The organism is Ancylomarina sp. 16SWW S1-10-2 (assembly GCF_009669305.1).
Taxonomy (GTDB): domain Bacteria; phylum Bacteroidota; class Bacteroidia; order Bacteroidales; family Marinifilaceae; genus Ancylomarina.
On record NZ_SADB01000025.1, the window covers coordinates 1 to 55,112 of the forward strand.

The 55,112-nt window shown below is 33.3% G+C and carries 42 protein-coding genes and 1 rRNA gene; 25 read left to right on the forward strand and 18 right to left on the reverse strand.

The window, feature by feature from the left end; genetic code table 11:
• The first annotated feature begins 145 nt into the window (after positions 1 to 145).
• The 8 genes from EMN46_RS16220 to EMN46_RS16255 all read left to right on the forward strand — a co-directional run bounded on the left by EMN46_RS16220 (position 146) and on the right by EMN46_RS16255 (position 11,271).
• Complete coding sequence (locus EMN46_RS16220) at positions 146 to 523, forward strand: endonuclease domain-containing protein (RefSeq protein ID WP_154201869.1); 378 nt, start codon at positions 146 to 148, stop codon at positions 521 to 523.
• A gap of 657 nt (positions 524 to 1,180) precedes the next feature.
• Positions 1,181 to 2,002: a hypothetical protein gene (locus tag EMN46_RS16225; RefSeq protein WP_154201870.1), complete on the forward strand. Its 822-nt coding sequence runs from the start codon at positions 1,181 to 1,183 to the stop codon at positions 2,000 to 2,002.
• A gap of 693 nt (positions 2,003 to 2,695) precedes the next feature.
• Positions 2,696 to 5,041 carry a TonB-dependent receptor gene (locus EMN46_RS16230; protein ID WP_154201871.1) on the forward strand — a complete coding sequence of 782 codons (2,346 nt, stop codon included), beginning with the start codon at positions 2,696 to 2,698 and terminating at the stop codon, positions 5,039 to 5,041.
• A gap of 113 nt (positions 5,042 to 5,154) precedes the next feature.
• The gene (locus EMN46_RS16235) at positions 5,155 to 5,580 is read left to right on the forward strand and encodes a BLUF domain-containing protein (protein WP_154201872.1); all 426 of its coding nucleotides are present in this window, start codon (positions 5,155 to 5,157) and stop codon (positions 5,578 to 5,580) included.
• Positions 5,581 to 6,253: 673 nt separating this feature from the next.
• Complete coding sequence (locus tag EMN46_RS16240) at positions 6,254 to 8,326, forward strand: ATP-binding protein (protein ID WP_195715291.1); 2,073 nt, start codon at positions 6,254 to 6,256, stop codon at positions 8,324 to 8,326.
• Between the two features lie 850 nt (positions 8,327 to 9,176).
• The gene (locus EMN46_RS16245; protein WP_154201874.1) at positions 9,177 to 9,938 is read left to right on the forward strand and encodes an MBL fold metallo-hydrolase; all 762 of its coding nucleotides are present in this window, start codon (positions 9,177 to 9,179) and stop codon (positions 9,936 to 9,938) included.
• 306 nt (positions 9,939 to 10,244) lie between these two features.
• Complete coding sequence (locus EMN46_RS16250) at positions 10,245 to 10,625, forward strand: DUF2007 domain-containing protein (protein WP_154201875.1); 381 nt, start codon at positions 10,245 to 10,247, stop codon at positions 10,623 to 10,625.
• Between the two features lie 190 nt (positions 10,626 to 10,815).
• Complete coding sequence (locus tag EMN46_RS16255) at positions 10,816 to 11,271, forward strand: aminoacyl-tRNA deacylase (protein ID WP_154201876.1); 456 nt, start codon at positions 10,816 to 10,818, stop codon at positions 11,269 to 11,271.
• A gap of 63 nt (positions 11,272 to 11,334) precedes the next feature.
• Here EMN46_RS16255 and EMN46_RS16260 read toward each other — a convergent pair whose 3' ends face one another.
• Positions 11,335 to 12,069: an SDR family oxidoreductase gene (locus tag EMN46_RS16260; RefSeq protein ID WP_154201877.1), complete on the reverse strand. Its 735-nt coding sequence runs from the start codon at positions 12,067 to 12,069 to the stop codon at positions 11,335 to 11,337.
• A gap of 121 nt (positions 12,070 to 12,190) precedes the next feature.
• Between EMN46_RS16260 and EMN46_RS16265 the strand changes: the two genes are divergently transcribed.
• From EMN46_RS16265 to EMN46_RS16285, 5 genes are all read left to right on the forward strand, one after another.
• Positions 12,191 to 13,048, forward strand: coding sequence for a LysR family transcriptional regulator (locus EMN46_RS16265; protein ID WP_154201878.1), 858 nt, complete (start codon positions 12,191 to 12,193; stop codon positions 13,046 to 13,048).
• 152 nt (positions 13,049 to 13,200) lie between these two features.
• Positions 13,201 to 14,127 (forward strand): nucleoside recognition protein, encoded by a 927-nt coding sequence (locus EMN46_RS16270; protein ID WP_154201879.1) that lies wholly within the window; start codon positions 13,201 to 13,203, stop codon positions 14,125 to 14,127.
• 114 nt (positions 14,128 to 14,241) lie between these two features.
• Entirely contained in the window at positions 14,242 to 15,669 is a 1,428-nt protein-coding gene (locus EMN46_RS16275) for a bifunctional UDP-sugar hydrolase/5'-nucleotidase (protein ID WP_154201880.1), read from the forward strand.
• Positions 15,670 to 16,305: 636 nt separating this feature from the next.
• A complete protein-coding gene (locus tag EMN46_RS16280; protein WP_154201881.1) occupies positions 16,306 to 17,811 on the forward strand; it encodes a glutamine synthetase family protein in 1,506 nt (501 codons plus the stop codon).
• Between the two features lie 221 nt (positions 17,812 to 18,032).
• Positions 18,033 to 18,716 carry a uracil-DNA glycosylase gene (locus EMN46_RS16285; RefSeq protein ID WP_154201882.1) on the forward strand — a complete coding sequence of 228 codons (684 nt, stop codon included), beginning with the start codon at positions 18,033 to 18,035 and terminating at the stop codon, positions 18,714 to 18,716.
• Positions 18,717 to 18,790: 74 nt separating this feature from the next.
• Here EMN46_RS16285 and EMN46_RS16290 read toward each other — a convergent pair whose 3' ends face one another.
• On the reverse strand, positions 18,791 to 19,186 hold the full coding sequence (locus EMN46_RS16290; RefSeq protein ID WP_154201883.1) for a DUF4783 domain-containing protein: 396 nt from the start codon (positions 19,184 to 19,186) through the stop codon (positions 18,791 to 18,793).
• A 254-nt stretch (positions 19,187 to 19,440) separates the two neighbouring features.
• Between EMN46_RS16290 and rlmH the strand changes: the two genes are divergently transcribed.
• Both rlmH and EMN46_RS16300 read left to right on the forward strand, forming a co-directional pair.
• On the forward strand, positions 19,441 to 19,914 hold the full coding sequence (gene rlmH / locus EMN46_RS16295; RefSeq protein WP_154201884.1) for a 23S rRNA (pseudouridine(1915)-N(3))-methyltransferase RlmH: 474 nt from the start codon (positions 19,441 to 19,443) through the stop codon (positions 19,912 to 19,914).
• Positions 19,915 to 20,058: 144 nt separating this feature from the next.
• Positions 20,059 to 23,721 carry a PAS domain-containing sensor histidine kinase gene (locus tag EMN46_RS16300; RefSeq protein WP_154201885.1) on the forward strand — a complete coding sequence of 1,221 codons (3,663 nt, stop codon included), beginning with the start codon at positions 20,059 to 20,061 and terminating at the stop codon, positions 23,719 to 23,721.
• Between the two features lie 19 nt (positions 23,722 to 23,740).
• Here EMN46_RS16300 and EMN46_RS16305 read toward each other — a convergent pair whose 3' ends face one another.
• The 8 genes from EMN46_RS16305 to EMN46_RS16340 form a co-directional block, all read right to left on the reverse strand.
• Positions 23,741 to 24,334 carry a response regulator transcription factor gene (locus EMN46_RS16305; RefSeq protein ID WP_154201886.1) on the reverse strand — a complete coding sequence of 198 codons (594 nt, stop codon included), beginning with the start codon at positions 24,332 to 24,334 and terminating at the stop codon, positions 23,741 to 23,743.
• A gap of 9 nt (positions 24,335 to 24,343) precedes the next feature.
• Positions 24,344 to 25,072: a hypothetical protein gene (locus EMN46_RS16310; RefSeq protein ID WP_154201887.1), complete on the reverse strand. Its 729-nt coding sequence runs from the start codon at positions 25,070 to 25,072 to the stop codon at positions 24,344 to 24,346.
• Between the two features lie 356 nt (positions 25,073 to 25,428).
• A complete protein-coding gene (gene der, locus EMN46_RS16315) occupies positions 25,429 to 26,736 on the reverse strand; it encodes a ribosome biogenesis GTPase Der (protein WP_154201888.1) in 1,308 nt (435 codons plus the stop codon).
• Between the two features lie 125 nt (positions 26,737 to 26,861).
• Complete coding sequence (era, locus tag EMN46_RS16320; protein WP_154201889.1) at positions 26,862 to 27,755, reverse strand: GTPase Era; 894 nt, start codon at positions 27,753 to 27,755, stop codon at positions 26,862 to 26,864.
• 330 nt (positions 27,756 to 28,085) lie between these two features.
• A complete protein-coding gene (locus EMN46_RS16325; RefSeq protein ID WP_154201890.1) occupies positions 28,086 to 29,459 on the reverse strand; it encodes a dipeptidase in 1,374 nt (457 codons plus the stop codon).
• Positions 29,460 to 29,774: 315 nt separating this feature from the next.
• Complete coding sequence (locus EMN46_RS16330) at positions 29,775 to 30,359, reverse strand: DUF3109 family protein (protein WP_154201891.1); 585 nt, start codon at positions 30,357 to 30,359, stop codon at positions 29,775 to 29,777.
• A gap of 178 nt (positions 30,360 to 30,537) precedes the next feature.
• On the reverse strand, positions 30,538 to 32,064 hold the full coding sequence (gene gpmI, locus EMN46_RS16335) for a 2,3-bisphosphoglycerate-independent phosphoglycerate mutase (RefSeq protein ID WP_154201892.1): 1,527 nt from the start codon (positions 32,062 to 32,064) through the stop codon (positions 30,538 to 30,540).
• Between the two features lie 281 nt (positions 32,065 to 32,345).
• On the reverse strand, positions 32,346 to 32,759 hold the full coding sequence (locus EMN46_RS16340; RefSeq protein WP_154201893.1) for a hypothetical protein: 414 nt from the start codon (positions 32,757 to 32,759) through the stop codon (positions 32,346 to 32,348).
• A gap of 52 nt (positions 32,760 to 32,811) precedes the next feature.
• Here EMN46_RS16340 and EMN46_RS16345 point away from each other — a divergent pair, with 52 nt between their 5' ends.
• The 3 genes from EMN46_RS16345 (at position 32,812) to yedF (ending at position 35,919) form a co-directional block, all read left to right on the forward strand.
• Positions 32,812 to 34,338 carry a S41 family peptidase gene (locus EMN46_RS16345; RefSeq protein WP_154201894.1) on the forward strand — a complete coding sequence of 509 codons (1,527 nt, stop codon included), beginning with the start codon at positions 32,812 to 32,814 and terminating at the stop codon, positions 34,336 to 34,338.
• A 183-nt stretch (positions 34,339 to 34,521) separates the two neighbouring features.
• Positions 34,522 to 35,562 (forward strand): selenide, water dikinase SelD, encoded by a 1,041-nt coding sequence (selD, locus tag EMN46_RS16350; RefSeq protein ID WP_154201895.1) that lies wholly within the window; start codon positions 34,522 to 34,524, stop codon positions 35,560 to 35,562.
• A gap of 12 nt (positions 35,563 to 35,574) precedes the next feature.
• Entirely contained in the window at positions 35,575 to 35,919 is a 345-nt protein-coding gene (gene yedF / locus EMN46_RS16355) for a sulfurtransferase-like selenium metabolism protein YedF (RefSeq protein ID WP_154201896.1), read from the forward strand.
• 112 nt (positions 35,920 to 36,031) lie between these two features.
• On the opposite strand, the gene EMN46_RS16360 is transcribed toward yedF, so the two are convergent.
• Positions 36,032 to 36,757, reverse strand: coding sequence for an NUDIX hydrolase (locus EMN46_RS16360; protein ID WP_154201897.1), 726 nt, complete (start codon positions 36,755 to 36,757; stop codon positions 36,032 to 36,034).
• A 523-nt stretch (positions 36,758 to 37,280) separates the two neighbouring features.
• On the opposite strand from EMN46_RS16360, the gene EMN46_RS16365 reads away from it, so the two are divergent.
• From EMN46_RS16365 to EMN46_RS16375, 3 genes are all read left to right on the forward strand, one after another.
• On the forward strand, positions 37,281 to 38,993 hold the full coding sequence (locus tag EMN46_RS16365) for a cytosine permease (RefSeq protein ID WP_154201898.1): 1,713 nt from the start codon (positions 37,281 to 37,283) through the stop codon (positions 38,991 to 38,993).
• Between the two features lie 98 nt (positions 38,994 to 39,091).
• Complete coding sequence (locus EMN46_RS16370; RefSeq protein ID WP_154201899.1) at positions 39,092 to 40,582, forward strand: mannitol dehydrogenase family protein; 1,491 nt, start codon at positions 39,092 to 39,094, stop codon at positions 40,580 to 40,582.
• 1 nt (position 40,583) lies between these two features.
• The gene (locus tag EMN46_RS16375) at positions 40,584 to 41,471 is read left to right on the forward strand and encodes a carbohydrate kinase (RefSeq protein ID WP_154201900.1); all 888 of its coding nucleotides are present in this window, start codon (positions 40,584 to 40,586) and stop codon (positions 41,469 to 41,471) included.
• A 280-nt stretch (positions 41,472 to 41,751) separates the two neighbouring features.
• Here EMN46_RS16375 and EMN46_RS16380 read toward each other — a convergent pair whose 3' ends face one another.
• A complete protein-coding gene (locus EMN46_RS16380; protein WP_154201901.1) occupies positions 41,752 to 43,194 on the reverse strand; it encodes a pseudouridine synthase in 1,443 nt (480 codons plus the stop codon).
• 309 nt (positions 43,195 to 43,503) lie between these two features.
• Here EMN46_RS16380 and glmM point away from each other — a divergent pair, with 309 nt between their 5' ends.
• Together glmM and EMN46_RS16390 are read left to right on the forward strand one after the other, a co-directional pair.
• Positions 43,504 to 44,892 (forward strand): phosphoglucosamine mutase, encoded by a 1,389-nt coding sequence (gene glmM / locus EMN46_RS16385; protein WP_154201902.1) that lies wholly within the window; start codon positions 43,504 to 43,506, stop codon positions 44,890 to 44,892.
• Between the two features lie 483 nt (positions 44,893 to 45,375).
• Positions 45,376 to 46,575 (forward strand): pyridoxal phosphate-dependent aminotransferase, encoded by a 1,200-nt coding sequence (locus tag EMN46_RS16390; RefSeq protein ID WP_154201903.1) that lies wholly within the window; start codon positions 45,376 to 45,378, stop codon positions 46,573 to 46,575.
• Positions 46,576 to 46,656: 81 nt separating this feature from the next.
• Here EMN46_RS16390 and EMN46_RS16395 read toward each other — a convergent pair whose 3' ends face one another.
• From EMN46_RS16395 to EMN46_RS16405, 3 genes are all read right to left on the reverse strand, one after another.
• Positions 46,657 to 47,148: a DUF6174 domain-containing protein gene (locus tag EMN46_RS16395; RefSeq protein ID WP_154201904.1), complete on the reverse strand. Its 492-nt coding sequence runs from the start codon at positions 47,146 to 47,148 to the stop codon at positions 46,657 to 46,659.
• A 93-nt stretch (positions 47,149 to 47,241) separates the two neighbouring features.
• Positions 47,242 to 47,823, reverse strand: coding sequence for a thioredoxin family protein (locus EMN46_RS16400; RefSeq protein WP_154201905.1), 582 nt, complete (start codon positions 47,821 to 47,823; stop codon positions 47,242 to 47,244).
• 86 nt (positions 47,824 to 47,909) lie between these two features.
• Positions 47,910 to 49,103, reverse strand: a complete 1,194-nt coding sequence (locus EMN46_RS16405) for an exo-beta-N-acetylmuramidase NamZ domain-containing protein (RefSeq protein WP_154201906.1) — start codon at positions 49,101 to 49,103, stop codon at positions 47,910 to 47,912.
• A gap of 127 nt (positions 49,104 to 49,230) precedes the next feature.
• Here EMN46_RS16405 and EMN46_RS16410 point away from each other — a divergent pair, with 127 nt between their 5' ends.
• Positions 49,231 to 50,475 carry an FtsX-like permease family protein gene (locus EMN46_RS16410; RefSeq protein WP_154201907.1) on the forward strand — a complete coding sequence of 415 codons (1,245 nt, stop codon included), beginning with the start codon at positions 49,231 to 49,233 and terminating at the stop codon, positions 50,473 to 50,475.
• A 123-nt stretch (positions 50,476 to 50,598) separates the two neighbouring features.
• Entirely contained in the window at positions 50,599 to 51,258 is a 660-nt protein-coding gene (locus EMN46_RS16415) for a CoA pyrophosphatase (protein WP_195715292.1), read from the forward strand.
• On the opposite strand, the gene EMN46_RS16420 is transcribed toward EMN46_RS16415, so the two are convergent.
• The 3 genes from EMN46_RS16420 to rrf all read right to left on the reverse strand — a co-directional run.
• Complete coding sequence (locus EMN46_RS16420) at positions 51,229 to 52,584, reverse strand: transporter substrate-binding domain-containing protein (RefSeq protein WP_195715293.1); 1,356 nt, start codon at positions 52,582 to 52,584, stop codon at positions 51,229 to 51,231. The genes EMN46_RS16415 and EMN46_RS16420 overlap by 30 nt on opposite strands.
• Before the next feature lie 169 nt (positions 52,585 to 52,753).
• Positions 52,754 to 54,727 (reverse strand): putative porin, encoded by a 1,974-nt coding sequence (locus tag EMN46_RS16425; RefSeq protein ID WP_154201910.1) that lies wholly within the window; start codon positions 54,725 to 54,727, stop codon positions 52,754 to 52,756.
• A 278-nt stretch (positions 54,728 to 55,005) separates the two neighbouring features.
• Positions 55,006 to 55,112, reverse strand: a 5S ribosomal RNA gene (gene rrf, locus EMN46_RS16430); the annotation flags it as partial.

A 55,112-nucleotide genomic window follows, 5' to 3' on the forward strand; every position in this document is an offset into this window, starting at 1 on the left:
TACCACCTCGCCCTACGGGCACTCCTCCTTAAAACAAAGGAGGAGAAAAAATTGATGGTTTTCTGAGGTACGAAGAAAATCAGACGGAGTGGTTTACAATCTCAAACAATATTTTATGTAAATTGTATAACTCAAATACATTAACATGAAAAAGATTCACAACAAACCGAAGCTTATCGAATACAGAAAGAAACTAAGAAGACGTTCTACTGCAGCTGAATCAACTCTGTGGAAAACAATCAAAAATAAACAAATCGAGAATCTCAAATTCCGGAGACAACATTCAATCGGAAATTACATTGCTGATTTCTATTGTCCTGAAATTAGATTAATCATAGAATTAGATGGTGCTTCACACGACAACTACCTGTCAGAAGAAAAGGATATTATTCGAGATAGAACTTTAGAAGAATACAATTGTACCATAATAAGATTTGAAAACCGATATGTTTATGAATTTCTTGAAGAAATAATTGAGGCAATTAAAACGCACAAAATAAATTATCTGAAGAAAGATAGCTGAATATAAATTTTCTGACCACCTCCCCCGCTTCCAATTCTTGGTCTCGGGTACTCCTCTTTTTATCCCGATGGTAATCAGGAATGAGGAAAAAAATTAAACTTGTCTTTCATAACAACATACTACCGATTCTCAACTAACACAATTTCCCCGCCTTCTTTTAAGGAGGGGTGGATGGTTTTCTGAGGTACGAGGAAAATCAGACGGGGTGGTTTAAATATTATTTATTTGCTGAATATTTTGAAGCAAAGAGAATTATCTAAAACCACCTCCCCCTCATCCAATTCTTGGACTCGAGTACTCCTCCTTGAATGTAAGGAGGAGAAAAATTGGATGGTTTATTAACACAAAAACGCCAAACACACTATAAGTATTAGCATATATATTGTTTCTAACCTGTAGATAAGTTTAGACACATTAAAATAGATTATGCTAATTATTTAGTAAATTTGGAAGACTTAAAAAATAACACCATAAACCTGCACAACATAAGTCTTGAATGGGAATAGTTGACAGGTTTTATGAAAAAAAAATTAATTGGAAGTAACACTAAAGCTCTGTACATCAAATAGAAGATTTAATACTATTTGAAAATGAAAATAAACGTCTTGATTTTAAACGTGAGTAATATAGAGAAGACAATATCTAAAAAAACACAAAATGATTGGAGAAATTACATTTACTACACTCAAATTAATAATAGATTCAAATGAGTCTATTATTTCACATATAGAAGTATGTAAAAGAGATTTTGAATCAATTCCTTCATCTTTCTCACAAAATGAAAATAATACTTATTATAAGTTTAGAAAAACATTGACTAATGATTTTTTTGCTTTGTCTATTGAGTATGGTAAACCTAATCCACATCGAGATACATTAGTTAATGTAAAAACAGATGTAGAGGATGAGAATAAAAGAACAGAGGATGAAGCAGAACTGAGTAAGCAATCTTTCTTGATGTATCACTTTGAAAGTAAGAGATTGTATTTATCTAATTCCAAGCAAATTAAATATTTATCAAATATATTAACTCAAAAAAGTGAAATAAATGGCAAATTTATTATCCAAAGGCTATACAAAAATTTTAATGATTTTATTGCAATTTTGAAGAGTGTAGACAAAATTAGATTTTCAGGATTTAAAAACTTATTTAATCAAGATAGTAGAGAATTTAAGGCATTAGAAGATCTAACTGGAACCTCTTCTCCTGAAAGTTTTACTTTAGAAGCATCATATGACCCTGCTAATTTGAAATTATTCATGAGACGACTTAAAGAAGCTCATAGTTCTAATAAAATAGAAGAATTGATGATTTGTGGTATAGATGAAAATGGATTTGAATCTATATACAACGTAGAAACATTTTCAAGACAATTTAAAATAAGATGCTCTAAGAATAAAGAAGGTATTTTCACAAAAGAACAATTATATATTGAATTGATTAATAAAATTGAACAATTATGCGCGGAAGAGATTTAATAATCTTTACTATACTGTCACTGTTTGCACTTATCACAGGGTATAAATTGATAGGTAATGAATATACTGATTATGCTAGTCTTATTTCATTCCTTTCTATTGTTTTCGGGTTTCAAATTACGTCTTTATCAATACTATATAACTCTAGACTTGTAAGTGTAATGTACGATGCTAAGGTGAAAAATTACAAAACAGAGTTACATAGATTAAAAGCATATTTCTCATTTTCACTATATCTATTAATAATTTCAATAGTCACGCTTCTAATAATCAATGATTGTTATGTAATAGAAGTTAAACAACATAGATATAATCTATATAAAAGTTGGCTAGTACTACCTATTCTTGTAAATACATTTTATTGTTTTTCTAAAATAGCAAATCTATTGTTTAAGTATTTCGTGATAAAAAGGAATGAATAACACTAAGCATAAAAAACTAATCCAATACCAAATCAATGAAAAACGCACCAACAATCGTAGCATTAGCCATGCTATTTACCTTGTGTGTTTTAATGATTCATCACTTAAACTGATTAAGAAGATTTAATATCACCTTTAAATACTTAATTGAAACTAAGCAAAATCTAATTGGTATGATCTTCGATTTTAATAAAGCCAAATTTTTAGCTAAATTTAGATAGGTTGCATTTGTTATTTGAATCTATGCATTATTAAAAACACTCCGGCTAAAATGAAAAAACACATTATAATTTTATTTTTATTTCTCTCTTTTAACAGTTTTACTCAAGTAAAAACTGAAATTACGGGCTACGTAAAAGACAAAACAGACTTACCTCTAATCGGAGCTTCGGTGTATCTCGAAAACACCACCAATGGTGCTACTACCGATGCAAATGGGTATTACAGCATCACGAATGTAACACCAAACACCTATAATTTAGTCGTTAGTTATTTGGGCTACGATGGACAAACCCGCTATAATATTGAAGTAAAATCGGTAGGGAATCAATTGTACAATTTCATTCTTTTAGAACAAAATCAGAATCTATCCGAAATTGTTGTATCCAATAAAAATAAGGTAACAAGACCTCGAGAAACGCCACTTTCAACACAAACGCTTAGTGCTGTTGAAATTGCAACTTATCCAGGTGGAAATAACGATGTGGTACGTGTTGCTCAGTCTTTGCCAGGAATATCCCCTTCAACTGGCGGTTTTCGCAACGATTTAATTATTCGCGGAGGAGCTCCCAACGAGGCGGTATACTATCTAGATGGTGTTGAGATACCTAATATTAATCACTTTAGCACTCAAGGTAGTTCGGGAGGACCGGTCGGCATGTTAAATGTATCTTTTATCGATGATGTTAGTCTGGCCACATCAGCTTTTGGCAGTCAATACGATAATCCACTTTCGGGCGTATTACAATTTTCGCAACGCGAGGGAAACAACCGAAAACACAACACTAACTTTCGTTTGAGTGCCAGCGAAGCCGCTATTACTCACGAAGGACCCCTTTTTAAAGGAAAAAATAAGGAAAGTAAAACGAGTTATATTATTTCTGCACGTCGATCGTATTTACAATTTTTGTTTAAAATGATTGGTTTACCCATTCGTCCCGATTATTGGGATTATCAGTACAAAATCACTCATAAAATAGATAAATACAATACTTTAAACCTTATCGGCTTAGGCTCTATTGACGAATTTGAAATTGATGCATCGGGAACTATTGATGAGGATGAGCAGTCTACTTTAGACCAAACTCCTTTTATAGAGCAACGCACCAATACAATCGGACTAAGTTGGAAAAATCGTTTTAAAAACGGCAAAGGTTTCATGCAAACAACCATCAGCAATAATTTGTTAGTCAATGATTTTTCGAGATACAAAGACAATGAAAACCAGAAGGATTTGTACTTTAAAAATGACTCGCGTGAAATGGAAACCAAATTACGTTACAGTCTTACCTATTATACCAAAGATTGGAGATTAGTTGGTGGTTTTAATACGCAGAGAAGCGATTACAAAAATAAAACCATCGATACAAATGAGGGATTTCAGTACAATACGAAAATCAATTTCATGAAGTATGGGCTGTTTGCTAACGCTACTAAATCGTTTTTCGATCAGAGATTGGATTTTTCCTTTGGTTTTAGAACCGATGGTGATAGTTTTACACAAGGCAATGATTTGCTATCCACTTTTTCACCTCGTTTGGCTTTATCATACGAGTTTATCGACGATTGGAAGATAAAAGCAAGTGTTGGTCGTTATTTCAAATTACCCCCTTATACCATTTTAGGCTATAAAGAAAATGATGTATTTTTAAATAAGAATATTAATTATACCCAAAGCGATCATTATGTGCTTGGGATAGAACGAATCCTCGGGCCATCCTCAAACATAAGTGTTGAAGGATTTTACAAACGATACGAAGATTATCCTGTTTCAGTTCGAGATCAGGTTTCATTGGCAAATAAAGGAGCCGATTTTAATGTGTTGGGAAATGAAGAAGTCAAATCAGTAGGGAAAGGTCGTGCTTATGGTTTGGAATTTTTGTTCCAACAGAAATTGAGTCATCGCTTTTATGGTATCTTTTCATATACCTTTTTCTACAGTGAATTTACCGGTTTCGATAGGTCTAAATATCTTCCTTCAGTTTGGGATAGCCGCCATTTAATTTCTTTTACAGGAGGATACAAACTCAAGAAAAATTGGGAAGTAAGTGCTCGTTATCGATTTGCAGGAGGCACTCCAATTGTTCCCGTAAATACAGAGGCAACTACCGCCCGTTACCCAGATATTGTTTTAGATTACAATCGACTTGGAGAAGATAAATTGGGTGTTTTCAGTCAATTAGATGTCCGAATTGATAAAAAGTGGAATTTTAAAAAACTTTCGGTAGATCTGTTTTTCGAAATTCAAAACATACTCATGCATAAATCACCAGAAACCCCTGAATACGTTATTCAACGAGATGATAAGGGAAACATAACAGAGCCTCGTAACCTAGTTCAGCTGGCAGAGGAAGATGGAAAATCAATTCCAACCATTGGTATTGTTATTGATTTTTGATGGCAAACGCCTCTATTTTGTTAATCTAAGTTTTAGATTGTGTTGGAAAGTAACCGTAACTTGATACAATTAATTTAATGGCTGATAATTGTAACCCTTTTAACCAAAATTAAATGTCAAACCTAATTCATATTGTATATATAAGTATTTCCCATCGGGACTTGTCAGAAAAGGAACTATCTGATTTTTTGCTTGACATTCGTGCGAAGAATAAAAAGCTAGATATTACGGGTTTATTGCTTTATAATGAAGGTAGTTTTATTCAAGTGATTGAAGGAGAAAAGGAGGCCATCCAAACGCTTTTTAAGCTTGTTAAAAATGACAAGCGTCATACTAATATTATTGAACTACTTACAGAACCAATTGCAGAACGGTCATTCCCCGATTGGTCCATGGGTTTTAAAGTAATCAACAGTAAAGATTTGGAAAAAATCCCTGGTTTTTCAGGACTAATGAATGAAGAACTCGATTCGAAAGCATTACCCGGAATTGCCAAGCAGGTTGTAAAACTTTTGAATAGTTTTCGCCAGTATACCTAATACAGTCTATGTTTTCTTAATGAAATCAAACAATCAAATAAGGTCTTCAATTGTTTAGCAGATAACATCTTTATCCCTTTATGGAACACTGATTGTTTTCATGATTGTAGATTCATAACAATTACAATCAGTAAACTAACTAAGATTTTATTTTATAGACACTATATTCATTTAATCCCAAAGCATAATGCTGAAGTAGATTGAAAAATTTAAGGTTTAGATTTCAAAATGAAACCTCAGATTCTGTTTCTTTCTCCAATTCAATAGATAAATTCTTAATGGTATCATAAACATGCAGTAATAGTCCCAAAGTTCTTATTGCTTTACCAAACGCAACAAAAACAACATAAAAGAAACTTCTATATGCCTATGAATACCCTCCCATAATTATTATATTGGCCCATTACGTTTCGTAAAAGATAAAAAAGACTGATATATGATACCATATCTTATTTAATCCAAAAACTATTGGAAATTTCCGAGAAAAAAAAATCAGAAAACAAGAGATTATTAAATGTTTAAGTTTAACCTTAGACGAAATAATCTGAGTATTTAAATATACCCCTAGATCATTCACAAAATAAATAATTTAAATCTAGGCGAGGCAATTTTAAAATAGAATACTAATTAGCGATTCTCCAATCTTCTTTTAAAAAATTACATGAAAATAATCATGAAATACATATTTACCCTAATATATTTCTTAATTGGAATTACAACAATAAATGCTCAAGACCAACAAATAATAGATTCTTTAAAAAAACATAATTTAAACGAATCTAATTTGGAAGTTGTTGTGGATAACGATAATGAAATTTCATATTCATTTGGAGCAATTAGTATCGACAGTTCATTGTTTTACAGCAACAAAGCAATAAATCTTGCAGAAAAAATTAACTACAAATATGGATTGGCAATAGCACATTCATACACTGCTAGAGCAATGCTGGAAAAGGATATGTTCAAAAGAGCTATTGACCATTTTAATCAATCAATTAACCTATTTATTGATTTAGAAAATTATCCAAACATTTTAGACGGCTACCGAGGCTTAGCTTATATTTATTCCTTTGGTTCTGCACAAATAAAGAGTTTAGATTATAATTTTAAGGCGCTTAAAATTGCGGAACAATTACAAGACTCATCGAGCTTATCGACTATTTACAATAATATTGGAACTATCTACACAAATCTCGGAAATTACGATGCTGCCATCTTAAATTATGGTAAAACTATTAGTATTGATGAAAAAAATGAGGATTACGTAGATCTGTCAATTACATACTCTAATGTTGGGATATTAAAACTAAAGAATCATAAATTAGAAGAGGCTACACCTATTTACAATAAAATATTAAAGCTACTACCTAAAATAAAGAATCCACCCACCATAGAAAATCTATATCTTTCATTATCGAGCTACTACACCGAACGAAGTCAATTCGACTCTGCTAAATATTATATTGATCTTACAAATAAAACTCTTGAAAAGTATCCATATCAACATATTAAGGCAAAATCTTTTCGTAGGGAGGCAGAAATGCTTTTTAAACAAGAAAAATACAAGGAGTCAATTAATTTCTTTGATGAATACCTACGCTTATCATCTCCAATTGGGGTAAACAAACTTTTTCCTGAAATCTACAAAAAGAAAGGTGAAGCTTATTCTCATTTGAAAATGTACCAAAAAGCATATCAATTTGCAGAATTGGCCAATAATGCTACAGACACTTTACAGCATAAAAAAATCGCAAGTTTTTTGCGTGAATTTGAAGAAGAACAAAAGATAAAAGAAACCGAAAAACAAAACCTTGAACATAAACTTAAGGATCAAAAGTTGGAAAATGATAAAATTAGATTGAAATCTGAATTTACAATTGCAACTGCAATAATCGCATTTTTAATTTTAATCATTGTAGTCGTCTTTTATTATTTACATAGAATACGACAAAAAAATATAAAATTAAAAAGTCAGCATTATCTTATAAACTCGCAAAAATTAATGCTTGAAGAAAATATTCATAAGCTGACATTAAGCGAAAACGAACTTAAAAAGCTAAATAAAACAAAAGACAAACTATTTTCCATAATTGCACATGATCTTAGAAGTCCTTTTAATAGCATTTTGGGATTCTCAGATCTACTAATTAAAAATGTGGAAGAATTTGATGTTGAAGAAACTAAAGAATACTTAGGCATTATTAACTCATCAACTCAAAACACACTTGTTTTACTTGAAAATTTATTGAATTGGGCAAAATCACAAAATGGACAAATTACTTTCAACCCCCAAAATATAACTTTATCATCTATACTTCACGAAATTATAAAACTATCAAATTCTGCAGCTGTAGTTAAAAAAATATCATTAATTCAGAATGAACTAGAAGACATTAAAGTTTATGCCGATGAAGATATGTTGAAAACAGTTTTACGAAATATTATTTCCAACGCAATTAAATTCACAAATTCCGGCGGAAACATAAGCATTTCGGCAAAAAAAGAACAAAATCAAGTTGAAATTGCAATTTCAGACGATGGTGTTGGAATGAATGAAGAAACGATAAATAAATTATTTAGGATTGAAACAAATGAAACGACCATTGGAACTGCAAATGAAAAAGGTTCAGGTTTGGGCTTAATACTTTGTAAAGAACTTGTTGAGAAACAGGGTGGAAAAATTTGGGTTGAAAGCGAATTAGGCAAGGGTAGTATTTTTAAATTTATGTTGCCTTTAAATAAATAACTTAAATTATGACTCTGTGTCGAATACAGTGTGTAGCTATTATATATTACTTATTGGTTAAATTTGAATAACCACACTTGAAAAATGCGGTAGTAATCATGTTAGTCATCATTCATGAAAGAGATGAACTAATTAAAATTAATACACTTCGTGGGTTATTTTAAAAGTAAGCTAAAAAACCAATAGCATCATAAATATTTTTATTATAACTATCTAATATTTTGATATAAAAACAGTTAACTCTAGTATTAAAATGATGGTAATGTTTTTTTTGAGTTTATTAAGAGCTGGCATTTTTTTTAATGATTTTTGTTTAACGAAGGCTTTAGAAAGACTAGGAAGTTGAGAACTTGTTCGAAAATCACCTAGTCGCACTTAAGTCTGAGGCAAATAAGAAAAACATTTAAAAAGTAGCCTTGAATTTCTTTGCTTCGTTTCTTGTTTCAAGACAAGAAATGATGTCGGGTTTGGGCAGAAAGCCCAATTGCTAAAATCATTAAAAAAATTAGTAAAGACATATTACCCATATAAATCGACTTAGAACCTAAATTATAGAAACAACAAAACTGTTTATGACAATTTGTTTATGATTATGAATACTTAACTATATTCACAGATTCAAAAAAGTATGTTTCGCCAAGTCTCGCAAGTATACGAAATAAACGATACCACATCACCTATAAAGCTTAGGTATTATCAATATGAACAGGAGATTAACCAAAGCCATAATTTTCTATTGATATGACTTCTTTTAATAATCTTTTGCGAAAAAAGTTTAGAAAGGAAATAGAAGAAAAAGGATATTAACAATAAACTTAATACCTTCGTTTATCATACAAATAGAAATACCATGGAAAAACAAACAAAAATAACCATTCTTTGCGAGAATGAAACGAGTAAAAGAGCGGCCCGTTTTTGTAGATCAGAATGGGGCTTTTCAGCTTTTGTTGAAACAGAACAGGTTAAAATTCTCTTAGACACAGGACACACCGATTTATACAAACAAAATGCTAAAGCTTTGAAGATTGATCTAAATCAAAGTGACTTTGTTGTTCTTTCACATCATCATTGGGATCACACCAGCGGTATGCTTAGTCATGAATTTAAGGAAAAGAAAAAACTTATTCTTCACCCAGATGTTCTTGACAAAATCTCAACTGAAAAAGCAGAACTATTTAATCGTGATTTTGACATAATTGCCACAAAAACAAGCTTGGAATTCGCTCCTGGCATTTTCTTTCTAGGACAAATTCCAAGAAAAATGAGTTTCGAAAAAGGAGAACATAAGGGTGATTTGATGCTCGATGATACTGCCATTGCAATAAAAACAAAAAAGGGTTTAATCGTTTTAACAGGTTGTTCTCATTCTGGCATTTGCAATATATGCGAATATGCCAAAGAGGTAACAGGTCAAGAGCTTTATGCTGTAGTGGGTGGTTTTCACCTGACTGTAAAGAATGATGCTGTTGTAAGAAAAACAATTGAGTATTTTAAAACTCAAAATATAGAACACCTCTACCCTATGCATTGTGTTGACTTTCCTACTCTTGCTCGTTTTTACAATGAATTTGATACGATCAAATATGCAACAGGTGATGTTATTGAACTTTAGATAAACATGTAAGGAATAATTATATAACCGCTAACTTATTGTTTGCGTTTTTTTTTAATTTCATCCCTTCATCCATCATCATTAAATCTTATTTTTAGTCTTTCGCTCAAGTTGCTAAACTTGCACTTTTACCCGTAGAACATTATCATATTAAGGAATTCATAATTTTATATACACCTTAATGAGAAAAGTAAATCAAAGAATCATCTCAATCTGAAATTTATATTTATAGTTTAATTTATTTTCATTTCTTTACTGTGTATTTTTGTTCATTACAAATCAGTCATATTCCTATAAATTAAAATTATGAGCGTTATTAGATTAATGACATGTGATACTGCTGTTGAAGCTTATCTAATTAAAGGTCGCCTTAAAAATGAAGGCATAGAGACTTTTATAACTAATGAAAATTTCTCAAATTTAATGCCTCATTATACCCGTATCTTAAATTCGGGCATACAAATCATGATTAGTGATGCTGATTACGCTGAAGCAAGTAAAATTTTAGAATTGAACATCAAACAAGAACTAATCTGTCCAGAATGTCAATCGACAAACATCAAGTTTAGCTTAGGAAAAAACAAAATCAAAAAGATATTTGTCATTTTAATATCACTTTTCATCTCTATACCTTTCAACAATCTAAAAACTGTGTACAAATGCCAAGATTGTAAGGCTGAATTCTAATGTAACGAGACAATTCTTTATGGACTTTGCTAAAAGCCTTGTGTCCTTGCGGTAAAAACAAAAGAAATCCAAAATTTCACAGATTTATCAACCTGAAATCTCTCTTTGCTAACATAGCATATAAAAACTTGACGCATTTTGCGTGAAATTGCAAGATTTCCTAACTTCGCCTCATCAATTGAAAAAAAATATGAGCAAAGTAATTAAAACAAACGCACTAAGAATTCTAGATAAAAATAAAATTAACTACGAATCAAAATCAAGGCCCCTAGGTACTCCAGATAATCCTGATAAAGATGCTGCACTCATTCATAAAACACTAGTCGCGCACGGCATGAGCAAGGAAATTTATGTTTTTATTATTCCTACCTCAAAGGAATTAGATTTGAAGAAAGCGGCTACAGCTACTCATGAAAAAAAAATATTAATGCTTCATGAAAAAGAATTATTACCAAACACAGGCTATATAAAAGGTGGCTGTTCACCCATTGGTATGAAAAAGCAATACAAAACCTTCTTAGAAATAAGTTCAGCTGATATGGACCAGATTGTTGTAAGTGGTGGGAAGGTGAAATTTCGAGTTAAATTAAAACCCGAAGATTTAATAAAAGTCGTAGATGCAAAAACTGTTGACTTAATAAAATAAGGGCAGACTCAATAAAGTCATACCCTTAAATTCATCTTTGGTCAGATCTATTTTTACAAATTATTAAGCATCCTGCATCGTATCGGTAATGATAATTTCTCTTAAAGATACAGCTTGAGGTAATTCATAAGCGTACTTAATGGTTCTCGCTACATCTGCAGCCGTAATGTTCACTGCACCTACCGACTGTTTCCATTGCTCGTAACCTTCAATAATAGCCTTATCGGTAGTATGACCCAACAATTCAGTACCAACCGCACCTGGACAAATATATAAAACACGAACATTGTGCGACGCCATTTCGCCACGTGCAACCTGAGTCAGACCCGAAACTGCATATTTACTTGCGCAATAAGCCGCATGAGTTGGGAAAGGTTGAACACCTGCAACAGACGATACATTTATAATGGTTCCCATTCTTCTGGCTTTCATATCATTCATCACGATCTGCATGCCATTCATTACCCCCATCACATTCACATCGAGCATTTTCTTCCATTCCAATGGATCCTGATTTGCAATTTCGCCCAACAACATGATACCTGCATTATTCACAAGAAGATCTGTTTTACCATATTTGGCTTCAGCATCTCTTACTGCCGCTTCAAACGCTGTACTATCAGTCACATCTACTTTTTTACAGATGGCATTCGGAAGGTTCATAGCTTCCATCTTTTCAACTCTTCGGGCCAACAATAACATTGGATATCCATCCTTCGCAAACGCCTTTGCCATTTCCATTCCAAAGCCAGAGCTAGCTCCAGTAATCACGATTAGTCCTTTATTATTCGTTTTCATGATGATATATATTTAAAATATTTATAACGATAGTTTCCTTTTAATCATTTACGTGCAAAGCTATTCACTATCTTTATGCCGTCAAAATACTATTTTCTAATATATATTATAAGTTTGCCTTATGGATGAGAGATTACTTCGATTTTTTGTAGCCGTTTACGAAGAACACAACCTTTCGAGAGCAGCTGAAAAATGTTTTGTATCGCAGCCCAGTATTTCAAATGGCATAAAACAATTGGAAGAACTCATAGGTAAGCAACTCTTCACTCGCCATAAACGAGGAGTAGAAATGAAAGAAGATGCCCATTATCTGTACCCCATTGCTAAACGAATATTAGGTGAACTGAACGCCATCCCCACAATGTTTAAGGAAAGTGAGTTCCGTCCGAAAGTCATCATTGGTATTGCCGATAGTCTATCACAACAATTTAAGAGTGAGTTTTTCAAAAAAGTAAAGACCGAAATTGGCGATATAGAATGGGATATTAGACCTATTAGTCGTGATTGCGAAGTCAACCTCTTGGTACGTGAGTGGAAATTTGAAGAACACCTTTTTCTACCATTAGGAAAAGAAAATTACGTGCTCTGCATTCCAGACAACAATCACTTGGTAAATCGAGACGAAATCAGTCTTAACGATTTAAGTGGAGAACCCTTTATTCATTGTCCACCATGTGAAGCACATCAGCAATGCTTATCGATCCTAAACTCTAAAAATGCAAAATGGAATACGATAGCCAACAGCTCTACCAAAACCGAAGTGCTTACGTTATTAATGGCTGGCTTGGGCATTAGTTTTCTTCCCGAACAATTCGCAAGCGGTTGGAATGGTTTCCAGATTAAACCTTTTATTGGTCCTAAGTATTATAGAGAGATTGGTCTATCCTATTCTAAAAATAGTCTAAAGAATAAAGCACTTGCCGATCTTATTGAATTCCTATCGAAGGAGGATTTAAGTTTTGAATATTTAGATCGATAGTTAATGGGATGAATTAAAAATTTCTGCAGATTAGATTGAAAAACAACTTACAACCTATCTCTTTACAAACTTCGCGTAAAAACTTAGCCACTTTGCGGTGAGAAAACGAATTCTTTATAGATTTGCAGCCTAATACTTGCAAACTGCATATCATGAAAGATTTCAAGAACAGATTATTAATGTGTGTGAAACAGGCGTTGCCTTCAGGTTTAAAAACCTCTATATGGCTTATTAAACTAACACTACCCGTTTCCTTTGCCGTTCTTTTATTAGATTACTTCGGTTTGCTGGTCATTATGGCTGAATATACCAGTCCTATTTTTAAAGTAATCGGTTTACCAGGTGTTGCAGCTTTGGTATTAATCACAAGCATTTTTACAAATATCTATTCTGTAGTTGCCGTACTAACAACACTAGCTCTACCCGTTCGCGACGGTACTATTTTAGCTGTTATGTGCTTAATATCTCATGGCTTCCTCATCGAAACGGCTATTCTAAAAAAAACAGGATCGTCAGCAACACGAATGCTCTTACTTAGACTAATCTCTAGCTTCATTGTTGGTGGAATCCTCAATTTTATTCTACCTGGTAGTCCTTCAGATGGGTCTTATTTATATCAAAATCAGAGTAGCGATTTATATCAAACCATTCTAACATGGTTACCACAAATAGGAACCACTCTATTAAAAATTGTGATTCTAGTTAACGGACTTCTTATAGTACAAAGATGCTTAGAGGAATTTGGCATTTTAAAATACCTAACCAAACCCTTATCTCCATTTATGAAACTAATGGGCTTACCCAAAGAGTCTTCATTCCTATGGATGATAGGAAACACCATTGGTTTAGCTTATGGTTCGGCCGTTATGCTTCAAAAATCTGAAGAAGGTCAACTCAACAAAAAAGAGTGTGATCTCCTTAATCATCATTTAGCCATATCACATTCACAGTTAGAAGATCCCTTATTGTTTTTAAGCCTTGGTTACTCCATACCTATTCTTATTATTCCTAGAGTTCTGTTTGCAATAGTTGTTGTTTGGCTAAGACGCATCGAGAATTCCATCAGAAGTAACAACTAATAATCTCAGATACGCTTATCAAAAAATATTTTCTAATCATTTTACTGATAGATATATCTACTGAAATTATTAATTTTAAGCCTTTTAAAAACCAGCTCATAATTATCAATCAAAATGCTTCACAGATTCTTATTCTTCATTTTTCTACTTTTATCATTTTCTTCTCAAGCTCAGAAAGTTGATTTACTCTATTTCACTGATGCACATCAAATATACCCTGTAGATGATGTTGATGGTGGACGTGGTGGTGTAGCACGATTAAAAACACTCGTTGATCAAGCTAAAGAATCTAATCCAAATACGATTGTTATTCATGGTGGCGATTTATGTGGTGGTGTATTATTTGGAGGCATGTATAAAGGTCTGCCTATGATCGAAGCCTTCAATCAAATACCAGTTGATGTATGCAACTTTGGACAACACGAATTCGACTATGGTGCTCAACATTGCATTAGTTTGTTGGCTAAGTCAAAATCAGAATGGCTTAGCTCTAATCTTAAAAATAGAGATGGTGACTCCTTCGCCAATCTACCAAAGTATATTATTAAAGAAGTTGATGGTTTCAAAATTGCCTTGCTAGGTTTAACCGATGCTATGAATACAAGCGTAAAAGATGATTGTGTTATTCAACTTGATTTAATAGACGCACTTACCACTGTTCTAAAAAATAAGGACATACAAAATGCCAACTTCCTCGTTGTAATTAGTCAAACCAATTTAGCGAAAAACAGACAAATATTAGATCTGTTTCCAGAAGTAGATCTCATATTAACTGAAGAACAATTTGAGTACGAAAGTAATATCTTTTATAAAGGAAGTGTTCCAATTGTGTCGACTGCTGGCAATATGAGTTCACTAGCTCGAATTCGTTTAGAAAAAAACAAGAAAATACAAATTGAAATTACGCCTATAGATAGTACAATTACACCCGATTCTAGACTTCATGAATTGGAACAGTTCTACAAAAATGATTTAGAACTAAAGCTTTCACGAAAACTAAGTATCCTTGAAACACCATTAAGCTTTCGCAATGGAATTTATAAAGAGAGTTTAGCTGGCAACCTCATAACAGATGCTTTTAGAGAACTTCAGCAATCTGATGTTGCAATAATTAATGGATCTGGAATTCGTGCTGATATTCCCGCTGGAGAATTCACCGTAAAATCTGCTCGCTCGTTATTACCTTTTGGCAATAAAATCTGCCAAATAGCTTTAACTGTTTCCGATTTAAAAGAAATTCTTAAACAATCAGCAGAAGATGAAAACGGAAATCTTCTACAAGTATCTGGCATATGCTATCAATACTCATCTAAAAGCAAAGAAATTAAAATCCAAAAGAACAATAAGGAACTTAATGACGAAGAATGGCTAACACTGAGCCTAAACTCATACCTCCTCCACAAACTAGAAGACGATTATGAAATATTAATTGACGAAGCTCATTCCATTACCGATTACGAGGCTCTTTACGCATATTGCGAGAAGAGAAAAACCTTACATCCAAGCCTAGAAAATAGACTTACCATTACGGATAAGGAATAGAACTTCTCTATAACAAGGGTTTATAAATGGTAAAATCTATTACAAAAACATATTACTTAACAGTATTGAATTGACATTTTATCCAATAGCTGTAAAATTTAGGGGCTCAATCTATTTTTGACCTATTTTTAGTATAAAATCTTTCTCTTTTTCACAACTCAATGGTAAAAAATGACGTTTACTAGGGGGTAAACCAAGAACAGGGTAGTTTACGTAAATTACTACTTATAATTTGAGAGCACTACATGCCCTATAGGGATTTACCTAATTTTATATACATCCTTTTTCAATCACCCCACCAACGACAAGGGGGCATCCTGCAAAACTCACCTTTTGAAGAATATGATAGCGACAATTTACATGTTGCACAACATATAAAACTAATCGAACCGACCAGTCAAAAAACCACTCCAACACCAATAAAAACAAGCAGTACAGACATATTTTAAAGGAAATTAAATTTCCACAATTCTACTTGGAAAGCATGGTACATCTCATCTATTTTAGCAATTGAAAGAGGGACCAATATATAATTATGCAATCGTTATAATTTACATCTATTATAATGAGTTCATAGCAAGACATACCCTCTTCAATCAAAGCTAAAAACACAAACATTAAATAAATAATCGCATCATGACAAATGCTTCAGTTGCATTGAACCCAAACAAACTGGTTCAATATTTACAGAAAACGCCAAATGAATTCACAAAAGAGGATTTGATTCGTTACATCGAAGGAAATGGCATTCAAATGATCAACTTTCGTTACGTTGCTAACGATGGTAAATTAAAAACATTAAACTTTATTATAACTGATCGCAATCACCTAGATAGTATATTAAGTTCTGGTGAGCGTGTTGATGGCTCAAGTCTTTTCCCATTTATCGAAGCTGGATCTAGTGACCTATACGTCATTCCTCGTTTCAAAACTGCTTTCTTAAACCCATTTTCGGAAGTCCCAACACTAGACATTCTTTGTTCTTTCTTTAATGCTCAAGGAGATCCTTTGGAGAGCGCACCTGAACATATTCTTAAAAAAGCTCACGACTGTTTCAAAGAAAAAACAGGCATGACTTTTAAAGCTATGGGTGAGCTTGAATACTATATTAAAAGTGCAAAAGCTGACCTCTATCCTGGTGAAGATCAGAAAGGATATCACGCTTCTCAGCCATTTACACAGTGGGAAAACCTACGTCGAGAAGCGATGTTTCTTATTGCTCAATGTGGAGGTAAAATTAAGTATGGACACTCGGAAGTTGGTAACTTTATTCTTCGCGAAGATGGTTACGAACAACATGAAATTGAATTCATTCCTGTTGAAGCTGAAGATGCTGTTGATCAATTATTAATTGGTAAATGGATTATTCGTATGTTGGCTGCACGCGAAGGCGCCTTAGTAAGTTGGGCTCCAAAAATAACAGTCGGTAAAGCCGGATCAGGTCTTCATATTCATATGATGCTTGAAAAAGACGGTAAAAACCTATGTGTTGAGAATGGAAAATTAAGCGATACGGCCAAAAAAGGTATTGCTGGTATTATGGATCTTGCCAGTTCTTTAACTGCTTTTGGTAACACAATTCCTACTTCATATCTCCGATTAGTTCCTCACCAAGAAGCTCCTACTTACGTATGTTGGGGTGATCGTAACCGTTCGGTATTGGTGCGTGTACCGCTAGGATGGTTAGGCTCTAAGGATATGGTTAAAAAAGTAAATCCTCAACAAATAGCCGATACGCGTGATTTCTCAAGCAAACAAACTTTCGAGTTCCGCGTGCCTGACGGATCTGCTGATATCTACATGTTAGTGGCTGGTTTAATCGTAGCTGTTCAACACGGTTTAGAAGACGAAAAAGCATTAGAAAAAGCTAAAGCTTTATATGCAGACATGAATATTTTCAATTCAAATTTCTCAGATAAACTTGAAAAACTAAAACAACTACCTACTTGCTGTTTCGAAAGCGCGGAAAGCTTATTAGCTAATCGTGAAATATTCGAAAAAAACAATATTTTCCCTGAGGGAAGTATCGATGCAGTTGCTGCTAAGCTTAAGGCTTATAAAGATAATGGTCTTAACGATCGTATCTTGGGTAATCATCAACAGATAATGGAGCTTGTGGAAAAATACATCCACTGCATGTAATCATCTGAATTAAAAATTTATTATACAACAAACCAAACATAAACTACCAACTAACAAGCAAAGGGGATTTCAGCAATTAGCTGAGATCCCTTCCTTATTTTCTCCATATAGAATAGTTTTCTCCACTTAACAGCTAAATATTCCGATAATAAAATCGCATGAATTCTGATATAAAACCATCTCATCAATTAATCGTACCTTCGCGTAAAACCAAATAAATTATGAATAAAAACATAAGCGATAGCTGGAAAGAACATCTATGTCCTGAATTTGACAAATCATATTTCAAGCAATTAGAAGAATTTGTTGATACCGAATATCAAGAGAATGAAGTATATCCTCCTGAAGAATTAATATTTAGAGCCTTTAACACGTGTCCTTTCGAAGATATAAAGGTTGTTATACTTGGTCAAGATCCATATCACGGTACAAACCAAGCTAATGGCTTAGCCTTTTCAGTAAATGATAAGATGAGATTTCCTCCAAGCTTGCGTAACATCTACAAGGAGCTTAATAAAGATCTAAACATTCCTATTTCGAGCAAAGGGAATTTAGAAGATTGGGCAAAACAAGGTGTTCTCCTTATTAATGCAACCTTAACAGTAAGAGCCAACGAAGCTGGTTCTCATCAGAATAAGGGATGGGAAGAATTTACCGATGCAGCCATAAAAGCCATATCTGAAAAAAGAGAAAAAATTGTATTTATCTTATGGGGAGCATATGCTCACAAAAAGGGACTTCAAATAGATAGAAAAAAACATTTCATTCTTAAATCGGCTCACCCATCTCCATTATCAGCTCATCGAGGTTTTTTTGAAAGCAAGCCTTTTAGTCAAACCAATACGTATTTAAAAAAACAAGGCTTCGAACCTATAAACTGGGAATTAAAATCAGACGAAGGATAAAAACTTAAGATTTTAAAAGAATTAGGGGCTATCGAATTATCGATAGCCCCTAATTTTTATTTCTTATTTAAATACTATTCAACTTCAATACTCAAGCGATGTATAATAGCTTTATTTCCTGTCCCCTTCAAAAGGAATGTTGTTCTAAAGTTACCATTATTAGTGAGTAAAGTTCCTATAAAATAAGGCGCATTAGCTTTACCTCCAATATGTTTCTTCTTTAAACTCTTGGGTTTATATTTCGCAAAAAACTTAGCCATTATCTGCTTAGCTTGCGATCTGCTATAAATTGCTTCCTTATCTTGAATTTTTAGCTCAATTCTGTCACTAAAAAATGCAGCCAAACTAATGCTATTACCTTGTTCAAAAGCAGTAACCAAACCTTTAGGTAATTTCTGTTCTTGCTGTGCAAAAGTTGTCACACTTAAACCCAAAATGGCAATAATTAGTATGTATTTTATAAATCTCATAAAATGATTTTTTATTGTAAATTCAAACTCATTAGTACAAATTTCATGCTAAATTTCAAACGCAAGGTAATAAGAATGTACTAAAAATTTAACTTTTCGCTTATTATCATGATAAAGCACCTCTTAATATTTCATTTCAAATCTTCTCAACCTATCTTTGTCCTATTAAAACTTCATTATTTATTTTAGACATATAAAGGGTAAATAGTCGAATATAGACTCTAAGTATTGTTTAATAAAGCAATAAATCAAACATGAAAACCAGCTTACTTGTTATAGGGAAAACTGACAAAGACTTTGTGATAAAGGGTATTGAGGAATATCAAAAGAGATTGATTCATTACATGCCTTACGAAATGAAGATTATTCCTGATATTAAAAATACAAAGAATCTTTCTGAGCAGCAACAAAAGCAAAAGGAAGGCGAATTGATTTTATCGCAGGTTAAAAGTGGTGATCTGTTAATTTTGTTGGATGAAGGTGGTAAAGAATTTTCATCAACAGCTTTTTCACAATTTATTGAACAAAAAATGTTGAGTGGCATTAAGAACCTTATTTTCGTAATTGGTGGTCCTTACGGCTTCTCTCCCGATGTTTACAAGCAAGCTCAAGGAAAAGTATCCCTTTCTAAAATGACCTTTTCACATCAAATGATTCGTATGATCTTTACAGAACAGCTTTATAGAGCTATGACCATACTGCGTAATGAACCTTATCATCACATTTGACGATCTCACTAAATTATGCTAATTTAAGAGTTGTATAAATCTCAATCTAGGTTCGCTAAATTATTGATATTTTAAAAGAGTTGGCATCATACTTGCGCAAACGATCTGGATTGAATTCATAGCTTATCACTTATATCCTTGATCTTGAAAAAATATAAACTCATCATCTCTCTTCTTGTTGTCTTTCTACTTTCAATAATTATTGGAATAATAACAGACTATCAAGCAAATACTGACAAGAAATCTCAAACGAAACTTGATGATTTCCAAGAAGTATTTTTTGAAAAAGAAGCTCTACTTGACCAATATTTAGCAAGCCTAGCTAATTCTATATCTAAAGAGAAAAAGTTTATTTCGGACAATGATAACCTAAGTAAACAGGAAAAAGAATTAAAAGACAAAGATTTACTATTATTTGCTCTCGATAATGACAGCCTAATATATTGGAGCAATAATTCTATCGACCTTACACCATCCATTATCAATGGGCATTTTGAATCTGAAGTTCAGTTTATCGACAATTCATGGTTTTATATTAAGAAATTAAGAGTTGGCGAAGAACAGTTACTTGGTTTAATATTAATTCAAAAGGAATACACTTACGAAAACAAATATTTAAAAAAGCATTTCGCAAAGGCATTCGATTTACCTGATTCTTACATCATCCATTTTCATAAAGATGATGAGAACGCAATTAAAAACACAAAAGGGAAATCGCTTTTCAATTTAGAAAAAGAGAAAGATAATTTCTTATCTCAACCTGATTTTAACAAGGCAGTATATTTCTATTTATTGAGTTTATTGTGTGGCGTATTACTAGCCATACAAATTATACGTGTACGTCGAAAATTATGGTTTCGAAGTATCGGAATTATTGTGTTTGGCTTCTTACTAGTTTGGCTTCGCTACATCATGCTAAGTAAAGGCATTCCGAATGTTTTCTCAAGCATGGAACTATTCTCTCCTGTACTTTTTGCCTCCTCGTTCTATTTTCCATCATTGGGGGATTTCGCCATAAATAGCTTCTTTATTTTTAGCTTCATTTACACATACACAACCTATTTTCCATATCAGGTTTTGCTTCGAAATAGGGCTTTATCGTTCAATTACATATTTCTAATCATTAATCTAATATTCTTTTCTCTATTGTATGCAACAATAAGCATGCTATTCAAAAACCTGGTTTTAGATTCTAGCATGTCATTTCAAATGTATGAGATCAAAGCCAATTGGATTTATTCCATGTTTGGATTAGTTGTATTAATACAGCTTTTTTATGGTCTCATTCTATTAGGTAAACTAACAAACCGAAGCATAAAAGATAAAATATCAACACCTTTAAGATTATTAGTAATTCTACTTTTTTTTGGAGTATATACCCTTCTGAAAACAGTGATGGGAATACAAATAGATTGGTTAGGCCTTGGCTTTGAACTTTCAATACTAATTGCACTTATTCTTATCGATGAATTTGTAAAAGCAAGTTACTATCATACCTTCTTCATTTCTTTATTGCTCTTTATTTCAATTTTTATAAGTAATAGAATAAACACATTTGCAGAGCAAAAGGAAAAACAAGCTCGGGTTCTTGAAACTCTAAATTTATCTTCGGAAAACAGCCCAACATCTGAGACCTTACTTATTGAACTTGAGAAACAGATTAAATCAGACACACTACTAAAAAAACTTTGTATAAAACCTGTTCGTAACGAAACGAAGATTATCAATTATTTAGAAAATAATCTATTAATTGGATACTGGGAACAATTTCATATTCAAATCACAGTTTGTGGTGAGACAGACGAACTAAATATTGAACCTGATAATCAAATTCGAAACTGCTATGAGTTTTTCGAAGAGATGATTCTAAAGAATGGTGAACTTATTATTGGTAGTCATTTTTACAATCTAAATGAATACGATGGCATGGTATCCTACTTGGGAAAACTTGAAATCGAAACTCAAAAGAAACAGAATCATTGCATTTTTATTCGTCTAGATTCAAAATCAATATCTCAAGGTTTGGGATATCCCGACCTTCTTCTTGATGAAAAAATTAAATTACAACCCTCTGGTAAAGATTACTCATTTGGTAAATATAGAAATGGTAAACTAATTGCCTCATCAGGAGAATTCAATTATTACTTAAACGATGCGGATTTTGGCAAATCTGATGAAACCTATGCTTGGAAAAAACTTGACCATTATTCTCACCTTATCTTTCGCTTTGGTGAAAACTCTCTTGTTCTAAGCTCACCAGAAATCACTTGGCTTAAAAGGTTTATATCTATTCCGTATATCTTTATATTATTCTATATTTTCACCATTATTATAGCATTTATTGAACGATTTCCCTGGCATTTAAAACTTAAATATGGTTTTAAATATAGAATTCAATATTCCATTATTGCCGTATTAATGCTCTTCTTTCTTCTTCTTGGAGGCGGTAGTGTTTATTATAATATCGAACAGTTCAACCAAAAACACAATAAAGAATTAAGAGAAAAACTGCAAATAATAAAACAACAGATTATTCCTGAACTTCAACTCAATCCAACCAAAAGTGAAATCACCGAAAGGCTGCAACAAATTTCAAGTTTAATTTTTGCTGACATACACCTTTACAGTATCAAAGGTGAGCTCATAGCTTCTTCTCGTCACGAAATTTTTGATAAAAAAGTACAAGGGAAACAAATGAATTTCTCTGCTTTCTATCAGCTATTCCATAAAGGAAGAACCCATTTTATTCATAAGGAACAAATTGGAAGTATGGAATATCTATCAGCATACGAAAGCTTGGTTGATGCTGATAATAAACTTTTGGCTTTCATAAACCTCCCTTATTTTATAAAAAGTCAAGATCTAAGATCAGAGCTTATTAACTTAATCCTAACTGGAATCAACCTACACCTATTTATGATTCTTATAGCCATTTTCGTTTCAGTTATCATCTCTAATAAAATTACGCAACCCTTAAGATTAATTGAAAACAAATTACAGAGCACGCAACTTGGCAAACATAGTACAGCAATTGAGTATACTAAAAATGATGAAATTGGAAGTCTAATAAAAGTGTACAATAAAATGCTCGTGGATTTAGAACAATCGGCTGAGCTATTAGCTCAATCGGAGAGGGAAACAGCTTGGAGAGAAATGGCTCGACAAGTAGCTCATGAAATTAAGAATCCACTTACACCAATGAAGTTGAGTATTCAATTTCTATTACGTCGTTACGATGATCAATCGCCAGATTGGGGAAAACACTTAAAGCAATTCAGCGAAACTTTAATTCATCAAATTGATACACTTTCGTCCATTGCAACGGCATTTTCTAACTTTGCTAAAATGCCAGAATCAAAATTAGAGGTTCTAAACTTAGTTGATATCTTAAAACATGCCTTATCACTCTATCAAAACGATAAGCACGACATAAAGCTTAATCTAAATGGAATTGATGAAGCTATGGCTAGCCTTGATAGAGAACAATTTGTGCGAATCTATGTCAATCTCTTAAACAATGCAATTGAGGCTATTCCTAACGATAAAGCAGGAATAATTAAAATAGATCTGAAAAAAGAAAATGGCTATTGGTTGACTTCAGTTTCGGATAATGGAAAAGGCGTTGATCCTAACATAAAGGAAAGACTTTTCTATCCAAATTTCACAACAAAATCCAGTGGAATGGGACTAGGTTTAGCTATCGTAAAAAATAACGTAACGCAAGCTGGTGGAAAAATTTGGGTCGAATCAGAACTTGGTAAAGGCAGTACTTTCTACATTAAAATACCTAAACTTAAACAAAGTTAACCATAACTATTACCTACAGCTACTTAACTTCATCCATAGCTATTAAATCATTCAAAATAGCGTAAACAGTTAAACCTGATACTGACTTAATGCCTAGCTTATGCGTAATATTTTTCCTATGTGTTACTACGGTGTGAATACTAATAAATAACTGATCTGCAATTTCCTTATTAGTCAAGCCAAGGGCAATATGCTTTAATATATTCTTCTCTCGAGCACTAATTGGTTCAGATGAATTTTCTTTTTTATTTTTCTTAATCAATTCATCTTTCAGCCCTTCTAAACAAGAAATAATTTTAGCTTGCCCATCATTATAATGAAGAAAGGCATCGGCTGAATATTTTGATTCCAATTCCTCACCATTCGATATAATTACAAGTTTACAATCACCTAGCTTAGCACAATCTTCTTTCAACAATTCGGTACTCGATTCAAATAAATCCGGATTTAATATAAGAATATCAGGATTAAAAGAACTAAAACTTTCAAATAAACCTTCAGCTTTATCCATCTCCTGTACTATCAGATTATCGCCAAGTTTTTTCAAAATAGCTCCCAAACCTTTTTGAATTAAATATGAAGCTTCGGCAACTACTATTTTAATATTATTCATAGCTCCAGTTTAATTCATTTCAGAAATTATTTTCTCCATACCAACAATTTTGGGTATTAAAACCTTATTCTCAATTCGAGAATGATAACTTAAGTCTTGTTCCAAAATAAATAAGGTTTGTATAATTTTATGATATAAACTAGCATCTAATGGAGGTGTTAGATATTTAATCATGATGATTCTTAAGTCCATCAATTTTTCTTCTACATCATCGTGCACATCTTGATATTTCAAAATAGAAAATGAATCGTATATCTTCTGATTCTTTTCAGAAATAACGCCTGTTTTACAAATTTCTTCAACAGCTAAAACGTAGGGAAAAACAACTTCCTCCTCATGAATGATATGCTCAGTCATCTCATTCTTATAAGCTTCATAAAAATCCTTGATCAACAAAATATACTTCTTATCTTCAGATTCAGTATGTTGTAATGCCACAATTAAGTCCTCTATTTCAGATAGTTTATCATTTAAATAACAAGAGTGAGTCATTTTAAGATAAGCAACAAGATCTTTTGAAGGAATTGATTGTAATTCCTCTTTTGGGAAATAGTCTTTATCATGATAAGTATTTACAAGCTGTAAAAAAAAATTAAGATCAACCTGAGTCTCTTCACAGATTTCTTTCACCGTTTTATCGCCAAATCCTAAATTAATTCCGAATCGATGAATCACAGGTATTAACATGTAATTCATTTGAATGACATCTGCCATTTTCATATCCTTGGTAATACGCATGCGACCTATTTTATTGATTGATGTTCAAATTACACATTATTCTCTAGATAACAAGATGAGAGCTCAAAAACAGACTATATAGTCAGAATAGAGCTCTCATTTATAAATTAGGAAACCTCAATGAATTATTAACACTAGAAAAGAAATATTATGGCAAAAGATTTCTTAAGTTTCATTTAGTCTGAGCCTCCTGGCTTTGTTTTGTTAAAACAAAAATAACTCACTGAAGATTGTATTACAATACCAATATGTTGGTATTTATAAAATACCGAACACAAAAAACGTGTACTTTAAACCCTTAGGCTAAATACACGTTTTTATATTTTTGAATTACAGATATTAAATCTGCAATTATATTATTTTTTTCTCATCAAAATCTGAATTGGCACACCTGCAAAATTCCAATTATCACGAATTTGATTTTCAAGATAACGTCTATATGAATCTTGTATATACTGAGGTAGATTACAGTAAAACACAAAAGTTGGTGCGTAAGTAGGCAACTGAGAAACAAACTTAATTTGAATAAACTTACCTTTTACAGCAGCTGGTCTATAATGCTCAATAGCCTTAAGCATTACCTTATTAAGCTCCGAAGTTTTAATTCTACGAACACGATTTTCGTATACCTGAACAGCACTCTCCAAAACCTTAATCAAACGAACTTTCTCTACAGCCGATGTAAAAATAAGAGGCACATCAGTAAAAGGAGCCATTTTATTACGAATTTCCGCTTCAAATTCCTTCATGGTATTTGTTTCTTTCTTCACCAAATCCCACTTGTTTACCATGATAACACAACCCTTACGGTTTTTCATCATGATATCTAAAATAGCAAGATCCTGAGCCTCAAGACCACGAACAGCATCTAAAATCAAAACACAAACGTCAGCACTTTCAATACTCCGAATTGAACGCATTACGGAATAAAACTCTAAATCTTCGCTCACCTTTGGTTTCTTACGAACACCAGCCGTATCAACCATAATAAAGTCGTGACCAAAACCTTGGAAACGTGTATGAATAGAATCACGAGTCGTACCCGCAATATCAGTTACAATATTTCTATCAACACCTAATAATGCATTTACAGTTGATGATTTTCCAACATTAGGACGACCAACAAAAGCAATACGAGGCAAATCTAACTCCTCTTCTTCTGGCTTCTCAATAAAATCACCAACCAAAGCATCGAGCATATCTCCCGTTCCCGAGCCATTTACCGATGAAATAGCATAAACCATATCACCTATTCCGAAAGAATAGAATTCGTTGGCAGCATACATTAATTCAGAATTATCAGCCTTATTGGCAACCACATAAACCTTCTTCTTACTACGACGAAGAATTTTCGCTACAGCCTCGTCAAAATCAGTTATTCCGTGCTTTACGTCAACTACAAATAAGATAGCATCAGATTCATCAATTGCTAACATTACCTGCTTACGAATTTCATCTTCGAAAATATCATCCGAATTAATAGAAAATCCACCTGTATCAATTAATGAAAACTCTGTTCCATTCCAATCAGCCTTGCCGTAATTTCTATCACGAGTTACACCCGAAGTTTCGTTTACAATCGCCTTACGAGTTCCTGTTAAACGATTAAAAAGCGTAGATTTTCCAACGTTTGGACGACCTACAATTGCAACTATATTGCCCATTTCTTAATTATTTTTTCGATCTGACTTTCAAAAGAAAGACGAGAATCTGTATTCAAATTTATTTGAGCGAATATGTCGTCTCTCATAGACAGTTCTATCACTCATCCCAATTGGGAAACTCTTATTTATTTTTGGTAACCGAAGTTTTTCAACTGAGAATCTTTACTTCTCCAGTCTTTTGCAACTTTAACATAGAGTTGTAGAAATACTTTTTTACCAAAGAAAGCTTCAATATCCATACGAGCTTCAGTACCTACTTTTTTCAAAGCGCCACCTTTATGCCCAATAATAATACCTTTTTGTGAAGTTCTTTCCACATTTATAACAGCCATAATTCTTAAGAGTTTTGGCTCGTCTTTATATTCCTCAACTTCAATCTCAACACTATAAGGAACTTCCTTATCGTAATTCATTAAAACTTTCTCTCTAATAATTTCGGTAACGAAAAATTTAGATGGTAAATCAGTCACCTCATCTTTTGCAAAATAGGGAGGTGCTACAGGAAGTAATTCTAAAATACGATTGAATAAATTTTCAACATTGAAATTTTCCTTTGCAGACATAGGAAAAATCTCTGCTTGAGGAATTTTCTCTTTCCAAATATCAAAAAGTTTAGTCAATTTAGCCTGATCAGATAAATCGATTTTATTAATAATCAATAAAACTGGAACAGTCGAATTTTGAACCTTTTTCAAGAATTCTTCATTCTTGTCGATGGTTTCAATCACATCGGTTACATAAATAATGATATCAGCATCAACCAAAGCTGATGTCGAAAACTTCATCATAGATTCCTGAAGCTTATAGTTTGGTTTCAATACACCGGGTGTATCTGAATAGACGATTTGGAAATCATCTCCATTAACAATCCCTTTTATTCTATGGCGAGTTGTTTGCGATTTCGATGTAATAATTGAAATTCGCTCCCCTACCAAATTATTCATTAGGGTTGATTTACCTACATTGGGATTACCAATGATATTTACAAAACCTGACTTATGAGGTGTTTTTTCTGACATATCTTGATTATGAGGTTTCCAAACTTTGAAAATTAAGATCATTACTTTTCATAAACAGCAATAAACCAAAATCTTATCAGCAAAATCTCGAAACATTTTGAATTTGCAAATATAGTGCTTTTTCTTTGAACGATATAACAAGTAATTGATTTAATTGTGATTGAGTTTACACCTTTGTCAAATAAAACCACTCTACGGCCAACATATATTCTAAATACAAAAAACACCCTCGAACTTAATCGAGAGTGCTTTTATAAATTATAAAGAAGAAACGCTTAGACTTCAACTTAACTCAGGACTTCGCCTTTCACTTTATCCTTTAACCTTTTATTATTTCTTCATCATTTCAGCATAATGCTTATAAAACAAAGGAATTGTATTAATACCGTTGAAGAATTGCTCCAATGGGAAATTCTCGTTTGGAGAATGAATCGCATCAGACTCTAAACCAAATCCCATTAATACTGATTTTGTACCCAATATTTCCTCAAAAGTAGAGATAATTGGAATAGATCCACCTGAACGTACAGGTACTGGATGTTTACCATAAACCTCAGTATATGCTTTATCAGCAGCTTTGTATGCTGGAATATCGATAGGACAAACATAACCTTGACCACCATGAAGAGGTGTTACCTTAACCTTAACACTATCAGGAGCAATAGATTCAAAATGATCTTTGAAAAGAATAGAAATCTTTTCCCAATCTTGGTTAGGAACCAAACGAGTAGAAATTTTAGCAGTTGCTTTTGAAGGCAATACAGTTTTAGCACCTTCGCCAATATAACCACCCCAAATACCACAAACATCGAATGATGGACGAATTCCTGTGTGCTCAGAAGGTGTGTAACCTTTTTCGCCAGCTAATTCTTTCACATCAATTGCTTTCTTATAATCTTCAACATCGAAAGGAGCCTTAGCCATCATAGCTCGCTCTTCTTTTGATACTTCAATAACATCATCGTAGAAACCAGGAATAGTAATATGACCATCCTCATCAACCATCTGAGTAATCATTTTAGCTAATACGTTAATTGGATTTGCAACAGCGCCTCCAAATAATCCTGAGTGAAGATCACGGTTAGGACCAGTAACTTCAACTTCCCAATACATTAGACCACGAAGACCTGTTGTAATAGATGGTTTGTCTGGAGCAATCATTCCAGTATCAGAAACTAGGATAATATCGGACTTCAACATTTCTTTATGGTCTTCGCAAAACTTAGGAAGATTAGGAGAACCCACCTCTTCTTCACCTTCGATCATGAACTTAACGTTACAAGTTAAGCAATCGTTCTTAACCATGTATTCGAAAGCCTTAGCATGCATAAAAGACTGCCCTTTATCATCATCAGCACCACGTGCCCAAATTTTACCGTCTTTTATTACTGGCTCAAAAGGATTCGTATCCCAAAGCTCTACAGGATCAACAGGCATGACATCCATATGACCGTATACCAAAACCGTTGGTAAAGCGGGGTCTATAATTTTCTCACCATAAGTTACAGGATTCCCTTCACTCTCTAATACGACTGCCTTATCAACACCAGCATCTAGCATCAACTGCTTCCAGTATTCAGCAGCTTTATACATTTCTGGTTTATTAGCTTCAATTGAGCTAATCGATGGAATGCGAATCAATCCAAATAATTCATCAAGAAATCTATCTTTATTTTCCTCGATATACCCTTTAATATTGTCCATGTTATATGTGTATTGTTAGTATTTAAATCTTGAGTTGTAAATATACAAATCCGAAATTCAAAATTCAATTAAAGATCGTTAATTAAACTATCGAAAAGCAATTTAATTATATATGTCTTTTCTGAATAACGAATCTCACACCGTTTTTAAAGCAATTTTGAACTAGATTAACAGTCCTAGCCACATCATTTTTACAGTTCCTGTATACTCATGAAATTTACTATATAAAAAAATCCGTAAACAGCATTAGTAGCTCTTTACGGATTATATATTTTAAATGTTCATTGTTCGTCTTGAACAAATCACGATATGTCTTTACTTTCTAATCTGATATATTTCTTCAAGATTTTCTGCGGCGTATTCTAATTCCTTATACCAATCTTCGCCATATTTACGAATTAAAGGTTCTTTTAAGAACTTATAAACTGGTGTCCCCATTTTAAAACCTAATTCTCGGGCTGGTGCACAAATTTTCCACTTATTGTAATTTACAGCATCAAACTCAGGGTACTTTTCAATACGAATAGGATAAAGAGAGCAAGAAATAGGTTTTCGATAAGAGATTTTCCCATCAAGAAAAGCTTTTTCAATACCACATAAAGCCAAACCATTTTCAAAAACTGTGTAAACACATTCCTTATCATTGATGATAGGTGTTACTAAATCACCATCAAAATCAATAACTGAAGTACCTTGTTTCTCAATTTCAGCAATTCCCTCTTCACTTAAGTATTCTTTAATTTTAGGGTAAATTTCCTCAAGAATAGCTTTTTCGTCCTCATCTAATGGTGCTCCCGAATCACCCTCAACACAACATGCGCCTTTGCATTTAGCAAAATCGCAAATAAATTTCTTCTCAATCACATCGAGACTTACTATGGCATTTCCTATCTGTAACATTTCAAAGAGTCTTACGAATTAATAATTATGAACTTGCAGTATTTATTATAAAAGCAAAATCCGTACTATCGGCAAAGATAATACGGATTTTTATAATGATGTGAATTTTTAAATATAAAGCCTGAAACTGATTTTGAGATATCTAGTTTCTCAGGCCTCACTTCTAAATTTTCTATCTTTATTTTACGATCAAAGACTTACCTGTCATATCAGCAGGTTGCTCAAGTCCCATAATATCGATAATGGTTGGAGCAACATCAGCCAAAATACCATTTTCAAGACTTGTTGGATTTTCTGTAACCCAAATACAAGGAACTGGATTAAGAGAGTGAGCTGTGTTAGGCGATCCATCGGCATTTACTGCAAAGTCAGCATTACCATGGTCAGCAATAATAATAACATCGTAACCATTCGCTTTAGCTGCCTCAACAACTTGCTTAACACATTTATCAACCGCTTGAACGGCTTTTGAAATGGCTTCGTAAACACCAGTATGTCCTACCATATCGCCATTAGCAAAATTCAAACAAACAAAATCAGCCGATTTTGCATTCAATTCTGCACTAATCTTATCAGCAACCTCTGGAGCAGACATTTCTGGTTGTAAATCGTAAGTTGCAACTTTTGGAGAAGCAGCTAACAAACGAGTTTCACCTTCAAATTCAGCCTCACGACCTCCAGAAAAGAAAAATGTTACGTGAGCATATTTCTCTGTTTCAGCAATACGAATTTGTTTCTTACCAGCCTTAGATACAACTTCACCTAAAGTGTTTTTAACGTTATCCTTATCGTAAATAACGTTTACACCTTTAAAGTTAGCATTATAGCAAGTCATTGTATACCACTCAATATTCATTTTGTGCATACCAAACTCTAGCTTATCTTCTTGAGAGAAAACAGTTGTCATTTGACGAAGACGATCTGTACGGTAATTAAAACAAATCACGACATCACCTTCTTCAATTTTAGCTAGAGGAGCTCCTGCTTCATCAACAGCAACAACTGGTTTGATAAACTCATCGCTAATACCTTCAGCGTATGATTCCTCAACAGCTTTAATCATATCGGTTGCTGATTTACCTTCAGCTTTTGTATATAAATCGTAAGCTAGTTTAATACGTTCCCAGTTATTATCACGATCCATACCGTAATAACGTCCAATCAAAGAAGCTAATTTTGCAGAACCTTCGATTTGAGAAACAAAATCTTTAACAAATTCTAATCCTGATTTAGGATCTGTATCACGTCCATCAGTTAATCCATGAACAAATACATCTTTCAATCCATAAGCCTTAGCAGCCTTACAAATTGCAATTGCATGTGAACTTAAAGAGTGAACGCCACCATTACCAATTAAACCAATAAGGTGAAGTTTTGTATTATTTTTCTTAGCTGTAGCAAAGGCTTTTATTAACTGTTCATTTTCATTAATTGAACCGTCTTTTACAGCATTGTTAATTTTTACTAGATCTTGGAATACCACTCGTCCAGCACCAATATTAAGGTGACCTACTTCTGAATTCCCCATCTGTCCATCAGGCAATCCAACAAACTTACCTGCAGCTTGTAATTGAGAATTTGGATATTTTGCTAATAAACTATCAATATATGGTGTTTCAACTGTTGAAATAACATCTGAATTCGATTTATCTCCTATTCCCCATCCATCAAGGATCATCAATAAAGCTTTCTTATTATCAGCCATTTGTAAGTATTTTGATTATTCTGTATTTGTAAAATTATCTTGCAAAACTACCTTATTAATCTCAATAATAAAAGAGCTTACCATCCTGAATGACTTAATTTTACATCGGAAACGTTTGCTTGAATAAAAAGCAAATTTCACCTCAGAAGAGTATTCATCTGTATTTAAGACTAAATAAAATAGCTCTGTGTTGAGTTAAATTTATAAGGATGAACAACACCACAACTTATTTTTAGAAACACATAGGTAAGGATATACGGCTTTTTAGGAGAGAAATAAGATTATTGCTTAGGGTAATACTTCATCGATTTAGGATGAATATCTTCTAATGGTAACTCATACACTTTTCCCTTGTGAGAATAAATTATCATGTCTACCTTATCAGTAGGGATTGACTTATCTAATTTATTCTCCGTTCCATATTCAAAATCAGCTTTAATAAATAGTTTACCATCTATTCTTTTTATCATAGGAATGGTACGTTTGTTACGAAAAACCAGCCCAATTATTTTCACATGCTCCATTTTTCCAACAAGAACTGCTTCTAGCCTTGTACCACGATGCTTTGCTCCTGCATCCCATGTTTGAGAACTAGCATTCTCTATTTTTAATGGAAATTGCATCCTACTACTAAGACATGAAGGAAAAACAAAAATAAGCAGTACAAGTGTAAATAATTTTATAAATTTATACATTATTTAATATTTCATTGTATTTACAATATATAAATTTTAATTTATAACTAACATGAAATCAACACTAAAGTTTTTATTAGCCCTATTTATTGCAGTAAATTTCACTGCTTGTAGCAAAGATGATTCAGACCCAGAACCATCACCAACAGTAGAAACAGAACCAACAGAAATAGCATCATTTATTTGGGAGGGATTGGAGACTTACTATTTATGGGTTGATGACGTTCCTGCCTTAAATCTTACTGAAAATTCTGAAGAGTGGAAAGAGGCACTTAACGCATATGGTACAAATTATGAAGATTTATTTGATAGTTTCTTGTATCTAGAAAATGCACAAGGTGAAGAGGTTGATAGGTGGTCGTGGATTGTTGATGACTATGTGAAACAAGAAGAAGCGTTTTCTGGAGTTAGTAAAAGTTTCGGCTTTGAATATCGATTGAGCAGTTATAGTAATAGCGATGGTGTTTTTGGTTATGTCACGTATGTTTTACCTAATTCTCCAGCAAGTAATACCGTTCTAAAAAGAGGAGATATATTTGTATCAGTAGATGGGACAGATTTGGATATTTCGAACTATAGAGATCTACTTTTCACAAAAGATTCTTATACCTTAGGTTTAGCCGATTTTACATCAACAGGAATTACTAATAATGGCACTGAAGTTATCATTACTGCAGAAGAAGGTTATGAAGAAAATCCCATTCTTTTATCCAAAACCATAGAAGGAACTAAGGTCGGCTATATGGTCTACAACAGTTTTATTGGTACAGATAAATTCAACCTTGCTTTAAATGATAGTATTGCCAAATTAAAAGATGCAGGTGTAACAGAGATGGTTTTAGACTTACGTTATAATGGAGGAGGCTCTCTTTATACAGACCAACTACTTTGTAGCATGCTTACCGGATCACATACTGGAGAGCTATTGTTTGAGAGTAAATATAATGATTTTCTGTCCAGCTACTATATTCAAAATTATGGTGCAGATGCACTTAAAGACTTCTTTGTAGATAAAATCACGGATAACGGTACTGAACTAGCTACTATTAACTCATTAAACCTACAAAGACTTTTTGTACTAACTTCAGAAAGTACAGCCTCTGCAAGTGAACAACTTATTAACGGATTAAGTCCTTACATCGATGTTGTACTAATTGGATCAACTACAAGTGGAAAATATACATCATCTATAACGGTATACGATTATATTGATAATAATGGAACCAAGAATCCTGATCACACATGGGCTATGCAACCTATTGTAGGAAAAGTTGCAAATTCTCAAGGAGATAGTGATTTTGGAAGTGGATTTACAACAGATTATACCCGTAACGAGTGGAATTACCTCGGTAGTATTAAACCTTTAGGAGATACTGAAGAGCCATATTTAGCTGCAGCTTTAGGAATAATTGCGGGTAACGATGTACCTGTAGAACTGCAAGCAAGTACAAAAGCAGGTAGAGAAAATAAAAAGTTGAAAGAATTATTTAACTCTAAGGATATGAAACCATTTTCTAATGAGTTAGTAGATGATACCCACAATAGAAAAATGTTAAACCTTAAAAATATTGTAAAATAACATTTGTACATTAAGATTGAGATGAACTGTTTAGTGCATTCTAATTTTTTAATTCAAAAAACACAAAGAGGTAGCTATTCAAGCTACCTCTTTTATTTTATTGTAAACAAGATCTATAGAAATAAAAAAATTCTACCTTTGTGGTCTAATATTAACAGTAAGAATATCATAAATTCACTTTCGATGGAAACTAAAAAGTTAACACAATTCAGTCCGGGAGCCGGTTGTGGATGTAAAATATCACCCAAAGATCTAGAAGTTATTTTAAAATCTAGTGCACCTCATATAAAGGATCCTTTTTTATTAGTTGGTAACGATAGCAAGGACGACGCCGCAGTTTTCGATTTAGGAAATGGAACAGCTGTTATCAGTACAACTGATTTTTTCACACCAATTGTAGACGATCCTTATGATTTTGGTCGAATTGCAGCAACTAATGCCATTAGCGATGTTTATGCTATGGGTGGTAAACCAATAATGGCACTTGCTATTTTAGCTTGGCCTTTAGATAAGCTACCAACCGAACTTGCTCAGCAGGTAATTGAAGGTGCTCGCGATGTTTGTGCTGATGCTGGCATTCAGTTGGCAGGTGGTCATTCTATCGATATATCCGATCCTGTTTTTGGATTATCAGTAAATGGAATTGTTTCAACTAATAGAGTGAAGCAAAACAATACAGCAACCCCTAATTGCAGCCTTTTCCTTACAAAACCACTAGGTATTGGAGTATTCACCACAGCTGAAAAGAAGCAATTAATTGCTCACGAAGATAATCAAATCGTTGTTGATTTAATGTGTGCTTTAAACAAGGTTGGTCAGGTATTCGGAGAATTAGAGTATGTAAAATCGATGACTGATGTAACTGGTTTTGGTTTATTAGGTCATCTTAGCGAGATTTGCGAAGGTTCAAACGTGAATGCTACAATCAACTATCAAGATGTTCCTAAAATGGAAGGTGTTGAGGCTTTAATTGAGCAGGGATCTACTCCTGGAGGAACTCACAGAAACTGGGCTTCATACGGTCATTTAGTTGGTGATATTACTGAATCACAAAAATTACTTTTATGCGATCCTCAAACTAGCGGTGGACTTCTTGTCGCAGTTGAAAACGAACACATTGCTGACTTTAAAAAAGTTGCAAAATCTGAAGGATTTGAATTGGAGTCAATAGGACAACTATCTGCTCGAACAAATGATACCGAAGCTTATATCAACATCAAATAAGAACAAACCATTATGAATAATTCAAATACTTTAATTCAGATAACTAAAAATGGAATGGGAACAGGCAGCGAAGAATTAGGCCTAATCCTTATCTCAAATTATCTGAAACTAAGCTTAGCTGGCGATCAGTTACCAAAGATCATCACATTCTACAATGCTGGTGTTAAACTAACCTGTGAAGGTTCTCCCGTACTCGATTCTTTAAAAAGTATAGAAAAAGCAGGCGTAAAAATGATTATCTGTAAAACCTGTTTAAACTTTTTCAAGCTTCAAGATAAGTTAGAAGTTGGTATTCAAGGAACCATGCCAGATATTATGACACTTCAATCTGACGCAGATAAAGTGGTTAATCTTTAGAAGTTACAACTCATCATAAAAGAATAAGCCCATCTGATTTAGTCGGATGGGCTTACTTTTTATCTAAAACTTAACTCTAATAGTGAGTTAATATATTAATCTCTTTTTGTATTTAAATATTAATAATATGATTTCTACTACAGGTTTTCTCGTAAATATCTCTTGAAAACATAAAAAGACGTGCTGGTTTTTTTGAGATTCCAACTCGTTTCTCTTCTAGCGGAACTATATAAGTTTTACTTATTGCTTTCTTGCGGAAATTTCGATTATCAATTTCAATATTGAGTACCGATTCATAAGCTAATTGCAATTCGTTCAATGTGAATTTATCTGGTAAAAATTCGAATATCACAGGTTCACTCATAACCTTCTGCTTCAAATCTTCCAATGCACAAGCAATAATCTCATGATGATCGAAACCTAATTGAGGTAACTCACGAATGGGAAACCATTTAATATTCTCATCTCTTAAATCTACAATTTCAGAGGGAAGTAAGAAATAATATGCCACAGACATTACGCGTGGATCAACTCCCGAGCTTTTCAACCAAAGAGAATCTTTTTCATTCTTTATTCTATCCGGATTTCCGAACGTACGAAACTGCTTTTTGTAAACATCATCTAATCCTGTCAGCCCTTTAAAAATTCTTGTTGCCGACTCATCCAAGCGTTCGCTTTTAAAGACATGATCGCCAGTCAATACCCAATCATCAATATCCGAATAACGAAGATCATGCATTTTAAGTTTACGGTTTGAAAGCAGTATATTAATATTCGCATTATCGAAACCAAAAACAACGCAGTCAACTGATATATTCGAAATTTTTCTAAAATCCATAATTAATAAACGTTGAATTTACGCTTTACATTGATTTATTTCAAAACAAATATAAGAATCTCCTTTTTCAATTCCCAATCATTTCCTACTAATGTACGAGACACTCACAAACACACATTAAACGTAAAAAAGTAACCAACAAGTATTTAAAACGCCCAAAACACTTACTTTTTTTTTCGAAACAGCATATACAACAGCCACAAAAAGTAACACTTAAAAACCTAAGCACCTGAATCTTATCCCCAGCGCAAACGATTTATTTTTTAATTAATTTGGATTATAAATTATTTTTTGCATACATTTGTTACGCAAACGTATTAAATACGTTTTATAATATCACAGTCAATAATCAAACCCAGAAACAAGATGAATACTCAAATTAAAAAAAGTAGACATTTAAAAATGGCTCAGATTTTAAAAAAACGACAAAAAGTACGTTTTAAAAATTTAAGATTATCTTTTGTACTTATTTTACTAGTATTAACAAACAGTCTTTTAACTAATTATTCAAACGATATAAATCATGAAAAATGACTCAACACGGAACTTCGCCCATCTTGATGTAGAGCAACTACCGATAGCCAAAAACAAACTTCATGGAGGGAAACATTTTGCGGGATTATACGCCGGAGAACATGTTGCTGCAACAGAATTTGTAATTGGTGCGACCTTTGTTTCATTGGGAGCTAGTACACACGATATTTTATTCGGACTTCTTATTGGTAACATACTAGCCGTGCTGAGCTGGACATTCATGACTGCACCTATTGCAGTCCAAACCAGACTCAGTCTGTATACTTATTTACACAAAATTGCTGGAGATTCGATGACCAAATTATACAATTGGGCCAATGTAATTATCTTCACTGTTATTTCTGCTGCCATGATAACCGTATCGTCCTCAGCAGTGCGATTTCTATTTAATATTCCTGCCCAATTAAACTGGTATTCGACCAATGTATGGTTTATACTCATTGTAATTGCTGTAGGTATAGTTGTGGTATTTGTTGCAATCTTTGGCTTTAGTACAGTGGCCGATTTCTCAAGCATTTGCGCACCTTGGTTATTCACTCTATTTGTTGCCGGAGCCTTAGCACTTCTTCCTGCTCTTGCCTATTCGGTAATCGGATCGACAAGCATTTCAAGTTGGAGCGAATTTATTCATATCGGCGACCTATCCATTTGGAAAGGCGTCACCAGCGACGGTGAAGCCGGAATCGGATTAGTCGAAGTAATCGGCTTTGCATGGGCTGCCAATACCATTACCCACGTAGGACTAATAGATATGGCGATTCTTCGTTATGCAAAAAAATCTACTTACGGAGTTTATTCAAGTTTTGGAATGTTATTTGGACACTATATTGCGTGGATTGTAGCCGGAATTATGGGAGCTGGAGCAGGTGTTCTACTAAATCAACCTGTTGTATCTCTAGATCCTGGTGATGTTGCCTACTATGCCTTGGGAGCTTCTGGTTTTGTTATTGTAATTATTGCCGGATGGACTACTGCCAATGCAAACTTATATCGTGCTGGTCTAGCCGCTCAAGCCATTTTCAAAAATCATTCAAGAAGAAAAACAACCTTAGTAGTCGGTGTATTCACGGTAATTATAGCATGCTTTCCTTTTGTATTTTCAAAAGTACTTCCTATGCTTACCTATGCAGGCTTACTTGTTGTTCCTGTAGGTGCAATTGTGTTTGCTGAACATTTTATTTTTCCTAAAATAGGTTTAACTAGATATTGGGCTTACTATAAAAAACTTGCAACAAGCAAACCTGCTATTATTTCTTGGGGAGCAGGTCTAATCCTTGGTTTTGGCTTAAATGCAATAAATGCAATGTCATTTTATTACCTTTTTATTCCCACTTGGTTCTTTACAGTGATTCTATACACCATACTAGCTAAAATGTATGGTGCTAAAGAAGATTACACCGAAGAAATCAAAGAAGAAAAACAGCTTCAAACTGATATAAAGATCTACCAGGAAGAAAAAGCAAAGGATGAAAAGGTACAGTACAAGGATCATTCTATATTCTCTAAAGTTCTTAACACCTTATCAATAATTTGTTTACTTATTATTACAGCTTTAGCATTGAATACAATGTTTGCAAGTGCCGATTTGGAAAGCTACAACATGAACAAAGACTTTTTTCACAAATATGCATTTTACTGCACCATAGGTTATTTTGTATTTGCTTACTGGAGCCTTCGCAGAAAAAAAACATTAATTAAATAAAACAACAATAAAATAGAATCAGCGTAGCAATAGCCATTCCGAAAATCAAGTAAAATCGACGACAAGCTAGCTACTATGCAAATCAAAAAATAAAAAAGATGAAAACAGCTATAGCATTAAATCAGGAAAATCTAGGACTAATGCCTTCTAATGTTCAAACACCTTCTTACGATAGAGATAAGGTAAAAACAAGCATTGTACATATTGGCGTAGGAAACTTTCACCGTTCACACGAAGCCTTTTACACCAACGAATTAATGGAACGATATGGCATTTTAGATTGCGGAATTTGTGGTGTTGGTCTTTTGGATTTCGACCGTAAAATTTACAACATTCTAAAAGATCAGGACGGACTTTACACGCTTGTAATTAAAAATTTGGATGGCACACGAAGCGCAAAAGTCATCGGGTCTATCGTTGAATACATCTTCGCTCCCGAGAATCCTATTGCTGTGATCGAAAAAATGGCACATCCTGATATTAAAATCATTTCGCTAACCATTACCGAAGGCGGTTACAATTTGAATGAAGCTACGGGTGAATTCGATTTTAGCAATCCGGTAATTGTTGAAGACATGAAAAATCCAATGTCGCCTAAAACGGTATTCGGATATTTGGCTCAAGCCATGAAACTAAGAAAACAACGAGGCATTGCCGGATGTACGATTCAATCGTGCGATAATATTCAAGGTAATGGCGATGTGGCTAAAAAAGCACTTTTGAATTATATAGAAAAAGCCGAGCCCGAATTGCTTCCTTGGATCAAAAAAAATGTATCCTTTCCCAATGCTATGGTCGATAGAATTACGCCTGTAACCGTTGCTAGCGATATTGAAAATTTACAAGATGAATTTCAGGTAAACGACCAATGGCCTGTAGTTTGCGAACCTTTTATACAATGGGTGGTTGAAGATGATTTTGCTGCAGGAAGACCTAAATGGGAAAAAGTAGGAGCTCAGTTTGTCGAAAATGTAGTTCCTTTCGAAAACATGAAGTTGCGCTTACTAAATGCTGGTCATACAGTACTAGGAATGTTAGGTGCATTACATGGTTACAAAACCATTGATGAATCAGCTCACGACGAAGATTTCTCTGTGTTTTTGAAGGCATTTATGGACGAAGAAGTCACTCCTATTCTAGGTGATTTGGGTGATATTAATTTGGATCAGTATAAAATGAGTTTGATTAAGCGTTTCAAAAATGTGTATATCAAAGATATTATTCCACGAATTTGTCTAGAAAGTTCAGCTAAAATTCCAATCTTTTTGCTTCCTACAATCAAAGCACAACTAAAAGGTGATGGCAACATAGCAAGAGCCGCTTTTGTAGTTGCCGCTTGGTGTAAATACAACGATGGAACTGATGAAAACGGAAATAGTTATGCCATTGATGATGCCATGAGCAATGAACTAATTCGTGCTGCAGCCCTATCGCATCAAACACCAATTAAATTCTTAGAAATTGAGCCTATTTTTGGAAAAATGATCGAAAATAAGACTTTCGTTGATGCATTTCTATCTTCTCTTGAAATGCTACGAAGCAAAAAAGTAAAAGATTGTGTAAAAGAAATGAACTCAAAATTAGCTTAAAATGAAACAGATCGTATGCTACGGTGAAGTATTGTGGGACATGTTTCCAACTGGCAAAAAGCTAGGTGGTGCTCCACTAAATGTTGCTCTAAGAGCTCAATCGCTAGGAAATAAAGCGTGCGTAATCAGCAGTATTGGGAGTGATAAAATTGGAAATGAAATTTTAGCCGAAATTAAAAGCTTCTCCTCAAGTGTTGAGCACATTCAAATAAGCAAACACTTTTCTACCAGCGAAGTTTTGGTAAAATTGGATAAAAGTGGATCGGCCTCTTATGAGATAAAAATGCCTTGTGCATGGGATGATATTCAGCTTTTAGATCAAGACATTGAAACTGTGAAAGCTTCGGATGCTTTTATTTATGGAAGTCTGATTGCGAGAAGCAAAACGTCACGTGACACCCTATTGGCTCTGCTCGAAAAAGCTAAATTTAAAGTCTTCGATGTTAATCTTCGTGCACCACATTACACGCAGGAAACCATCTCGAAACTAATGAAAGTAGCAGATTTTATAAAGTTCAACGACGATGAGATTGTAGAGATCTGTGCCAATATGGGATTCTCAGATGAAAAACTAGAAGCGTGCATTGAATTTATCGCAGCCAAGACAAATACAAAACAAGTTTGCGTTACGCTGGGCGGCGATGGAGCCGTATTCTTTAGTAACAATCAATTTGTGTATAGTAAAGGTTTCAAGGTGAAAGTAGCCGATACCGTTGGTGCCGGTGATTCGTTTTTGGCAACACTAATCAATAAACTTTTACAGGATGTAGATCCGCAAAAAGCAATTACTTATGCCTGCGCTGTAGGAGCCATTGTAGCTTCAAAAAGTGGTGCAAATGCTGATATTCCGGCACATGAAATTGAAGATCTCATTAATCAACTAAATTAATAAACTACACTTAACTGAAAAAAAGGGAGGCTTTAGCCTCCTCTTTTTTGCAACTCACATTCCTAATCAAAAAAAGATCATTCACCACTCGTGAAAATCTTTTTTAACACTTTATTTCACCTATAAATACCATCTAATACAACAAATAGTCTTTAAACAAAATATTGTGAGAATAAGACAATTCATACATTACAAACTTCTTATAAATAAAGTACCCTCACCTGACATAGTCAAGTGAGGGTGTTTTTATATTATAATAAAACTTCGATTTATTTCAGTTCTAATAATGAGTTATGATATTAATTTCCTTTTGAGTTAAGAATCTGAACTTACCTCGAGGCACGTTTTTCTTAGTTAATCCTGCAAAGTAAACACGATCAAGTTTTTCAACTTCATAACCTAGATGTTCAAAAATACGACGAACAATTCTATTCTTACCTGAGTGAATCTCGATACCAACCTGTGATTTATCCTTAGGATCTACATAACTAATTTCATCTGCCTGAATAAAACCATCTTCTAATTCGATACCATCAACAATTCGAGTTAACTCATCCTTAGTGATATTACGATCTAAATGAACGTGATAAATCTTCTTTCTTTCGTAGCTTGGATGAGTTAATTTCTTAGTTAAATTACCATCATTGGTAAATAACAAAACACCTGTGGTTGCTCTATCCAACCTTCCAACAGGATAAATACGTTCATCACAAGCATCACCAATCAAATCCATTACCGTTTTTCTTCCTAATGGATCATCAAGAGTTGTCACAAAATCTTTAGGTTTATTCATTAAAAGATAAACTTTTGCTTCAGCCATCAAACGAGCACCTTCCAAACGAACATCATCATCCATGCTAACCTTAGTTCCCACCTCGGTAACCGTAACAGCATTTACCATGATTTTACCCTCGGCAATAAGCTTGTCGGCTTCACGACGCGAACATACGCCAGAATTAGCAATAAATTTATTCAAACGTAACATGCCATCAGCAGGACCGTTCAAACGGTTATATTCCAATTGCTTTTTCTTTGAATAACGACTTTTAATCTCAACAGCTTCTTCGCCTTCTACTATTTCTAAAGCTTCATCACTCTTTTCGAAAGTTCTCTCAGGACGATCAGCATTGTCTCTATGTTGAAATCTTTTTCTATCCTTATAACTTCTGTCTGTTCCCTTTGTAGAAAATTCTTCTTTCGGTTGGCGAACAACAGATTTTCCTACTCTCAAACCAGATCCACGTTTTTCGTCACGTCGAGCATCAGGCTTATTTTTACCCCTATAAGCTTTTTTATTCTTCTTATGTGATGATGCAGAACTATCAGATGTTCTTGCAGCTCTGTTTACACGTGATTCACTAGAACCATCCTCATTCCTTCTTGAACGAGTATCATTATCTCGACTCTTAAAAGAGCGATCACTCTTTGCAAATCTATCTCCCTTTTCCGATGATCTTGGTCCTCTACTAAATTTTGATTCACTAGAACGACCTCCTTCATTTCTTGACGAACGATTATCCTTATCTCTACTTTGATAAGGGCGGTCACTTTTAGCAGATCTATCCGTTTTTTTATGCGAAAACTCAGAGTCAGATCTTTCCCCTTTTTCAGATGATCTTGGTCCTCTATTAAACTTAGATTCGCTTGAACGACCTTCTTCACTTCTTGATGAGCGGAACGATTGCTTTCCTCTTTGCTTGTTTCCGTATTTTCTATCTTCCATTATTTTAACAACTTTTCGTTATTATTTAGCCTACAAAGTTACTAAATATCAGCAAATATCAACTCAATAACAATGAAAAAGGAGAAACACCAAGATCAAAAAAATAAAATATGACTGATTTAAAATTTACCTAGACATTTCAAGCTAAGGATTTGAAAGGAATCATCTTATAAAAATCGATAATCTTCTACATTCTTATGTTTTCAAACCAATAGTTTATTAATTTTACATGATTTTCGAAAAAGATCACAAGAAGGTAAAATCACAAATACTCTTCTCATAAAACTAGAAATCTAAAAAAAATAAAATATGGCATTAATTAAATCGATATCAGGAATTAGAGGTACCATTGGCGGACAAGTTGGTGATGGCTTAAGTCCACTCGACATTGTAAAATTTACAGCAGCATACGGAACTTGGGCAATCAGACGTCACAAAGGTGAACGTGTAAAAATTGTTGTAGGTCGTGATGCTCGTATCTCGGGCGAAATGGTCGATAGAATTGTTGTTGGTACTCTAATGGGATTAGGTATTGATGTGATTGAAATTGGATTAGCTTCAACACCAACCACTGAAATTGCGGTTACAAGCGAACAGGCTCATGGCGGAATTATTCTAACAGCAAGTCATAACCCTAAACAATGGAATGCCCTTAAATTGCTTAACGAAGAAGGAGAATTCCTTAACGATGAAGAAGGCAAACTGGTTTTATCAATTGCTGATAATGAAGATTTCCATTTTGCTGATGTTGACGTTTTAGGACAAGTCACTCACGTTAACAATTATAACGAAAAGCATATTAAAGATGTGCTAGACCTTAAATTAGTTGATGTTGATGCTATCCGAAAAGCAAACTTCACAGTTGCCATCGATGCTGTTAATTCTGTTGGTGGTATTATAATTCCTCAACTTTTAAAAGCTTTAGGTGTCGAGAATGTCATCGAACTTTACTGCGAACCTAATGGTCAATTTCAACACAACCCCGAACCAATACCTGAAAATTTAACAGCCATTGCTGATGTAATGAAATCAGGTAAAGCTAATGTTGGTTTTGTTGTTGATCCAGATGTGGATCGTTTAGCTATGATTTGTGAAGATGGCAATATGTTTGGTGAAGAATATACTCTAGTCGCTGTTGCTGATTATGTCTTATCTCACACACCTGGTAACACTGTATCCAATATGTCATCAACTCGTGCTTTAGCTGATGTAACAAATGCTCATAATGGACAATACACCGCATCTGCAGTAGGTGAGGTTAATGTTGTTACCGAAATGAAAGCCAAGAACGCTATTATTGGTGGTGAAGGCAACGGTGGTATTATCTATCCTGAGTCTCACAACGGTCGCGATGCTCTAGTTGGAATTGCATTATTCCTAACTCACTTGGCTAAAAAAGGCAAAAAAGTATCTGAACTTCGTGCTGAATATCCAAGCTACTTTATCTCTAAAAATAAAATTCAGTTGACTCCTGAAATTGACGTTGACGCGATTTTAGTTGCGATGAAAGAAAAGTATAAAAACGAAAAAGTAAATGATATTGATGGCGTAAAAATCGACTTCGCAGAAGAGTGGGTACACCTTCGTAAATCAAATACCGAACCAATCATTCGTATCTATTCCGAAAGTAAGAATGAAGCCAAAGCTGATGCATTAGCAGCGAAAATCATCTCAGAAATTAAAGGGATTATTGCCTAGTTGAAATAGAGCTTAATAAGTACATGAAAAGCTGCTACAATTTATAATTGTAGCAGCTTTTTTTCATTTTTAATAAAAATACGTGGCAGCAATGTTGAAAAACATCAAATTAAAACAGTGAATTACGTCTATTAATTGATTTCAAAAAAAAACCACATAGCGTTCCATCTTAAATTGGTAAAACAAGCTGTATCAATTATTTAATTAATATTTGAAGACTCCTTTAGGTAAACATTATGTATCACTAACAGCTCAATTACAAACGTTTTAAAAATCAGCAAACACCCCGCTTGCCTTTCAATTTCAACAACTTATGTTCTTTTTGTAAAATAAGTTTTAAAGCATATTTTTCCCTCATATTTATACTTACATTTGGACAGAATGAAGTTCTAAACAAATTAATAATAGCACTTAGATGGATCTCATATTTTATGAAATTATTAATTATCCGAATTTATCTAATTGCTAAAAAATAACAACCAGATGCCACAAATTTCAGACAAAGGACGCTTAATGCCAGAATCGCCAATTCGTAAATTGGTTCCTTATGCAGAAGCTGCAAGAGCTGCAGGTAAAAAAGTATACCCATTAAATATTGGGCAACCCGACATTAAAACCCCTGAGGTTGCAATGGAAGCGATTAGAAACTGTACTGCAAAAGTAATTGAGTATTCTCACTCAGCAGGTAATATTTCTTATCGTAAGAAATTGTGTAAATACTATCAAAAGATTGGTATTGATGTTGACGAAAACGAAATGTTAATTACAACTGGTGGATCAGAAGCAATTACCTTCGCAATGTTATCATGTATGAATCCTGGTGATGAAGTTATCATTCCAGAACCATTCTATGCTAACTACAATGGATTTGCTGTTTCTGCAGGTGTTATTGTTAAGCCTATTACATCAAGTATCGAGAATGATTTTGCTTTGCCTTCTATCAAGGAGTTCGAAAAGATAATAACTCCTAAGACAAAAGCTATTGTTATTTGTAATCCTAACAACCCAACAGGTTACCTTTATTCAAAAGAAGAATTAAATTCATTACGAGAACTTGTTCTTAAATATGATCTTTATTTATTCTCAGACGAGGTATACCGTGAGTTCTGTTACGATGGAGAAGAGCATTTTTCAGCTATGAACCTTAAAGGTATCGAGCAAAATGTAATTCTTATGGATTCAGTATCTAAACGTTACTCTGAGTGTGGTGTGCGTATTGGAGCTATGATTACAAAAAACAAAGAGGTTATCAAAACGGCTATGAAATTTGCTCAAGCTCGTTTATGTCCTCCAGGTTTTGGTCAAATCGCTGCTGAAGCTTCTCTTGATACGCCAGATGATTATTTCACTGAAGTTTATAACGAATACATCGACCGTCGTAACTTTACAGTTAATGCTCTTAATAAAATGGACGGAGTATATTCTCCAATGCCAAAAGGTGCATTCTACACAGTAGTAAAATTACCAATTGATGATGCTGATAAATTTGCTAAATGGCTACTTGTTGATTTCGAATACAATAACGAAACTGTAATGGTTGCTCCTGCTACAGGATTCTATGCAACTCCAGGTTTAGGTAAAAACGAAGTTCGTATTGCTTATGTTCTTAAAAAAGAAGAATTAGCAAAAGCGATGATCGCTCTTGATGAAGCGCTTAAAGTTTACCCAGGAAGAACAATATAAAAAAGTTAAAAGAAAATATCAGAAAGAAAGGCTCCAAGTAATTGGAGCCTTTTTTATATTTAAATGATTTTATACGAATCATTACTCAACTTCAAATTTTTCAATATATTGATGCATATTCCATATCCCGACCATTTCTTCAGGCACATGATAAATATAATGAACCTCTTTAGGATAAAAATATTGTTCATCGTAAACAACTTCAATTTCTTTGATATAAACTTCACTTGTAAGTTTTCTATCTTCATTATCCACAAAAGTTGATTGTATCTCAGCAAATAAATCATCTATCAAATAACTATCTGCATCTTGAATGCCATTTTCAGTCAAGGCAACCAAAGTATCAACGTCTCCATCTACAATCACAATTCCAATATTAGATGCAATTCCTGAATAAGAATAACCAGAATTTGAATATTCATAAGAATAATTTTGCAAATTTAATTGATTCCAATTATTCAAGTTCTCAACAAATGTATCTTCATCGAAATCGACACATACAGTGTCATCCTCATTATCGCAAGATATTAGACAAAAAGAAACAAATAGATAAAATAAGAATTTCGGTCTCATAGTAATTTTTTTCAGTAAACAATCAACCCGTCAAAAAGGAGACAAATTACTGATTTAATTGTGGTTAAATTTAAAAAATACAACAAAAATAAATCATATCAAATCGCAAGAATCTGCTGGCATCCAATGCTTATCTTTCCCATCCCATTTTACATTACATCCAATAGGGTTGGTTAATGGTACCGTAATTGCTTTTCCAGCCAAGTATTCATCAATGGCTCTTTCTAAATCTCTAACTTTTACTTTTGAAGTATCCTTAGGATTATCAACGGCACGTCCTGTATAAATCAACTTTCTGGCTTCATCAAAAAGGTAAAAATGAGGAGTCTTTAAAGCACCATATGCTTTTGCCACATCCTGTGTTTCATCGTACAAATAAACCCAAGGAAAATCATATTCTTCCATTCTGTCAATCATATGATCGAAATCGTCCTCCTTATAAGTATTCGCAGAATTGGAATTTATAGCAACAAACTCAACACCCTGATGAATATATTTATCGGCTATTGCACGTGTATCTTCATCGGAACCTATTACATAAGGACAATGATTACACGTAAAAAACACAACAAGAAGTTTTGATGATTTAAAATCGGTAAGTTTATAAGATATGCCATCGGTAGCTGGCAACTTAAAATTAGGAGCTTTATCAGATAATTGTAAGGTAAATGCCATTTTCAAGAATTTTATAATGAATAAAACTCAAGTTAGATATTATTTTTAAGAATTCTAAATAAACAACAGTCAAAAATCATCATGAATCATTTGAGATCTGGATAAATCAAGTATTTTTTTCTGATCAATTTAAACTCGTCAAGCTTAATCTGCCACGATTCTCTAATTTCACATTCTGATTTTCCTTGAATAATTTGTTTCCTCAACTGTTTTGTTCCTGCTAACTTTTCAAAAAATGGATTAAAGAATTCTGTCTTTTTATTCAATGCTGCATAAGCTTTCAGCAAAAACGACAAATCCAATTGCTTTTTCTCTCTTAAACTTTCAATATCTACTAATCGTAAATCTTCACCACAACAAATTTGATTCTTGAACTTTGGGTTTTTGCTAGCTCCCGAAATACTTCTTGGCTTGTACTCAAACTTACTTGTTTCCAATAAAGGATGTCCATAGGTTTGAAAAGGAAAATCGGTTCCTCTTCCTGCACTTACCACAGTTCCCTCAAAAAAACACAATGATGGATAAAGTTGTATCGATCGATAGTTGGGTAAATTTGGTGAAGGCTTTACAGGTAATTTATAGATTGAATTGCGGTTCCAATTCTCACAAGGAATTACTGTCAAATCACATTGAATTCCATTTGCCAACCACTTTTCACCATTAATCATCTTTCCATATTCGCCAATTGTCATTCCATAAACAATAGGTACTGGATGCAAACCAACGAACGATTTACAGTCATCCTCCAAAACAGGACCATCAATATAGTGAGCATTAGGGTTTGGTCTATCCAGAACGATTAAAGGAATATTATTTTCGGCACAAGCCTCCATCATATAGTGCAAAGTAGACAGGTAAGTATAAAACCTCACACCAACATCTTGTAAATCGAAAACAACCAGATTAATACCTTTCAAATCTTCGACATAGGGCTTTTTGTGTTTTCCATATAGAGATACTATCGGTAGTTTCGTTTTTGAATCTAAACCATCATTTACTTTCTCCCCAGCATCGGCATTTCCCCTAAATCCATGTTCTGGACTAAATATTTTTACTAAATTGATGTTTTTTGATAAAAGAAAATCGACTAAATGCTGTTCTCCCACAAGTGATGATTGATTAGCAACAAGAGCTATACTCTTATTTTCTAAAAATGATTTATATACTGAAAAACGATCAGCTGCAGGCGTGATTGTATTTGACTTATTTTGTGAGCAAGCTGTTTGAAAAATCAAAAAAAACAAAAAAAATGTAATAAGATAGGGCTTGTTTCGTAGCATTCTTATAATTTTAAATTTACTAAGTACGAAATTACTACTTTTGTATCGAACAGCTATTAAGCAATTGAATTATTATCAACACATCACATTAGTGAATTTAAGATAAACTCTGGTTAAAAATAACGATTTGAATTTAGAACTCCATATTGCAAAAAAGATCACTTACAAAAATAAATCTGACAAACAGATATCACGTCCTATCATTAGTATTGCGACTCTAGGTATTGCTCTAGGCTTGTCGGTAATGATTCTTGCAATAGCAATTGTTACAGGATTCAAAGCTGGTATAACTGAAAAACTGACGGGATTCGGTTCTCACATTCAAATAAGTAATTACGATAACAACAATTCATACGAGACTTATCCCATAGATAAAAACTTGATTCCAATGGATAGTTTATCTCAAATTAAAGGGATAAAACACATTCAGGCTTATGCAACCAAACCTGGAATTATAAAAACAAAAGATGAAATTCAAGGCATCGTTCTCAATGGCGTTTCTCTAAATCATGATTGGTCATTCTTTAAAGACAAGTTAGTTGAAGGAAATACTATAAATATGATTCCCTCGAAAAAGAGTAATCAGATTCTCATATCAGAAAAGCTAGCCAATCTCCTACATCTTAAATTGGGAGAAAAACTAATCATGTACTTTGTACAACAACCTATTCGCCAAAGAGCTTTTACTATTTCTGGAATTTTTAATTCTGGTATGGATGAATTCGATAAACTTTTTGTTATCTGTGATATTCGTCATATTCAAAAACTGAATAATTGGGAAGATAATCAAGTTAGCGGAATAGAAATAACTATCGATAATTTTAACAAACTAGATGAGACTAAAGAACTCATTCATGATCATATTGCAAACATATTTTCCAATGATGGATCTACTTTTAGAGTTAGGACCATAAAACAAAATTTTCCACAAATATTCAATTGGCTAAAAATGCTTGACCTTAATGTTTGGATTATTCTAGGTTTGATGATTCTAGTAGCAGGTTTCAATATGGTTTCTGGACTTTTGATTATCATTCTCGAAAAAGCCAATATGATTGGTATCCTAAAGGCTTTAGGTGCTGACAATTGGCTGGTTCGAAAGATTTTTCTATATCAATCTACTATGATTATTGGTAAAGGGATGCTGCTAGGAAACCTTATAGGAATAGGTATTTGTCTTATACAATTCTATTTTCATATCATAAAGCTCGATCCGGTTAACTATTATTTAGATACGGTACCTATCAATCTTAACTGGTTTCATCTTTTATTATTAAATATTGGAACACTAGCCGTTACGGTAAGCATGCTTCTCATTCCATCTTATTGGATAACAAAAATAACACCTAGCAAAGCTATAAAATTTGATTAAGTTATTATCCTCGTATTAATTCGGTCTATAATTAAACAAATTTCATCTAAATTAATTCACTTTAGTGAAATGTTGAAACAAGGTTTTTTATTATATTTAATCGACGTTAATAACACCATCAACATGATACATCCCAATTCAATTAAAAATATAGATCTGTTTATCGAAGATTTCAGTAAAGAGCTTGAAAAAGGCCTACCCGGTACTTTAGCTCAACAAAAAATGGCTCCTTCTATACGTAATTATTGCCCAAATGAAAATGATCCAGATCTAACGAGAGACAGTAGTGTCCTAATTTTATTCTATCAAAAAGGTGAAGATTTATATTTTCCACTTATGAAAAGAAGTCTTGGAAACCATAGACATAGTGGTCAAATTAGTTTGCCTGGAGGGAAATTTGAGTTAAGCGATAAAGACCTTATCGATACAGCAATAAGAGAAACGGAGGAGGAAATGGGATTATTGGGCAATAAAATTCACATTATAGGACCAATCACTGGATTATATATTCCAATAAGCAATTTCCAAGTTCAACCCATTGTAGCCTATTACGATGGTGTACCTCAATTTAAAGCAGATTCTTTTGAAGTCAACCAAATAATTGAAACCAATATTGAAGAGCTTTTTAAAGTTGATAATAAACATGAAGAGACTTTACACAAAGATAAATTCGAAATAAGAACGCCTTATTACGATGTAAAAGGACATAAACTTTGGGGGGCTACAGCAATGATTATTTCAGAACTTGAAGAATTACTCAAGAGAGCTAGTCTCATCAAGTAAAACTGTATTTTCGTAATGATTGTAAATCGATAAAATTTTTCTCACATAATTGTAAGGTTCTTTACCACGGCAATAACCATATTTCACAACCGGATCTTTATAGAATTCCGGTTTTGATTTGTTCAATAGATAGTAATCGACACTACCTTTCCATAAATCTGGGTTTTGACCATTCTTTTTAGCTAAGCGCCTTGCATCAAGAATATGTCCTAATCCAACATTATAGGAAGCCAGCAAAAAATTCAACTTATCTGTTTTGTCAACAAGAACCTTATCCAATCTACGACTTAAATATTTTAAATGTGCAACACCCGCTCTTACATTTTCTTCAACACAAGAATCTTCATCTACACCATAGCGAAAAGCTGTTTCAGGCATCAATTGCATTAATCCAAAAGCACCAACCCAAGATTTAGCATTAGGATCAAAATGTGATTCTTGCGAGATAAGGGCAGAAAGTAATCGCCAATCCCAATCAATAGTTTTCGCATTTTTCTTAATCAAATCATCGTACTTAGATATTTTACCACTTTTAAGCGTAAAATATTCACTATTATGACGTCTCTCTATTCTTGAGCTCAAGAAATATTTAAGGTAAATTTGGTTATATCGTGCCGTTTTCTTAAATCCTTCTAGCCAAACATTAATAGCTGTAGTTAGCTCATCACTACCTTTTCTCAAAGCCCAACACATATCCTGAGGAGGAGTAATCTCAAGTTTTACATCAATGTTAGGGTAGTAATTTTTATTGACAACTGCCACATTTTCATCAGCAATTGTATAATCAATCTCACCATTAGAAACTTGCTCTATTAGTTCTTCAACTTCTATATTATCGAGCTTTTTAATAATAATAGGATAACTACTTTCCTTAGATAAATGATCTAAACTTTCAACATAAGATGTAGCGTGTTGAATATAAATCTCTTTATTTCCTAAGTTCAGTTTATCATTTATTATTGGCAGAGAATCATACTTAGAAGCTATACGCTGAATCAAAACTTGCTTTGACTGACTGTGAGGTATAGTGAAATTAAATCGTTCTTGTCTATCCTTGGTAATGGCAAGATTCATCCCTATTAGATCTATATCCCCTTTCTCTAAACTAGAAAAAGCTGATTGTAAATCATTTTCCACCTTTAATTCTAATTTCACATTAAGTTCTTTGGCTAAAGCATTCAATAGTTCATATTGAAATCCCATAGCACGACCTTTATATATGAAATAGTTAGTCGAATTATAATCAGTGCTTACCCTCAGTTTTCCACGTAATTTGATATGCTTTAAACCAAGCACAGCTTTTTCTGGCTGACGTAATCTAATCATTTGACGATTTTGATTACACGTCTGCAGAAAGACCATGAATATCAGAGGAATAACTAATTTTATATATTTAAATTTAAACATATTAGTTTACTTACCGTTCTTCAAAGTATGAAAAAACGGGTACCTAACCAAAAAAACAACTTTCATTGGTCAAATTAACAAATAAATTTTAATCGTAAAATGTCCATCGTAATCCATATCTGAGCATGCCTGGATTGAGTGGATAATGAAGAGAGCTAAAGTAGTTTTGACTACCCATTTTAGCATTTAAGTGATCATACATGATAAAAATACGAGTCCGCTTAATTCTAAAATTGAAATACAAGTTAACCTTTGGATAATCACCTAATTCTTGCTCATTCTGCAAGAAAAATTGTCCAGTTGATGGCGAGTAGTTCGGAGCGTAATATGAAGTGTTATAATAAACAGAAAAACCTGTTTGTATATCTAATGCACCATTAAAAAATGTGTTTGAATAATAATTATTACTATAAACTGAAAAATCAGGCAATGGAAGAATATCATTATCAGAACTCTTCTGCCCAACAATCTTTTGACTTAAAGTAAAATGACCTAGTTTAAAATCTTTCTCAACATAGGCTGTCAAAACCTGTATCGATTTGGTTTTTTGAGACACAATCGTGTCATAACCAAAATAAGTGTAATTCTCTAGATTATCAACTTGTCCACCTATTTTAAAACCATATCTCTTATTTTCATAATTTAATCCCAAAGATAATTCATTACTTTTATCGAGATTAATATTCCATTGTTGATGATTCCCATAATATTCTGTCAATAAAAAATCTGGAGTATTCGATTTAATCTGAGACGTAATTTTAAGGTATTGTCTATTTACTGAATCACCAAATTGGTACACAATATTACCATCAAGAAGATAATCAGACTGATTATACCCTTCAAACACATACTCACCTAAAAATTTCCAATTCCAATTTACCCCAGTTTGACGAAAAATACTTGTCATCAATCGCGTATTGTGAATATTCTTATCTTGTTGAGAAAATGAATTCTCAGCAACTAATCTCCTTAAGTTGTAAACAGAAAATTCGTTCAACAACCCTAAACGAGCACCAAAACTTAATTTTTTATTCTGATTCTCATTAAATACAATATGAAAACCATTACTAAGCGTCTTTAGAGAAGTTTCATCATCACTTTGATCGTTATTCAGATAAGTATTTTTGAAAAAGTCAGTATCAACAACAGCCTCCTTAAACTCTCTATTATTTGATTCATAAGTAAAATCATGAACAACTTTTACTGGATAAATTTGACTTGTATCTCCATCTATAATGAGATCTTTACCGTTTCCAATATTATAATATTGATTAGCAACAAAATTAAAATTCGATAATTGATTCTTTGTATCTGATAAGTTGACTTGTACATTTTCAGAAGCAATTACCGTATCACGAATCTGAGTGTCATCAGCTACGCCACCATTTTCATTTACCAACACTCTATTTTGATTCAATACAAAATGAGCACCATAACGTCCTTTCTCATAACTTGAGAACAAATTGAAATCATACAATTTTGTTTTCTGATTTTGATATTGTCCTTCACTCGAGATTAAATTAAAACTAATACCAACATTCCAAAATTGATTTACATTTTGAGTATGTAAAACCCGAAGTTTATTTTCTGCAAGATCTTTAGATCCAGCAGTAGAATAATAAAATTTCGTAAAAGGAGTTGTCGTATTGAAATATAGAATCTCTTTAGGCATATTCATATAAGCCTCAAAAGTATTGAAGAACATAAAAGGTTCATTACGAACACGATCTTTAAATATAATACTCTGATAAGGTGAGCCCAGATTACCTAAATAAGAATTAGCTATACTGCGTTGAAAAATAGGATTGAAATTTTGAATATCGCCTAATAAAGTGTCAATATTTAAAATAGATTTACGTGTTCCATAATCTAACAAACGCCAAGTTTTAATGTGAGATTTCACATTATTATAGCCAAGACTATCCATTTCACTTTTCTCCCCATCACGCTTAGAACCCGATTCTCCGATCTTTCCATCAGGTCGATTTCCAAGTTCTTTTTGGGCAGCTAAAGACAAGCTTAAGCAGAGCGTAAAAATGAATAAAATGAAAGTTTGTTTCATAGCCTGCAAATATAAGGAAACTGACAATAAGAAAATTATTTTTTCACCATTTATCGGTTAAAAAACTTTAATAATTGATGAAAAGACATAAAAAACAGACCAACAAAACATTATCATACATACTGATTATCAGATAACTTACAGAAACAAGTGATTAACATTATAACAAACAATGTATAAAGTAATAATTTTGATTAATTGATTTTTCCCACCCTTACCCCCTTGACTTTAGGGCACAAAAAAAGCGTCTTACTCCGTAATGGAATAAGACGCTTAAAAGTTGGCATCGACCTACTCTCCCACCTTTCGGCAGTACCATCGGCGCTAATGGGCTTAACTTCTCTGTTCGGGATGGGAAGAGGTGGAACCCCATTGCTATAGATAC

Coding starts and splice junctions, on each gene's coding strand:
- EMN46_RS16220 (WP_154201869.1), top strand. CDS start 146: ATGAAAAAGATTCACAACAAACCGAAGCTTATCGAATACAGAAAGAAA.
- EMN46_RS16225 (WP_154201870.1), top strand. CDS start 1,181: ATGATTGGAGAAATTACATTTACTACACTCAAATTAATAATAGATTCA.
- EMN46_RS16230 (WP_154201871.1), top strand. CDS start 2,696: ATGAAAAAACACATTATAATTTTATTTTTATTTCTCTCTTTTAACAGT.
- EMN46_RS16235 (WP_154201872.1), top strand. CDS start 5,155: ATGTCAAACCTAATTCATATTGTATATATAAGTATTTCCCATCGGGAC.
- EMN46_RS16240 (WP_195715291.1), top strand. CDS start 6,254: ATGAAATACATATTTACCCTAATATATTTCTTAATTGGAATTACAACA.
- EMN46_RS16245 (WP_154201874.1), top strand. CDS start 9,177: ATGGAAAAACAAACAAAAATAACCATTCTTTGCGAGAATGAAACGAGT.
- EMN46_RS16250 (WP_154201875.1), top strand. CDS start 10,245: ATGAGCGTTATTAGATTAATGACATGTGATACTGCTGTTGAAGCTTAT.
- EMN46_RS16255 (WP_154201876.1), top strand. CDS start 10,816: ATGAGCAAAGTAATTAAAACAAACGCACTAAGAATTCTAGATAAAAAT.
- EMN46_RS16260 (WP_154201877.1), bottom strand. CDS start 12,069: ATGAAAACGAATAATAAAGGACTAATCGTGATTACTGGAGCTAGCTCT.
- EMN46_RS16265 (WP_154201878.1), top strand. CDS start 12,191: ATGGATGAGAGATTACTTCGATTTTTTGTAGCCGTTTACGAAGAACAC.
- EMN46_RS16270 (WP_154201879.1), top strand. CDS start 13,201: ATGAAAGATTTCAAGAACAGATTATTAATGTGTGTGAAACAGGCGTTG.
- EMN46_RS16275 (WP_154201880.1), top strand. CDS start 14,242: ATGCTTCACAGATTCTTATTCTTCATTTTTCTACTTTTATCATTTTCT.
- EMN46_RS16280 (WP_154201881.1), top strand. CDS start 16,306: ATGACAAATGCTTCAGTTGCATTGAACCCAAACAAACTGGTTCAATAT.
- EMN46_RS16285 (WP_154201882.1), top strand. CDS start 18,033: ATGAATAAAAACATAAGCGATAGCTGGAAAGAACATCTATGTCCTGAA.
- EMN46_RS16290 (WP_154201883.1), bottom strand. CDS start 19,186: ATGAGATTTATAAAATACATACTAATTATTGCCATTTTGGGTTTAAGT.
- rlmH (WP_154201884.1), top strand. CDS start 19,441: ATGAAAACCAGCTTACTTGTTATAGGGAAAACTGACAAAGACTTTGTG.
- EMN46_RS16305 (WP_154201886.1), bottom strand. CDS start 24,334: ATGAATAATATTAAAATAGTAGTTGCCGAAGCTTCATATTTAATTCAA.
- EMN46_RS16310 (WP_154201887.1), bottom strand. CDS start 25,072: ATGCGTATTACCAAGGATATGAAAATGGCAGATGTCATTCAAATGAAT.
- der (WP_154201888.1), bottom strand. CDS start 26,736: ATGGGCAATATAGTTGCAATTGTAGGTCGTCCAAACGTTGGAAAATCT.
- era (WP_154201889.1), bottom strand. CDS start 27,755: ATGTCAGAAAAAACACCTCATAAGTCAGGTTTTGTAAATATCATTGGT.
- EMN46_RS16325 (WP_154201890.1), bottom strand. CDS start 29,459: ATGGACAATATTAAAGGGTATATCGAGGAAAATAAAGATAGATTTCTT.
- EMN46_RS16330 (WP_154201891.1), bottom strand. CDS start 30,359: ATGTTACAGATAGGAAATGCCATAGTAAGTCTCGATGTGATTGAGAAG.
- gpmI (WP_154201892.1), bottom strand. CDS start 32,064: ATGGCTGATAATAAGAAAGCTTTATTGATGATCCTTGATGGATGGGGA.
- EMN46_RS16340 (WP_154201893.1), bottom strand. CDS start 32,759: ATGTATAAATTTATAAAATTATTTACACTTGTACTGCTTATTTTTGTT.
- EMN46_RS16345 (WP_154201894.1), top strand. CDS start 32,812: ATGAAATCAACACTAAAGTTTTTATTAGCCCTATTTATTGCAGTAAAT.
- selD (WP_154201895.1), top strand. CDS start 34,522: ATGGAAACTAAAAAGTTAACACAATTCAGTCCGGGAGCCGGTTGTGGA.
- yedF (WP_154201896.1), top strand. CDS start 35,575: ATGAATAATTCAAATACTTTAATTCAGATAACTAAAAATGGAATGGGA.
- EMN46_RS16360 (WP_154201897.1), bottom strand. CDS start 36,757: ATGGATTTTAGAAAAATTTCGAATATATCAGTTGACTGCGTTGTTTTT.
- EMN46_RS16365 (WP_154201898.1), top strand. CDS start 37,281: ATGAAAAATGACTCAACACGGAACTTCGCCCATCTTGATGTAGAGCAA.
- EMN46_RS16370 (WP_154201899.1), top strand. CDS start 39,092: ATGAAAACAGCTATAGCATTAAATCAGGAAAATCTAGGACTAATGCCT.
- EMN46_RS16375 (WP_154201900.1), top strand. CDS start 40,584: ATGAAACAGATCGTATGCTACGGTGAAGTATTGTGGGACATGTTTCCA.
- EMN46_RS16380 (WP_154201901.1), bottom strand. CDS start 43,194: ATGGAAGATAGAAAATACGGAAACAAGCAAAGAGGAAAGCAATCGTTC.
- glmM (WP_154201902.1), top strand. CDS start 43,504: ATGGCATTAATTAAATCGATATCAGGAATTAGAGGTACCATTGGCGGA.
- EMN46_RS16390 (WP_154201903.1), top strand. CDS start 45,376: ATGCCACAAATTTCAGACAAAGGACGCTTAATGCCAGAATCGCCAATT.
- EMN46_RS16395 (WP_154201904.1), bottom strand. CDS start 47,148: ATGAGACCGAAATTCTTATTTTATCTATTTGTTTCTTTTTGTCTAATA.
- EMN46_RS16400 (WP_154201905.1), bottom strand. CDS start 47,823: ATGGCATTTACCTTACAATTATCTGATAAAGCTCCTAATTTTAAGTTG.
- EMN46_RS16405 (WP_154201906.1), bottom strand. CDS start 49,103: ATGCTACGAAACAAGCCCTATCTTATTACATTTTTTTTGTTTTTTTTG.
- EMN46_RS16415 (WP_195715292.1), top strand. CDS start 50,599: ATGATACATCCCAATTCAATTAAAAATATAGATCTGTTTATCGAAGAT.
- EMN46_RS16420 (WP_195715293.1), bottom strand. CDS start 52,584: ATGATTAGATTACGTCAGCCAGAAAAAGCTGTGCTTGGTTTAAAGCAT.
- EMN46_RS16425 (WP_154201910.1), bottom strand. CDS start 54,727: ATGAAACAAACTTTCATTTTATTCATTTTTACGCTCTGCTTAAGCTTG.